The following is a 57,671-nucleotide window of genomic DNA, read 5'->3' on the forward strand; positions in this document are numbered from 1 at the left end:
TAATTATCGAGTTCGCGTTAATTATCTATATATCCTTTTAAAACTTCTATACTTAGTACATCTTCTTTATAAACAATATGAGTGTTTCCATCTCGGGTTATAAATCCGACATGTTCGATTAAAAATTTATTTATATATGTTGATGCAGCAAAAGCGTTAAGCTTTTCAAAGTCGTTAGTAGAATGGGTATTGGTTATTGATTCTGTAAAGGAAAGCGCTAAATTTTTTAATTCTTGTAGAGTGGTAATATTATTTTGTGTTTCACATATTTCTTTGTTGATTTTGGTACCTCTACGGGTTCCTTTTGGCATATGTAAAATTGATATAGCATCTACAAGTAATTCAAAAAGGTAACGAGTGCTATTTACATAAAATTGAGAAAGTGGATCCGCGTTTAGAGGCACATCTAATAATCCTCTAATTATTACTTCTTTTGTACCGTTGTCTTTAGTTAATGCAGACAATTCAATACCTGTATCATTGAATCTAATAGTTATTGCATTTAAATTGCTAAAAAAAATTGTAAAAAGTGATAAAAATAATAGTTTTTTCATGATTGATCTTTCTTTTTGTTTGGATTTTAAATTTTGCGTTGATGTTTATCTTAAACATATTTTAAACATTTATTTACAAATTGCAACCGGTTCATTTGCTAAAAAGTGGGGTTTTTAGTAGTTTTTTAAAAATTATTATTTTTTATAAAAATGAAAATACTTGTTTTTTTTGAATTAGATAATAAGATGGTCTGTAAGCTAGAGAGGAGTGTAGTAATGAAGATATCTAAAAGTCTTCAAATCCTTTGCTCACGACTTGGTTTCAGATAAAAATTCTTAAAATTGTTTTCTTACAAATTTCAAAAATTCTGTTATTTTATCGTTCCAACTTTCGCCTGTTCTTGCATTGTTTTCGCTTTGTTTATTCGAATATTCTTTGGAAATACAGCATCTTTTTAGTGCTTTAAATTTTGCTTTGTAACATGCAAATATTTTATGATTACTTGTTAAGATTACATTTTCTTGATTTATTTGGTTTGCGGAACGTGTCCAGTTGAAAGATCCAGTCCAAGTCCAGTTTTGATTGGAGTTTCTTTCGAGTTCAAAAACTGCAAATTTATTGTGCATCAGTGGGTTAAAATAACTGTTTTTTTCGCTACTTTTTTGTTTGAAGACGAAAATTTTTATTCCATTTTCTTTGAGTAATCCAATTTTGCCATAATTTGATTCGGCGCAAGAAACGTCTGTGATTATTTTGATTTTGACTCCACGCTTTTTCGCTTTGATGAGTGCTTGCGCGATTTGCTTTTCGGTAAGCATATAAACTGCTGCTTTTATTTTATAATTTGTTTTGTCGATCATTTCGATTAGTCGATCGCGAATGTTATCTTCTGGTGAGAAGTAAGCGACAGAGTGTGAATACAAATTTTGTAGTGAAAAAAATAAAAGAAAGAATGGTGAAAAAGTTAACACTTTTTTATTCATTAATTAGTCTCCGCTTTTTGGTAAAATTTTTACTTTGTTTAAAAATTTCTATTAATATTGTATAAATGAATGCGAATTTTTCTAATAAATTATTTGAAAAGATTTAATTCATGCGAAGTAGAGAGTATTTGAGGAAAGAGGAGATAGGTTAATGAAAAATCAGTTTTTGTTTGTTTTGTTATCAATATTATTTTTTTTATCTGTAAGAGGTGTTTGTGCCAAGGATACACTTAATCAGGCGCAAGAGCTTCACAAAAATATCGGTAAATCTCTTGTTCAAATTAGGCGCGATAACCCAGCGCTGCAACCTGCGATTTATACATTACTAGATCAAGTCGGTCAGCTTTATAAACTTGTTTCGACAACGCATCAAAAAAAGAAAAATTATAAATCTGTGATCAAAGAAGAGAAGCAGCTTGTTTTGTCTATAAATAATAAAATGGAAGATATGAAGCGACAGATGACAGGTTTGCAGTTTGCGCTCAAATCTGAAAGCAGCAAAGTCGCAGAAAGCAAAAAATATCTTGAAAATTTAACGCGTGAAAAGATGGAATTTCAGAAAAAAGCATCAGAAGCGATGCAAAAAGAAAAAGAGTATCAAATCCAGCTTAAGCGTATAAATGAAGAAGCGATTGCTGCGGTCAAAAATGAAGAAAATCCAGCTCAACATCCTCAGCAACAGCAAGCAAATTCTGCAAATGTTATTTCACAACAGCAAGAACAGGCGCCAAAAGATTTGGCAAAAGCGAGTTTGGAGCACATTGAAAAAATTGGGTTGATGAGAGAAAAGAAAGCGTAAGAGATTTATAATCCCTTATTTAAATCCCAATTTTTTTTAATTTATTCTGTTTTAAGTTTGTTTTTCTATTTTCTTTAATCAAATTAGCTCCGCTATGGCCAAGGGTGTTAGGTTTGAACACCCTTGGATCCCCAAACCAAAGAGAAATCTCTTTGGAATCTCTTACGCCTGAAACTCCTGCTGCCAGCAAGCTGGACAGCAGTTCAAACAGCCAGGCTAATTTAGAGTCTACAAATTTATAATTTGCATTTTCGAGTTTGTGAGGGTGATACAACCATTTTAAATTGTTATCTAAAAATGGAGTTCAAAAAATCTAAGTGTAAAAAACTGATTCAGCACTACCTGTTTGAGTCGGAGTACAACGTAGTTGTATCCCGGCGAGTTTAGTGCTGAGGAAATCCAAAAGTGCTCTTTTGGCGCATAGGAGAGTACAGAGAGGATTTTGCGTATAATCCTCTCTGTCACCTTGCGTGAGCAATCCAGAGATAAAAAAATGAATGAAAGAATCGGAAGAAGTTTGAAACAAAATAATAGAAAAAATATTTTATAAAAAAAAATAGGGATAACTTTTAAGGGATAATCAATTCCTTATTAACTCCCATCTCCCGACTTTATAAACATATTTTCGAAGTAGTGAAACTTGAGAGATCGGTGTGGAAATTGCTGCCATAAACTTTTTATTTTTGGAGGTCAGATAGATCGTTCCACAATTAATTTTGCCATCTGGTGCGAATTTTATAACAAAATTTTCATTTTCTTTTGCAAATGTGATTGCAGATGTTATTGGTTTGGTAGGGGAGGATGGTGGACCTTTTGCGTCCGGGATAAATCCGAAAATAACTTTGTCGTTTAATTTTTCTACAATATTTTTACCATTTTCATCAAATATAAAACAATTTTTTTCAATATTAATTTGCATCTGCTTTTGCTTGCCAGATGCGATTGCTTTTTGTTGCTGGTAAGTTAGAACTGAAAATAGTTTGGATGTTTCTGCATTTAGCAAAAATTTGTCGAAAAATGAAAAATTTGCAACGGCAAATGATGCGATTATCAAAAGTAATGAAACTGTTATCAAAATTTCGAGTAATGAAAAACCGTTACTCTTTTTCTGCATAAGCAACTGTCAAAACTTCTTCGATCGTTGTTAAGCCATCTTTGATTCTTCGAATACCGTCATCGAGCAATGATTTAAAATCTTCTTTTTCTGCCGCGTGTCTGATTTCTGCTGCATTTGCTTTTGCAACAATTAATTTTCGAATTTCATCGTTTATCTGCATAACTTCAAAGATTGGAAGACGGCCTCTAAAGCCCGTGTTCAAACATTCTTCGCATCCAACATTTTTGTAAAATTTGATTTGTGCTGCAGCTTCTTTTGTTATTCCTAAGCGAGAAAATAGCTCTGCATCGGGGGTGAAGGGTTGTTTGCATTTGCTACAAAGTTTACGGACTAATCGTTGAGCCATGATGCAGATAACTGTAGATGCGGTTAGGTAAGGCTCTACGCCCATATCTGCTAAACGTGTAATTGTTGACGGTGCATCGTTTGTGTGGATTGTACTCAAAACTAAATGTCCTGTGAGAGATGCTTGTGTTGCGATTTGAGCTGTTTCTGCATCTCGAATTTCTCCAATGAGCACAATGTCCGGATCTTGACGCAAAATGGAGCGGAGTGCTGCTGCAAATGTTAATCCTATTTTGTCGATAACTTGTACTTGGTTTACCCCATTGATTGTGTATTCAACTGGATCTTCAACGGTAATGATGTTTACATTCGGTTGGTTTAATTTGTTCAAAATTGCATACAACGTACTAGTTTTTCCAGATCCTGTTGGACCGGTGACAAAGAATATTCCGTTTGGACGCGAAATTAAATCAAGAACTATTTTGAGATCTTCTGGACGCATGCCGAGATTTTCTAGTTTAAATGCTTCTTTACCCTTATCGAGTAATCTTATTGAAACTCGTTCACCGAAATTGCATGGTAGTATAGAAACACGAAGATCTATCTGTTTGTCGCCAACTTTTATTTGGATTCGACCGTCTTGTGGTAGGCGCTTTTCTGCGATATTTAAATTCGCCATGATTTTGATACGGGAAACAATGGCAGCTTGGTAACGTTTTGGTGGAAGAACTTTTTGATACATTTCGCCGTCGATTCGGTATCGAATGCGAACTTCTTTTTCAAATGCTTCGATGTGAATATCGGACGCTTCTTCTTTGACCGCTTGGAAAAATATATGATTTACAAGTTTTATGATTGGCGCTTCGTTCGCCATTTCCAAAAGATCTTTTTCTTCGAATGTTGCAAGCTCAAACTCTTCAGCTTCTCCCTCTTTGAGCTCCGCCATCATTTCGCTGCTTGTTTCAAGCGGATAATATTTGTTGATTCCTTCCAAAATTGTTTCGTCAGATGCGACTGCGTAGCCAGCATTTCCTTTGAGAAGCAGAGAGAGATCGTCGATGGGTTGTAGATCTCGAGGATCGGCTGTGACTATTATTTTTTGGTCATTGTAAATGATTGGAATGACGATATGTTGGCGCAAAAATTTTAGAGGTATTTTGCTTAAAATTTCCGTGTTGATCATTTTGTCTGTGATTTTGTCGATGAATGGAACTGACATTTGGATAGCGAGTGCTTCTGCAAGTTCTTGCTTTGTGACATAACCTTTTTCTAATAAAACTTGACCGGTTATTTTACCAGTTTCTTTTTTGATTTTTTGACATTCACGATGTTGTTCTTCAGTGATAATTCCTTTTTGGATAAGTATTTCACTAATTTTTTTTCTTTCCATTTTTTATCCTGCTTTTTAAATTTAAAAAGTTTTATGCAAGTATTTTGCACTATTTAAATAGTATAAAGCAACTTTTTAAAGATAGGTTTATAAAAATTGAGCAGAAAACCCCAGGCTTTTAAACCTTGGGATGAATGCGAGTCTGATAAATTACGATTGTGGTGAGTGAATGAATTATGTTCGTAGTAAGTGAATAAATTACGTTCGTGGTGAGCGAAGTCGAATCCATACGAACGAACTCTAAAGATTCAAGCGCCTGCGATGCCGACTTTTTAAGTCGGGGGATTCATTAAAATCTATTAAATAAAAAAAGAAAAAGGCTGGTGAATTTCACCAGCCTTTTTCTTTAATTTGAATCTAAGTAATTTTTTAGATTAATTAGTTCCAGTTTGAACTGCGAGGTCTTCTGTTAAAACCGCCGCCGTTTCCACCAGATCTAGGAGGTCTTGAGCCGCCTTCTGGTTTTGGTTTAGCTTCGTTCACGTTAAGCGTTCTGCCTAAAAGATCTGTCCCGTTTAACGAGTTGATTGCATTTTGTGCTTCAGAAGCATTTGGCATTTCAACAAAACCAAATCCTCTTGATTGTCCGCTGAACTTATCTTTAATAACTACTGCAGATGCAACTTCACCAAATGGTTCGAATGCAGCTCTAAGTTCATTTTCTGATACTCTTCGGGACAAATTTCCAACGAAAATATTCATTATTTCCTCATAACGATTAAAAAAAGACCGAAAATTCGCCTAACGATCGAAACTAAAGAATAATCTTTTTATTTTATCTGTAAGTGCGAAAAACAATTCAAATAAACTTTCGGTCAAACAACTCATTAAAGATATCAGATTTTAAATTAATGCAAAATTTATTTGTAAAAATGATGTTTTTGGGCAAAAAGCTTTGTTTTGAGACTATTTTGAAGAAATGGGGGGATTTTAATTGTTGCCAAATTGGTAGTGTTTGGTGAAGAATAAAAAAGGCTCCATAAATTAGGAGTCTTTTTATTAACTATAATATTTATAAAAAAGCAGAGAAAATAGAAATTTTGATAAAAGGATCATTTTTGGTGAAATTGTTATGTTTATACTGAAAAAATGCGAAAATTGTGAAAATTTGGTGGAGAGAGTGGGATTCGAACCCACGATTCCAGATTTCCCAGAATAACCGCTTTCGAGGCGGTCGCTTTCGACCACTCAGCCATCTCTCCAAAAAACGTCTAAAGAAATTGAGATTTTTGCAAATTTAATATTTAATAATTAAATGAAATTTTGCAATCAAAGAAACCATTTTATTACAGCTTTGTTTTTTAGTAAATTTAAAAAAAATAACTTTTTTGTAAAAAATTTTAATTTATTGAATTTAAGAGCGTAAAAGAGTACCATTCGAAATTGTCGATATTGATTGATAAAAAGTTTAAGTTTAAAAGATTTTTTTAGGAGTAAATTATGATTGGTAATATGCAAGCAGTTATTCTTGCCGCAGGCAAATCAAAGCGGTTTAATACTGGTAAAACTAAGCAACTTGCGACAATTTGTGGTCAACCTATGATTTTTTACCCTATCAAAGCTCTCGAAAAATTAGAAATTCCTATCACTGTTATTGTCGGAAAAGATTCTCAAGAGTTAACAAGCGCTATCAAAAGTGCAAATTTCAAAAATATTTCATTTGCAATTCAAGAAGAACAACTCGGAACAGCACACGCGGTACTTTGCTCAAAAAACAGTTGGAGCAAAGAAAATATATTAATTATCAATGGTGATATGCCTCTTATAACCTCAGATTTGCTCGAATCTTTGTATCGAAAACATTCGGAAGAAAATTTAACATTATCATTTTTTACAAGCTATGTGCTTGACCCTCGTGGCTATGGTCGAATAATCGATCATGAAGGCCGCATTACCGTTATAGAAGAAAAAGAATGTACCGAAGAAAATTACAATGTAAATTGCATCAACGCCGGTGTATATCTTGTAAAAAAAGATTTTTTAGAAGAATGTTTAAGCAAGATCAGCAGCAGTAAAACAACTGGTGAATTTTATCTTCCAGATATTATTAGACTAGCAAGTGAGCAAAAATTACCTCTCAAAAAAATTTCCGTACCATATGATAATGTACGCGGTGTAAATACTCTCAAAGATTTGTGGATGGTAGAACAAATTAAACGTTCAGAACTTATAGATTATTGGATGTCTCAAGGTGTTCGTTTTGAACTTGCACAAAATATTCATATTGATATTGATGTTGAAATCGGCCGCGGTTCGTTTATAGGAACCGGCGTTCATCTTCTTGCGGGTACAAAAGTCGGAGCTAATTGTTTTATCGGCGCTTTTTCTATCATTGAAGGTACAACAATTGATAATGACTCCACTATTCATTCACATTCAGTAATTCAAGATTCTAAAATTGGTAAAAATGCGCATGTTGGTCCTTTTGCAAGATTGCGCAATAATGTTGTGCTGCATGATAATGTAACTATCGGAAATTTTGTTGAAGTTAAAAAGAGTGAAATTGGTGAAAATACAAAAGCTAAGCACCTTTCATATCTTGGTGATGCAACGCTCGGTAGCAATGTAAATATTGGAGCTGGAACTATCACATGCAATCATGACGGCGTAAATAAACATCAAACTATTGTTGAAAATGATGCGTATATTGGAAGTAATAATACATTAATCGCGCCGGTTGTTGTTGGAAGCGGTTCTTATACAGCTGCAGGGTCGACAATAAATCAAAATGTTCCGGCTGGAGATCTTGCGATTGCACGTTCAATACAAGTAAACAAAGCTGGATATGCTCAAAGATTAAGACAAACTAAAAGAGATAAAAAAGATAAAGCAGCTTTAAGTTCAGATGAAAAAAAAGATGAAAATAACTTTTTGAAAAATTGTTTTATAGGTGCAATGAAGGTGAAGGATATCTCTGAAGATCAACTATGATAAAAATTTTTCACACTGCTGACATTCATCTTGGCGTAGAAAATTATGGCAAAATAGATTCAAAGACGGGAATTCACTCCCGTCTTTTGGATTTTAAAAATAGTATTGCGCGCTCTGTTCAAGATGCGATTGCCGAAAAATGCGATCTCTTTTTATTTTGTGGTGATGCATACAAAACTGCATATCCAACTCCAACACAGCAAAAATTGTTGATGGAAGAATTTTTCAAACTTTATATTGCTAAAATTCCTGTTGTTATCATTGTAGGAAATCACGACCATCCATTAAGTTTTGGCAAGGCGAATTCACTGGATGTTTTTGCGGATTTGCCGATTGACGGATTTCATCTTTTTTCCAAACCTTCGCTTGTTAAAATTGAAACCAAAAGTGGGCCTGTTCAAGTGGTTGGCATTCCTTGGCCAACGCGAAATAATTTGATAGCCAAAGATGAGCATCGTCTTAAAACATCAGAAGAGATCACAAAATATTTGTCAGAAAAGGTTGGCGAAATTATTGCTTCTTTAGCTCAGCAAGTTGATAAATCCATTCCTGCCGTTCTTGCAGGCCATTTAACGGCAAGCGATGGCGTTTTTTCTGGATCAGAAAAAAGAGCAATTTATGGAAATGATCCGACATTTATGATTTCGCAGCTTGCTCATGCAGAGTTTGATTATGTTGCGCTTGGACATTTGCATAGATTTCAAAATTTGAATGAAGGAAATTTCCCAGCTGTTGTTTATAGCGGGTCGCCAGAGCGAGTTGATTTTGGGGAGCGATCAGAAGAAAAAGGGTACTGCAAAATTTTAATAGATGAAAATTTACCAAAATGCAAAGAAAGAGTTGTTTTGGAATTTATTCCGCTAAAAACTCGACCATTTATTCAAATCGAAGTTGTGCTGCAAGATGGTATAGATCAAACCGAACAACTGTTAGCGGAACTTGCAAAGCATGAAATCAAAGATGCGATTGTGAAAATTATTTATCATGTTCCAGATGGTAAAATAGATAAAATTGATTTGAATGCTATTTTTCGTGCATGTGATGATGCTATCCATTTGGTTGGGATTTTCCCAATTCGTAACTTGCAGAAAATTGAACGTCGTGCTGCTTTCAAAGTTGATATGGGTTTTGAAGAAATTGTTGAAAAATATTTGGAAAACAGAGAAGAGAAAAAAGAAGATAAAGAGAGGATCTTGCAAAAATCTCGAGAGCTATATGCCGAAAGTTTGCAAAGTATAGAGTGATTTATGAAACAAATTAAATTATCAAATACATTGTCGAAGCAAAAAGATATTTTTACGCCGCAAGAAGATAAAAAAGTGTCCATGTATGTTTGCGGAATAACTCCATACGATTACGCTCACATTGGTCATGGTCGAGTAGCGGTTACTTTTGATCTATTACTTCGTCTTTTAAAACTGCTTGGATATCAAGTAACTTATGTTCGCAATTTTACAGATATAGATGACAAGCTTATTGCTCGTGCACAAAAAGAGTATGGTGATGAAAATAAATTTAAAGATGTTGCGACAAAATTTATTAATGCATTTACAGAAGATGTGCAAAATTTGAATTGTTTGAAACCTGATTTTGAGCCCCTTGTTACTGAAAACATAAATGATATTATTTTATTTGTTGAAGGGTTATTGAAGAATAAAAAAGCATACATAAAAGGTAGGGATGTTTATTTTGATATTTCAACATTTTCTGACTATGGAAAACTTTCAGGACGTAATTTAGAAGATTTGCTTGCAGGTGCTCGAATAGATGTTGATGAAGACAAAAAAAATCCACAAGATTTTGCGCTTTGGAAAGGTAATGACAAAAGTTTATTTTGGATTTCACCTTGGGGGCATGGTCGCCCTGGGTGGCATATTGAATGTTCTGCTCTTGCGAAAAAATTCTTGGGCGAAACTATAGATATTCATGGTGGTGGCATGGATTTGATATTTCCGCATCATGAAAACGAAATTGCGCAATCGGAAGGTTTGACATGCAAGCCGTTTGCAAAATATTGGCTGCACAATGCATTTGTAAATATTAACAAAGAGAAGATGTCAAAGTCGCTTGGTAATTTTTTTACTCTACGTGATATTTTTGCAAAATTTGATCCGATGGTTTTACGTTTTTATTATTTGCAACATCAGTTCCGCTCTCCCATCGAATTTTCATTTGATGATTTAGAAGCTGCAAAAAAAGCTTACAAAAAATTAATTGATGTTTTCTTTGTCGATGGTGGGTATCATTTATCTTTGGAAAATTCTAAAAATTTTGAAAAAGAAATCGAAACAGATGGTTTAATTTCTCAAATGCTGGAAGCTGTTTGTGATGACCTTAATTCACCAAAAATGCTAGGCATACTTTTTGAAAATTTAAATGAAATCAAAAATGATCCAAAGTTAAAAAATTTGATTGGTAAATTTCTTTTTAATTTAACCGGTTTAACTTTTGAAAAATTACCTGAAGAATCGGTTGTGATAACTCGCGAAATTCAGGAATTGATTGCAAAAAGAGAAGAGGCAAGAAAACAAAAGAATTGGGCTCTTGCTGATCAAATTCGTGATCAATTATTGTCAATGGGTATAGAGGTAAGAGATAAAAAGTAATTTTTGGGGAGGTTAAAATTTTGAAGAAAATTAATATATTTTTAATTTTTATAAGTGTATTTATTATTTGTACTTCAGAAACAATTTTAATAGCAATTTCTGATCAAAAAGTTTCAACACCAAAAGCTTTAAAAATACGACGTTCAACTGCAAGATATCCTAAGTCAGGCTCTATTTATTCTCATCCAAAAAGGTCTGCTAGAGGTAATTTTATAACAAAATATGTTCAAGGAGATTCTAGAATTTCTTATGTTCGTAGTATTTTGCAACCAAATGCTTGGCTTTGTGGAGCTTTTGTTTTATTCAACGCCTTTATGGTTGAAAAATTTTTAGAACAAAATACGGATATTGAATCATTCTTTTCTCCGCAAAATGGATTTTATACTTACGATAAATTTAAAGAATTTTATACTTCTCAAAATGGGGATAGTTTATTTGATGTTGTTTATAAAAAGCGATTATCAGCAGGTAAATATTTAGAAATAGATGAATTTGGATTTAATTGTCCAAGTCGTGGTAATAAGAATAATGTTAATTATTTAGAAGATTCGGAGATTGAAGAAATAGCTAGAAAGTTAAATTTAAAGGAGCATTATTTTTTAGCTATAATTGATAAAAAAGTTATTGTTAATCACGTCGAAACAACTTTAGAAAAAATTAAATTTAATTTAAAGAAACAAAATTCTCTCGCAGTTATACATTTTTTCTGTTTAGTAAATAGTAATCATTGGGTTTTGATTTCGATAATTAATTCATTGAAAGGTCCCAAAATGATTGTTATGGATTCTTTGAGTGAAGTTATGCGGCCATCCGTTGGAGTTTTAAGGTTTATAACAGCACTAAAAAAAATATTTATTTGAAATGTTTATATTTCTAATAAAGAAAAAAGGCTCCATTAATTTGGAGCCTTTTTTCTTTATGAAGAAACTTTCAGCCTAAAAGCTCTTCAATCTTTTGTATAAAAGCTTCTTTGTTCATGTATCCAGTTTCTTTGCTGATTTTGCCATTTTTGATGAATACAAATGTTGGAACAGATGATATTCCAAACTTGAATGCAAGTTCTCTGCTCTCATCGATGTTTAATTTTACAAATTTATATTTGTCGCTAAGTTCTTTTGATACTTCTTCAAAAATAGGAAGCATCATTTGGCATGGTCCGCACCATGTTGCATAAACATCAATGACTACTGGAAGAGTTGATTGTTCTACTTCTACTGTATAATTTTCTTTATTTAAATTAATTGCCATAAATTACCCTTTCGATTTTATGAAAAGAAATTATAGATATAATTTAGAGTTTTTGTAAACATTTGTTTTAGTTTTTTTGTGTATCTAATTGCGTTGCTTCTGACTCAACATATTTAACCGCTTGATATGTCTTTTTTACAATGTATGTAATAGCTAAAAGTGAAACTACATAAAGAGCTTCTTTAGTTATTTGTGGATCGTTTTGTCCTAAATAAGCAGCTCCAAGATATGTTGGGAAACTAAAGCACGCACATTTTAAAATGGCATTTGATGCGCCATGCCCAGCTGCAAGTAAAATTTTTGTTAATTCGGACTGATCTGAGTTTTTAATTTTCTCAAGATTATTGGAGGATAATATTTTAATAATAAGAGCTATAATTGCAGGAGTTGCTACAAGACCATAATGTTTGGCGGTATCTACATTCATAGTTTCGCAAGCAGGTGCAGAAAAAGCTTGAAGTCTTTCGCCAAGATTTTTGATTTGTACTCTTTGTTCTTCTGACAAATCTGTTGATTTTTCCAATTTGGAATAAAGTTTTTGTAGTTGTGCGATATCTTGTGGTTTTACTTCTTGTGTTTTTTCAATTCGTTGGGCAATTTGAATTGCTTCTAAGATTTCTGGATGCTTTGCAAGAGTAGTTGAGAGTTTTTTCTTTATTTCTTCTGTATTTTGTAATTCTGAATCTGTAGATTTAACACTAAAGTTTAAAGTTAGAGATGCAACGATTAATAAAATAATTTTTTTAAGCATTTTTATCCATTCAAATAGAGTTTAAAGGTAAGATATCAATCTTTGTGATTTTAAATGCTTAAAGCGGATTGTCAACGTTTAAAATTATTAGCTTATTTTCCTAAGTTTTTCATCTCTTCATAAATTCTATTTGTCGCATCCTCGTAGGAAGTGCTTGGTGAAAAATAGATCGGTTTGCCAAAAACTACCGTTGCGCTTTTGCGAAGATGGCGAGGAAGAATCTTATCTGTAGCCATGAAGGTATGCACATCTTTAAGATAAATTGGGATTATTGGTACATCCATTTCCATAGCAAGAAGTCCTGCACCTTTTTTGAGCGGATCGATTTCACCATTTTCGCTTATTTTGCCTTCTGGGAATATTAAAACTGAGAAATTATGATCCAGTATTTTGGCGGTGTTCTCAAGACCAGGGCGAATATTATCTTCTTCTCTTCGCGGCATTGGATAAGTGTTGAAAAATAAATCTAAAAGAGGGGCTATAAACCAAAAGCGTTTGTACATAAAGTCGAGTGCAGCTGCGACTGCAATTTTAGATCTAAATCTTAGTGGAAGTGCACGAAGAACAAGTAATGTATCTGCATATGAAACATGGTTAGGCATAAAAATAACAGGATTTTGTAGCCCCTTTAAATTTTCTTTGCCTTTTGATTTTACGCCAAATAATATCCAGCTGAATGGGATGATAAAAATTTGAAGAAATACAAATCGTAAAACTATGCAAACTGGTGAAAGTAACCATTTTTTGAAACGTTTAATTTTTATTTTTGGTACACCTTTTTCTATCAATTCTTTTAAATCTTTAACTCTTGTATTTTGATTTATCAAATTTTCTGGAATTTCGACATCAAACATTTCATCTATTCTTGTCACAAGTTCGATTCGCATTAATGAGTCAAAAAATAAATCTGCATAAAGTAGACTATCGTCATGAATAATTTTGATATCTTTTCCGCTAACTGCGCTTAAAAGTTTTGTAACAGGATGCGCCGCAACTTCTACTTTGGGTTTTTCAGTTATTGTCTTTTTATCTTTTAACCATTTTAAAATTTCTTCTTTTTTGACTTTTCTTGTTGCAGAGCGAGGGAAGTCAGACTCTGGCCAAATCGACCAAGCAGCTATGTGTTGATAAGGGGCTAAATGTTTATTTGTTTCTTCAATTATTTCCTTGCCATCATTTCGGTCTGTTAATAACACCGCATAAATTATTTCTCGTCCGTTATCTTTGAAACCAACGACGGCCGCATCTCTGATTTGAGATATTTTTTTAAGTTCTGTTTCAATATCTTCTGGATAAACATTTTCTCCGCTGGAAGTCAAAATCATATATTTGCTTCTACCGGAAATAAATAAAAATCCATCTTCATCAATGTGTCCTAAGTCGCCAGTTTTGAATCTTCCTTTTTCATCAAATGTTGCTTTGGTTTTTTCTTCATTTCTGTAGTATCCACAGAAAACATTTGGTCCTGAAATCAAAACTTCTTTGTTATCAGCTATTTCAATCTTTACACCAGGGATAGCTTGCCCGCAGGATCCAAGTTTGTGATTTGCGGGAGTATTTGCAGCTGAAACAGGACTTGTTTCTGTGAGGCCATACCCTTGCAGAATTGTAAATCCCATTGCGAACCATTTGCGCTCAACTTCTGGATGAAGCGCGGATCCTCCACTTGCTATGAGGCTTAACTTTCCGCCGAACATTTTGTGAACTTTTCTAAAAATTATTCTTCGCATGAAAACTGGAAGTTTTTGCGCGCAGTTAAACATTTTTTGCAAAGTTTTTTCTTTGCCTGCTTCTTGTGCAACAGATTCTATTTTTCTTAAAATTGTTTCCAAAAACTCTGGAACGACAAGCATTTTAGTTGCCTTTTGTTCTTGAAGGCATTTTTGAATCTCTTTAGAGCTCACATTTGCAGCAAACATTGTGTTCAAACCGAATTTTATAACGGTTAAAAGGCTGCCGGTTTGTTCATACATGTGGAAAAGGGGAAGTATAGAAACGGTTTTGTCTGAAGGTTTGATTTCAAAAAGTGTTGTAAATGATTCTAAATTTGAAATTATATTTTTGTGTGTAAGAATGACCCCTTTTGGGTCACCAGTTGTTCCGGAAGTATAAACAATTTCTGCAATATCGCTTGAAACAACTTTTTCTTCTTCATACTCCATTTTTTCAAAAGCCATATGTTTTTCAAAGTCTATATTTATTGTTGGAATATCGAATATTTCTTGGGATAAAAGATTTGAAGATTTAAATAAAAATTTAGCATTTGTTTCTTTGATAATTCTTTTTACAAAATCTTTTGTGCTTTGAGGATTTAGTGGAACGAGAATGCAACCCTTGAGTAATCCACCCAGAAATGTTCCAACCCAAAATGGAGAGTTTTGAGAGATAATTATAACTCTGTCCTGATAACCTATCTTGTGGTCTTCTAAAATTTTGGCAATGCCGGAAGAATAATTTTCTAGATTTTCGTATGTCCAAATAATTTGTCGAAATCTAGGATTCATTTTGAAAAGTACTTTGTTTCTGTATTTTTTAAAACTATTTAAAAATAAAGAATTTATTGTTTCCATCGCTCCCCTTTTTTTGTTGAAGTTTTACGAAACTATATTAAAGTATGACATGGTTGTTTTGTTTACGTAAATATCTTGAAGAAACTTCAAGCTAAACTAAAGGTTTTATATGAAAAAATTTTTAACGGTGTTGGGACTTTCTTTGAATATATTTTCTTTTACAAATGTTAACGCTGGATGGTTTGAAAGTTATATGGGTCCTGTATTTATTTCAGATGCTAACGTGAATAATATATGCACAAGAATTCATGCATTAGCGGGTCGATTTCCTCATGTTTGCGACGATTTATACAGAACAATTTTAGAATTTCCTCATGAATTAAGTGAAAGTTCAAAAGGTATATTGCGATCTATGTGTTTTCTTGATATGTATGACAAAATATTACCGTGTGTACATATTGTTATTTTTGCAATTACTAGAAGAGATAAAGAAGGAAAATTATACTTTGTTGAGCCAAAAAGATGTTCTAAAAAAGACATTCAACTTAGCCGCAAAATGGAAACATTTGAATTGGATATGAGGATAAGGGGTTACTTTTAATAATCTGAAAAATAATACAAAGATTGAATTATTAAAAAAATATTATTATTTTTATGCAGTTTATAAACGTTCAAAGATAAAGAAAGGTATAGTATGAAAAAAATTATTGCAACTTTTGTTTTAGGAATAAGTTTGGTAGGAGCTTTAAATGCAACTCCTAGGGGTGAATCTGTTGATAGAGTTGAACAATCGAAGAAAAACGAAGAGGGTTGGAAAATATATTTAAGACACTTTTCTCCATCAAATTTTTTGTTTCAATTATTATTAAATGCAAACGGTAACTGCACTTATCCTGATTCATCAAGATTTGCTGAATATTTCGATCAACTAAAAGCAATCGGAATGATTGAGAGTAATGGAATTTTAACAAAAGAGGCAGCAGAATTTGTAAGAAAAAATATAATTCCACTTGATGGTTCAGAAGATATGGACATTGCCAAATTATTATAAAATTTATAAAAGATTATAGAGAAGAGAGACCGGTATGAAAAAGAATATAACAATTCTTGTTTTAGGACTCGGATTAATTTCAATAGTAAGTGGAACCCCGAAATATGAAGTATCTGCAGTAGCATCAGAAATTGATTTTTTTGATGAAACAACTGTAAGTGTAAAACCTTGGTATGATTATTTAATTAAAAAAGTCCCTTCAAATTTTTTATATGAATTATTAATAAAAGCAAATAATTCAGAATATTTAATTGATAGATGTTTTAGTTATTATGTTGAGCAATTAAAAGTGTTGAATATGATAGATCAAGCTGGTAATTTAACAGAAAGAGCCCAAGCTTTTGTAAAATTATATGTAAAAGAAAATGAAACAAATGATGAAAGTAAAGTAAAAAAAGCTTATATAATTCGGTTAGAGTTTTCTTACTAATCGAAATGAAAAAAGACTCGGAAATTTCCGAGTCTTTTTAGTTTAATAGCTCTTTGAATTTTAATAATTTTACTTTGAATTGTTGTAACTCTTCATAAAATTCATCGCGGTCTAAACATTTGATTTTTTCTTCAGTTGCCGGAATTATATCTTGCGAAGCTTCTAGCGTTTCTTCAATGTTTTGGCTGAAGTTTTCTTCTTGTTTTGACATTGTGATTTGCAATTCATCGATATTTGTTAAAATAGTTTCTTGAGCTTCTTCTTTGAAGCTGACTTCTTCCATAGGATTTTCTATTGATTCTTGTACTATTTCTTCTTGTGGTGCGGAAGCTGTTATTTCTTGATTCGATGCTGCGATTTCTTGTGCGGCTATTTGCATTTGTGGTTCTTCTGTTTTTGCAGCTGGAATAATATTTTCTAGATGGTTTTTAGCTTCTTTGATCGATAATTTTTGTTCATGCAAAAGCTTTTTTATTGTTTGAAATGTTTCAAAATCTTGTTTTGTATAATATTTATCATTTTTATTTTCAAAGCCAAACTCTTTTTCCCAAATTTTGATCACATGCTTTTTTACATGCAATTTTTCAGCTATCTCATGAACTTTATAATGTGCTTTCATTACTAACTCCTCCTTATTTATTTTAAGCTTTAAGTTTCAAAAGAGATGAGAACTTGATCCTTTTTTACCAAATCTCCCTCACAAATTGAAATAGTTTTGATAATTGCATCATTATCGCATCGTATTTCATTTTCGATTTTCATCGATTCTATGATTACCAAGCTTTGGTTTTTACTTACTTTTTCACCCCGCTTTACAAGGCATTTGATTATTCGTCCTGAGAGTGGAGCGCGAAGCTCATTTTTGCGGATAGATTCTTTTTTGTTTTCGAAAACTTGTGAAGAAGGGTTATAAAGACTGCTTATTTGGAAAGTTGTTTGCTTTGTTTGATTACCATTTAACAAATGAATTAAATATTGATTTGTTTTATTGTTTTTTACAACTCTTGCTTTGAAAAGTTTTTGATTTATTTCAAAGAAAATTGTTTGATTATTTTCTTCAAATTTTAAAAATGTAACTTCAAATGATTTATTAGTAGATTTATTTTTTAACGTTATTAAAGATTTGTTACCTGCTAGAGTTTTTAGCTCTACTTGATAGTTAGAAGAATTATTTTGAGATTTAATTGAGAAATTTTTTATTTCCATGATGAGTTCTTCCAGTTGCTTTGCGTTTTAGAAACATTTTTATTTTCATGATGCGTTTGTTTGTGTGGTATTAACGCTGCTGCAATTAATGCTAATTCTTCATTTGAAATGTTTTTGTCGGTTGATTCAATTTTATTATTTTCTAAAAGTGTAGAAACAAAATTTTCATTGTTCAGTGAATTGGTAAAAATTTTACCTTTATCAAACTCTTTAGATTTTAAGATTGATTTTAAAAACTCTATGTTTGTGTCTATACCTTCAATTTTTAACTTATCGAGCGCTTGCAGCATTTTGAGTTTTGTTTCATTGCGATCTCTTCCACTTGTGATTACTTTTGCAAGCATGGAGTCAAACGATCCTGTTATTTCCATTCCTTCTTGTAAATTGTGATCAATTCTTACAAAGTTTGATTTTGGCAAATTTAAAAGCGCAATTGTTCCTGTTGAAGGTGCAAAATTGTTATTTGTATCTTCTGCTAAAATTCTACACTCAATAGAGTGTCCATGTTTTTGAATTTCATTTTGGTTGTATGGTAATTTATTATCTTCTGCTAAATGTATTTGTAATGCGACAAAATCTATTCCGCTAATCGCTTCGCTCACAGGATGTTCTACTTGCAGTCGTGTATTCATTTCAAGAAAATAAAATTGTTCACTTGTCGTGACTATGAATTCTACTGTTCCTAAATTTTTATAATTTATTGATTTGGCTGCCATAACTGCTGTTTCATAGATTTTTTCTAAACAATTTTGGCTAACAAATGTGGATGTAGCTTCTTCTATAACTTTTTGGTGCCGACGTTGGATCGAACAATCTCGCTCGAAAAGATGAATGATATTTTCAGGATCACCTGCAATTTGCACTTCGATATGTCGTCCGTTTTCAATATATTTCTCGATGAAAATGCTTGATGAATTAAAAAGATATTCTGCTTCACGCTTTACCGCATTGAAATGCGATTCAAATTCTGATTCATTATTTACTCTTCTCATAGCTTTACCACCACCGCCAAGTGCTGCTTTGAGCAAAATTGGATATCCGATTTCTGCAACTTTGGATTTTAAATTTGCAATATCACAGTTTGCTGAGATTTCAAAACCAGGAATCGTTGGAACATTAATTTGTTGCATAAGGTTTTTTGCTTGAATCTTATCGCCCATGAGGTTTATTTGTTTTGGTGTTGGCCCGATCCAAATTAAACCGGAATCAATAACTTTTTGTGCGAAATCAGCCATTTCAGATAAAAATCCATATCCAGGATGGATAGCGTCACAATTACTAATTTTTGCGATTTGTATGATTTCTTCTTGATCTAAATATCCACCGATTCCACTTTTTGTGAGTGGATAAGATTCTGTAGCGTCATAAACAAACGATGCAAATTTATCCTCAGGTGAATAAATGGCAACAGTTTTGATCTCCAAATATTTGCATGTTTGGATAATTCTTGAGGCTATTTCGGATCGATTTGCTATTAGTATTTTATTTATCTTTTTCTTCATAAAAGTGACTGTTTCTTAATTTTTAATCAGTTTTTATTTAGGAATATAAAGGTAAAGTTTTTTTGGGATAAAGACAAACGCTAGGGCCATATTAAATTAATTTTTTTCCTTAACCCTAGCTACATTCTTCTTTCATTGAGTTTTGTCATCATTTCCTTCTATCACAATATTCCTTAATTCTAATTACCTTTTTTATATTCTTACCTTAATTTTTAATTTGCTTTCTGTTTATCTTTCAATTTTATTTTGTCAAAGATGTTACGCACATAGCGCCAGGGGTACCAGATTTTTAGTACCCCTGGACCCCAAAAACTAAAGAGATTTTCTCTTTAGAATCTCTACAACGCTAAACTGTCTAGATACAACTCCCAGGCTTCGCCGGGTCGTTGTACTGCGACAGTAGCGTTGCAATAGGGAACCACAATTTTGATTTCCATCTTCGTAGGAATGGCATCCGAAAAGGATATTCGTTATTTTTTTCGTCATTCCCGTGAAAAAGGGAATCCAGGATCTAAAATTGTAATTCCTATAGTGCTGGATAGGTATTTTACATTTAGATTTCTATTTTCGTGGAAAAGTGAAAAATAATAATGATTCATTATTGCAACGCTACTGTCGCAGTGCAACGTAGTTGCATCCAGATAGTTTAGCGTTGTAGGAAATCCAAAAGTCTCTTTTGGCGCACGGAGGATGCAAGGAGGTTTTTGCGTCAAAATCTCCTTGCCCCACTGCGGGAGCAGCTAGAGATAAATTTATAAAAAGAAACAAGTGAAAGAATATGAGAATAATTTGAAAATTATTTAAAACTCTTCTTTAAAACTTCCGCAAAAATAATTTTAAACCAAGGAGTATAATTTCCTGGATTTTCTTGAAATTCTTTTAAAAGAGTTTCGATTGAAATCCATTTGAAGTCAGCAACCTCAGATAGATTTATTTTTGGATCTTTATCGTAATGTCCTATAAATAAATGATCAAACTCATGTTCAAAGAGATTGTTTTGTGGGAAATGAACTTTGTAGGTAAAATTGCAAATCTCTTTGAGCTCTGTCTTTATTCCCATTTCTTCAACTAATCTTCTTTTTGCAGCCTCTAAATTTGTTTCTTGAGGATGGGGATGTGTGCAGCAACTATTGCTCCAAAGTCCGCCGCAGTGATATTTATCAAACGCTCGTTTTTGAAGTAAAAGTTCATTTTTGGAATTGAAAATAAAAACTGAAATTGCTCGGTGTAGCAACCCTTTTTTATGTGCTTCTAGCTTTTCTTCAAATCCAATTTCTTTGTCTTTTTCATCGACCAAAATTACAAGCTTTTTCATAGTAATCCTTTTTTTATTTTAACGAACCTAGTTTAGTCTGATTTTCGTCTTGTTTGTATTAATTATTTAGGATTGTTTTGCTAGGAACCGTAAACCTTTTAATTTTTTAGATTCTTCTAAAGATCGTATTTCTTTTAATTTATCCAATGGCAAAATCCTGCCCGACTGTTTATATTTTCTTATTTGTATTTGTAAATCGGTTAAATATCTTACTCTAGAAGGAAGAGTTGGGTGAGTGTATGCTTCACCTTCTTCTAATAATTGTACAATAAACCAAGGCAACAAACTTACATGTTTAAATCTATTAATTCCTCCTTTGGCATATTCTTCCTCGTGAAGCGCTGAAAAAGTATCACATTTTTTTTCTTCTGATCTGGCAAAGGCGAGTTTTAATTTTTTATTTAAATTTAAAACTCGAGGAACAATTGTTGCATTTTTATAATGTTGCAATTCATGTCCTATTAAAAATTTTAGGATATTAGGGTCTTGATTCAACGGTAATAGAATAATTCTTTTAGTTGATAATATTCCCGCGCTACTTTTTGGATTCTCATTGATTTTACATCTAAATTGTTTTGGGTCTAATCCCTCAGCAATTAATTCATTTTTTAGTATGTCTAAAATATTTAAGACAGTTTTTTGGTCATCTATTTCAAATTTAGAAAAACTTATTTTTTGAATATCATCTAAACTGAAAGCTTCTTTTTCTATTTTTTCAAATTCAGATGTGCAGATATGGATTCCAGCGACTTTTTCGCCTTCTGTTGTAGAATCCAACAATTTTGTGACATCTTCAGAGCTCATTTGTTGAAATTTGTGATTAGCAAGCAAAGCATGTAAATATAGACGTTTTTCTTCGCAGTCGAAGCATTTTTTGTGAAATTCTTCTAAAGTTGTTGCGCTTGTAATGTAATCTTTTTCTCTCTCTGTTATTGACGATAAAAATTGATAATCTTCAAGTGAATGTGTTAAATCTGGATTTGCTGTAGATAAAAATTTTCTAAAAAATGGATGTAATTTTTGCCATTCGCTTAGATTTAATTCTTTAAATGCAAAATATTCTATCAAAGCCATTTTAAAACCAGGTGTGCATTTTTCAAAAAAAGAAGAATATTTCTTAGATGCTTCTTCAACTTGTTTTTCAAATAACTGTTTATCGTGTTCAAATAATCTTTGTTCAATCATTTTTTCTATTACAAAAGGATGTGGCCGTTCGTTTAATTTGGGTGCTTGTTTAAAATATTGTGGAAGTTTCCGAAGTGTTTGAAAAAATGTTTGTTCTTTGAATTGCAATGTCGAAGGTTCTATTTTTGTATGCATAAAAGCTGGAACATCCATAAGCGTTTGAATGAGCCACGATCTTTCAGAAAAGATATTTGTGGAAAAAATTAATAGCAGATTTGCGATCAAAAATTTTTTAAACATTTTTTTCATAAAAATTCCTATTTTTCTATTTTTATACTGTATTTTTACTTTAAATTAATATTTACAAATCGCAATTGGGTGAAGGCGTTTTTATCAAAAAGTGTAATTTTAGTGAAATTTGAAGAAATGAGTAGAAACCTCATTTTTTTGCTGAAAATCAAGGATAAACTAATGTACCATTTTACAAAAAATTTAATGTATTTATATTTGTTTCAATTGACTAGAAATAGGAATTTTTTATTAAAATAATTAGGATTTTATGTTTAAGAAGATAGTTTTGACCTTGATGCTTGGCGGAGTAGTGAGTTGCAACGTGAATGCAGGATTTCTTAGTTTATTGAGGAGCCTTTTTGCTGAATCGGCAAAAAGTCCTGCTGAAGAGATGAATCCTCAGATGGATACTCCTATGCAAAATATTTTTGAAGCAGGTGTTTACAATTATTTTAATCTTCAAAGGATAGGTTTTCCTAAATTTTATGCGTTTGAAACGATTGACAACATTCTTATTTTTCAACTAAAAAAACGAATATCCAAAAATAATGAAACGTTTAAATGCATTGAACAAATATTAGAACAAACAATACATGAAATAACTCAAAGAAGAAACAAAGAATCAATAGAAGAGGCTAAAGAAACTATCAAAAACCAAATTAAAAAAATAATGCAGAGAAGAGACAATCTTAGAGCGCACATATCAGGAGAAATAGAAGATCTTAAGCAAAACATAGAAGATGATAATCTCCAACCAACGCTAAAATTAAAATTAAAATTAGAATGTGACAATTTGAAATCACAAATATTCGAAACTATAGAGAAGATTGAGGATCAATCTTTTTTAGGTGAGTTGCTTAGGCGATTAGAAGCTGAATTAGAAGCTTTATATTTAGATGATAATTAAGTAAAAGAGGCGGAGGAAATATCCGCCTCTTTTATTTTGGTATGCTTTAAAATATTCAAAAATTTGTTTTTATACGAAATTAAGTATAAAACAGTTTTCCAGTTTACAAAAAAATTGATGTATTTATGCTTGATTCAATTATCTAAAAATAATGATTTTTATTTAAAATAATGAGGGATTTATGTTTAAGAAGATAGTTTTAATCTTAATTTTTGGCGGAATGGCTATAAGTTGCAATTTAAATGCTGGATTATCAGGTAGTAAAGATGCAAATCCTGTTTCAAGTGAAGATAATAGCGTGAGGTTGGACGATGCTCTTGCTCGCAGCGGAATTATAGATTCATTGTGTGATAGCATAAGGAGTGGTGGTGAAAATTTTGGACATACCTTTGGTGCTAACTTATTTATACGTAGTACCAATAGGTATATTGAAAAGTTGAAGACAGGGGATTTTGATGAAGAAGGGAAAAGTTTTTTATTATATGAAAGTTTTCATAAGCTAGAACAAATATACGATTTTCTAATAAAAAAAGAAGATTATTTTTATATGTATTTAATAGCTAAAGAAGAACAAGTTAGACTTGCAAATATGTTATTTTATGAAGTTTTAATCAGTTCTAAATATAAAGCACAAGCTGAAAGAATGATTACTGAAATTAATTCACAACTTATAGTTTAAAAAATAAAAGACTGAAGTTTTAGAGGTGGAAATTTTCCGCCTCTTTTTTTTGTTTTCACTTTGGTTAAGTGGAAAGAAAAATAAAAATTTGCTATGTTCTCCTTTGATTTTAAAAGCATTATTCCTAATTTAATAAAAGGATTTATTATGTTTAAAAAGACAATTTTAGTTTTAACATTAGGCGGAATGTTTTCGGGCTGCAGTTTGAAGGCAGGTGGAAGTAATTCTTCAATGCATAAGAGCGAATGTAAAGTCCACCCCGCAAGTGAACCTCTTTGTACATTTCAACAAATAAAAGAAGATATGGAGGAAATATGTAGTTCGATATGGGGAGATCTTTATAAATTGAGACAAAACAAAGAAAAAAATAAAGTAGACCGATTAGAAACAATAGAATTAATAAGAAAACAAGTAAGCCTAGCGAATGGAAAATTGACAGAAGCAATTGATGCGGTAATAAGATTATGGATAGTGTTAAAATACGAATTTAAACAACAAAATGCTTTTATTTTAAAACCAAAATATGATTTAATTCCAGATTACCCAAAATTTAGAGCAGACTTTAAAGGAATGATAGATCTACAGAGTGATCCGAATCGTAATGAAAATTTACGTTTTACTTTGCCAGCTATATTTAAAGAGGTTACGCAACCACACTTGCTTTTAAGTGATTGCAGGGATTTTGCTGTCATGCAACAAACAGTGGCTAGACTCGAGAAAGAAGCGAAAGAATTATTTATAGATGATCCTGATTATATTTTAGAGCAAGAACGACAGTTAGCACTACAGCAAAAAGATGAAGAAATGGCAGTTATAGAAAGAACGGGTTTGCAAATGAAGAAACAGCCGAATCTTTTTAAGGTTAATGAATAAAAGTTACTTTTGATAAATCTTTGAAAGAGGCGGAATTATTCCGCCTCTTTTTATTTGGTTGGACCTGGAAAGAAAAACAAAAATTTGTTATGTTTTCCTTTGATTTTAAAAGATTTAATCAAAAGGATTTTGTATGGAAAATAACTGTATTTTTTGTAAAATAATTCGCAAAGAGATTCCGACAACAGTAGTAAAAGAAAATGAACATATTTTAGTTATCAAAGATATTCATCCTAAAGCACCTGTTCATTATCTTGTTTTGCCCAAAAAACATATTATTCACATGGGTGAGATTTCAAATGATGATCAATTAATCGCATGGGAAATGTTCAAAATGATCAAAGAGCTTGCATCAGATCTGCAAGATCCAAAAGCTTTCAATATTATTTCAAACAATGGGGCTGCGAGTGGGCAAAGCGTATTTCATATGCATTGGCATTTTTTAGCTGGTAGAGATATTTTTCAAGGTAAATTTTAAAGGAATAAATAAATGCAAACAATCAATGCGCTAGGACAAAAACAAAAGATGCAACTTGTTAACTTCGCAGAAAAAGAATGGGGCCATGAAGAGTGGATTGTAAATAACGATCTCTATTGTGGTAAAAAATTGATTTTGAAAAAAGGTTTTCGCTGCTCGATGCATATGCACAAAGTAAAAGATGAAACATTCTACATTTTGAGTGGTAAAGTTTTGATGGAAACTGAATTTGAAGGCGAAAAAACTGTAAAAATTATGGAAGCTGGAGATATTCAGCATATTAAGATTAATATGCTTCATAGATTTACCGGGCTTGAAGATTCGCAGATTATGGAATTTTCTACATTTCATATGGATAGCGATTCTTACAGAGTTGAAGTGAGCGGTAAGGTAGCGCAAGAAGAGTTAAATAATATTTTAAGTAAGGTGGAATTTTGAAATCAAAACTTGTTAAATCAATAATTTTGGTTTGTTTTCTTTTAGGTTTTATTTATTACTTAGTTCAGCAACATAGACTTGTAGTCTTTTTTAATTTTCCAAAATTTTTTAAAGAGTCCAAGTTCGACGTAGAATCATTAACTTCAAAGCAGCAAAATTATACTCTTTATTTTTGGAAAAATGATAAGTTTTTTTCTGAAGAGTCATCTGTAGTTTGGTCTAGTGATAGTGCTGAAAATTTGAAAAATCTTGTGAATGCATGGCTTAGTTTTGCATATCAAAATAAATTTATGGATAAAAAAGTTGTTGCAAAATCTGTCAGTTTAACGCAGTCAGGGCAGGAAGTTTATGTATCTTTTGATGGTTCACCAATATCTTTAAATTGGCCAATTTTCAAAAAATGGCATTTCATGGAAGGTCTACTCAAAACAATTCGTGAAAGCGGAGTGCGATTAAATCTAATTTATTTCCGCGAAAAAAATATGCCGTTAGAAGATGAGCAGTTAGATTTTTCGCAAGGATGGCCAGCTGAAGGTTACATAAGAAATTAATTTTTTCATTTTTTGAAAAAGGAGAGTAGTGAAAAAGTTTTTCTTTTTGATTTTGTTTAATATTTTGTCTTTGAACTGTTTGTTTGGATTTTATCAAAACTGGCAGTTTAAAGGTTTAGGCGAAAATGAGACGGTTTTCAAGAAACATAAAAAGAAAAAGAAAATTTTTAAAAAAATTATAAAAATCACAGCAAAGTTTTTTGAAAAAGAGGTTTCTCAGTTTTTACAAAAAGAGTTAAATCATTTATTAAAACAAATTCCAAAAATGATTGAAAAAATAGATTTGCAAAGCAAAACGGATCTTTATTTTGTAAACGAATTTATTTTAAATGAACTAAAATCAAAAAATATAAAAGCTACAATCAATGTTGAGATTTATGATTCAAAAGAAAATAAGAGTTATTTTATTGATGTTTGCAACAATGAATAATTTAAAAACAAATTTAATTTCTTTTCCGACCAAAAACTATTTTTACGATAATGAACACCTTGTCAAAGAGAATGTCTACAACGGGATGATGAATCGATTTATTTATGAAAAAAAACTAGGAAGATGTTTTAGAGCTATTTTAAATCGAGCTTGGTTTAGTTTCCTTACTGGTATTTACTATGATTCTTCATTTAGTAAAAGATCAATAAAAAATTTTGTTTCAAAATATAATATCGATATGTCGGAGTGTGAAAAAAATATTGATGAATTTAAAACTTTTAATGAATTTTTCACACGCACCCTTAAGCCTGGATCACGACAAATAGATCAAACTATTAATGTTTTAATCTCTCCTGCTGATTCCAAACTTTTTGTTATTGAAAACATTACCAAGCAAACGAAGTTTGAAATTAAAAATTTAAATTTTGATTTGATTAAATTTTTCAAGAGCGAAGAACTAGCAAATAAATTTGAAGGCGGAGCTCTTCTTGTTTTCCGCTTGGCGCCTTACGATTATCATCATTTTCATTTCCCTTTTGATGCCAAAATTTTAAATATGCAAGTGATCAATGGAATTTATGATTCTGTGAATCCCGTTGCATACAAAGCTGGATATTTGCCTCTTATAGAAAATGAACGACATCTAACAATTTTAAAATCTGACATTTTCGGAGAAGTTGCATTTGTTTCTGTTGGGGCGATGTGTGTTGGAAAAATTGTTGAAAACTATCAAGAAAACAAAAATTACAAAAAAGGTGATGATGCAGGATATTTTGCTTTTGGTGGCTCCACCGTTGCAATGATGTTTAAAAAAGATCAATTAAAAATTGATGAAAGATTTTTAAAACATTCAAAAGAAGGATATGAAACAAAAATTAGATTTGGAGAAAGAGTGGGAGTAAAGATTTAAAAAATAGGAGAGAAAAATGGAGATTTTCCCGTCATTGATATCGGCTGATCTGCTGAATTTAGAAAAAGTTATCAATAGTTTAAATGACAAATGTGATGGTTTTCACATCGATGTCATGGATAATCATTTTGTGCCAAATTTGACCTGGGGGCCAGCCTTTATCCAAGAATTTGTAAAAATCGCCAAAATTCCGCTGGATGTTCACTTGATGGTTGATGATCCACAAGGTTGGATTGACAAATTGAAACTTCGACCGATCGATTATTTAATTTTTCACGTAGAAGCCTGCAAAGATAATGAAGAAATTATCAAAATTTGCACAAAAGCTAAAAAAATAGGGTGCAAAATCGGAATGGCTATAAATCCAAAAACAAAAATCGATTCATTTTTAGGTATTTTAAATATCTTTGATCAGGTATTAATCATGTCTGTCGAGCCTGGTTTTTCGGGACAAAAGTTTGATAAATCGGTTATGGATAAAGTGCAAAAAATTGCCGAATTGAAACGAAAAAACAACTTAAAACTCAAAATATCCATGGATGGCGGTATCGGTAAGGATAACATAAAATTTCTTTCTGAAAATGGAGTGGACAGAGTAGGGGTTGCAACTTCTGTTTTTGGAGGCGGGGATTACCTAAAGAATCTGGCGGATTTATACGCTCAAATGTGAATTTTTATTTTGTTAAACTCCTCTATTTTGCTATGCTTATTTTATGTTTAAAAAATTAGACTATTTTATGTTAAAAGGGTTGGGGTTATAAAATGAGTTTTTTAAAGTCAAAATTGAAAATTGGTGTTTTTATGGGCGGTCGATCGATCGAACATGAAGTTTCTTTTAATTCCGCAAGAACTATCTGTGATCATATAGATTCTACAATTTATGAAGCTATTCCAATTTATCAATCTCGAAATGGTGATTTATATATTTTGCCATGGTCATTTCTGCATCGTGGTAAAACATCAGATTTTGCAGGAAGACTTGAAAGTGAAGCTAAAAAAATATCTTGGGATGATTTGAAATCACTTGTTGATTTTATTTACTTATCTGTTCATGGACGGTATGCAGAAGATGGCACGCTTCAAGGAATGCTCGAAGTTCTTCAAATCCCATATCTTGGATCAGGTTTATTTACAAGTTCACTTACAATGGACAAAGAAAAACAAGGTAAACTTCTAGCTTTGCATGGCATAGATGTTCCAAGAGAGTTTTCGCTAAAAGCTCAAGAAATAAAAGAGTTAATAAACTTGTCCGAAGCTGAGCGCGAAAAAATTCTTTTACAAAAATTATCTGATTCTAAAATAAATCTTCCAGTTGTTGTTAAACCTGTAAGCGAAGGTTCTAGCTTGGGTGTTGATGTTGTTTTTAAAAAAGAGCAACTTTGGAATGCAATAATAAATGCTGCAGGTTGTGATGCTTCGCGTATTCAAACCGTTTTGGTAGAAGAAAAACTTGAAGGCATGGAGTTTGTTTGCATCCATATCGAAAAATATGAGGAAGATTCTTTTGCCTTAACAAAAGATTTTGATGTCAAAGATTTCCATAAAAAATCAAATAACAAAAAGAGCTGGATGGCTCTTCCGATTACAGAAATAGTTCCACAAAAAGATACTCACTTCTTTGATTACAAACAAAAGTATATGCCAGGTGTTGCAATAAAAGTAACTCCTGCAAGATGCAGCGCAGAAGATACTAAAAGAATCCAAGATATTTGTTTGCAAGCAAGTGAAATTTCAGGGTTTTCTACTCTTTCACGAATTGACGGATTTTTAACAAAAGATGGCAGAGTTGTTCTTTTGGATGCTAACACAATCACAGGTACAGGACCAGCAACATTCCTTTTTGATCAGGCAGCAGAGATTGGTATGAGCCATACAAAACTTATTAATCATCTTATTAAAGTATCATTGAAAGAGTATGGTATTTCACAAAATTTACTGCTTTCTAATTTCGGAGAGAATAAAAATATGTCAGAAAATATTTCAAAAATTAAAGTAGCTGTTTTACTTGGTGGTAATACTAATGAAAGAGAAACTGCGCTTGAGTCTGGTCGAAACGTTTGTTATAAGTTATCTCCTCATAAATATGAAGTTATTCCAGTTTTTGTTAATGACAATATGGAATTGTTTAAGCTTTCACAGCAGCTTCTTGTAAAAAATTCTACAAAGATAATTTCAGAACTTGTTACTAAAGATATTCAAATAAAATGGGCAGATTTGCCAAAAATAGCAGATTTTGTTTTCATAGGCCTTCATGGCGGTAATGGTGAAAACGGTGCAGTGCAAGGTGCCCTTGAAATGTTAAATCTTCCGTACAATGGATCAGGTGTTTTTGCAAGTTCTCTTTGCATGGATAAATTTAAGACAAATAATTTTTTACGCGAGAGCGGATTTGATGTTCCGGAGTCATTTTTGCTACATAAATCAGATTGGCTTGCTCTAAAATCAAAAAATGAAAAAGAAAATTTATTGAAAAACAAATTTCAAAGTAAATTTGATTTTCCGGTTATTCTAAAACCTCATGATGATGGTTGCAGTGTGTATGTTCAAAAGTTGAAAAATTTTGAGCAATTAGTTGAAAGTTTAGATAATTATTTTGAGTCGACTGAAAAAAATATTGCAATGATTGAACAGTGTGTTTTTGCAACTGAACTTACATGTGGTGTGATTGGAAATGATGAGCCTATGGCCTTGGTACCTAGTCAGCCAATTGTTGTTGGTGATATTTTATCAATGGAAGAGAAATTTTTGCCTGGTGCTGGTGAAAACCAAACCCCTGCAAATATTCCGCAAGTTGCTATCGAAAAAGTACGCGAAGTTATGGCTTCTGCATACAAAGCTATCGGCTGCAAAGGTTATGCTCGAATAGATTGCTTCTACCAAGATGCAAAACAAAGCAAAGATGGAAAAGATCATGTAATAATTTTGGAAATTAATACATTGCCAGCAACTACACCTGCAACATGCATTTTCCATCAAGCAGCAGAACTAGGAATCAAGCCAATGGAATTTGTTGATAAAATTGTTCAGCTCGGTTTTGAAAATAACAAGGTAGAAAAGTTAGGCGTAAAAACAGATTCTCAAATTCCTTTTGATAAAAAGCCAAGCGATTTGCGTAGCAACTGATCAAACGATAAATCTGACAAATTTGCCTCTCTCAAAAATTTAAAAGCACTCCCAACTTCTGGCTTCGAATATCCAAGTGATAAAAGAGCATCGCTGAGATTTTGCCAATGCATAGTTGATTGCTTATCTTGCAATTGAATTTTTCCAGTTGTGATCAATTTTGTAACTTTGTTTTTTAATTCTATAATTATTTGTTCTGACTTTTTTGCACCGATGCCATTTAAGTTACTTAACCTTTTATCATCATTTTGCAAAACAGCTTCCAAAAAATCTTCTGAAGGAATTTGTGATAAAATATTGATCGCAATTTTGGGTCCGATTTTATGACAATCGATGATTAATAAAAAAGTTGTTTTATCTAATTCTTTTTCGAAAGCAAAAAGAGAAGGGCCATTATCGCTGTTCCAGTGAAAATATGTTTGGAGTTCGACGTTATCACCTTCTTTGATGTTATGTGTTTGTGGAATCTGAAAATTTAATCCAATACCATTTGTGAGTACAGTTATAGAAGAATCTTTAACATTTATCACTTTGCCGCAAATAAAATCGATCACAATATTGCCTTTCTTTTGAATCTAGAAAAAAGATAAGAACATTGTAATAAAAATTGGGCAAAAAAAAGAGATGTTAAAAAATTAGATTTTTTTATTCATTCATTCTTTTGTTTATTTTTTATGATTATTCTGCTTTTAGTTTGTTTTTCTAATTTTATTTTATCTTTAGCTGCTACGCGCAGGGCGGCAAAGGGTGAGTGTGCACCCTTTGCAATCACACATTAAAGAGGTTTCTTTAAAATCTCTACAGCACTAAACTCGCCGGGATACAACTACGTTGTACTCCGACTCAAACAGGTAGTGCTGGATCAGCATTTTACATTTTTAAGGCCTTACGGCCATTTTAAAATTGTATATTCCGATATTTTTCTAAATTTGAATTGTTGAAAAATTTAGAAAAACGTCTTCATAAGAATGTAGGATTCCAAATTAGCGCTACCTGTTTGAACTGCAGTCCAGTTTTACTGGATGCAGGAGTTTAGCGCGTAGGAAATCCAAAAGTGCTCTTTTGGTGCATTTGAGAGTGCAGAGAGTATTTTGCAATAAATACTTTCTGCCCCTCTGCGGGAGCAGCAAGAAATAAAATAAAAAGGAATAAGAAACGGAAGAAGAAAAGAAATAGGAATTATTTTAAGCGATAATCTATCTCTTATTTGATTTCTATAAAAAATATTAAAAATTGATCATTTTCTCTATTTTTAAAAGAAATCTCAAAACTATTTTTGAACTTGTCTTTGTCCACAAAAATGATTTTTTGCACTGATGTTTTGGGTGATATTTCAATTTTAGACTCTGGATAGATTACAAAGTGGATTGGAGATTTAGGATCTATTTTAGGTTTTTTCAATTTTTCTAAAATAAAGAAGTTTAAAGGTATAACAAAAACCAAACTGAGTGGTATTAAAAGTAATATTGTTTTGTGGAAGAATATAAAGTATGCAAACAATGAGGCTATGCACAAAAGTATACAGATCATGATAGTTGCACTGTTTGTTATGATTTTATAAATTTTTAGAAGTCCATTTTTTGACTTAGGAGCAAAGTCTTTGGGTACAGCTAATTCAAGATTTATATTCTTAGCTTCAAGGTCAAAGGTTGCATCCGAATTGTTTTCAATTTTTAGCTCCAATGGTTGATATTTATCTAAAATGTTTTTGTTTGAAATTTGCGTTTTGTCCGTGCTTTTGGTTACATGCAGATTCAATGCAACATTTTCTTTGGTAGCTGAATAATTAAACTGTTTTCCATTTTCTAAAAATAATGTCTTTTGTTTACCGCATCCAAAAAATGTAGTGAGTGTAATCAAAGCTAGACATGCTACAAATTTCGTTTTCATTATTTTTCCAAATTTACATTAAATTTTAATGTTTCATTTTTATCATGCTTATTTATCAATGATAGGTTGAATTGCGTGCTAAAACCTTTTGGATAAGCGCATATAACTTTTTGTAAGAATAAATTTGGCAATATTTCACAAGGAGTATCTAGGAATACCGAATGATATAAATCTTCATGAAGTTTTCTGTATATTTTTTTACCTGTCTTGGAGCCAAAATGTATGCTTAGCGGAAGACCTATAGCAAGAGCTAATAAAGGCGGTCCAAAAATGGTAACAGGCGCTGATCCTAAAATGATCACGGGGGATGATGTGCAAAATAAACTTGCAACATATATAAGAGATCCAAATGCCCATGCTGCTAAAAAAGGTATTGAAAAAGATGTTGCGCCGACGATGGAAGGTACGGTTTCAAGAAATTTTATCATTTCTTCTTTGCTTGCTTGTTTAAAGGAAATATTTTCTGGCGCGAGTATAAAAATGTTGTTGCTGTTATTGTCGATTCTAATTTCTATAGGGTGATAATTTCTTAAGATATCACTTTGCGAAAAGAATGCGTTATCCTCTGCAACTATTTTTTTCACATTTAATGTGACATTCTTTTGTGTTTGGCAAAAATCAGTTTTGCTGGTTGGTGTGTTGATTATAAAAAACTTTCTTTTACCGCAACCAAATGCAGAAATGGTTATAGCAATTAGGATTGTAAATTTAAGTAAATTAAATACTGATTTATTTAGCATTAGAGTCCTTCTTTGATTCTGCTTGATCTGTTAAATCAATATTAAAGATTGTTGTTTGTTTTGTTTTTTTATCTATGAGTGTTAAATCAAATTGTGGTTTAAATTTTTTGTGTTCAACGAAAATGATTGTTGAAAGAACGTTATTAGGCTTAATTTCAAGATCACCATTTTTTAGATCTGTTGCATTTATTTTTATAGTATCTTTTGTTTTTTGATTATCTCGTCCAGTTAATCCTACATTTAATATGCTAGAAGATGCAATTGCCCAAGGGTAATAAACAGCCGGTCCAAATAACATAATAGGAAGTGATAAAACGCTAAGAAGCATATTGGCATAATATTTGGGGGAGTTTATGGATAATCCAGGAAGCAATAAACTCATGAAAAGATTAGTACGCAATTTTTTAGAAACTTGTTTTAGTGATGCGATTTCTAAATCGATGTTTTTGTTAGACAGCAAATAAGTATTATCGCTGCTATTTTCGATTCGAATTTCTATAGGCTGATAAGTTTTAATAATTTTTTTCGATGTCAAAATGTTTGCTTTGTTCAAGCTTAATTTTTTTGCTGTAACTTTGAATTTACCTATTTCTTTATGATATTGAATTTCTGGTTTTTTGATTTGCTGCGTTTTATTTTGTTTAGCGCAACCAAAAAGTGCTAAAAAAGTTATAAAAATGGTAAAAATAATACTGTTTTTTAAAATGCGATTCATATGTAAACCCCCAAATTTGTCCGAAAATCCCCGAAAAAGATGTTAATTATGCATAAAAATTTATTTTTTACTTAAATTTCCTCATAAAATTAACTATTTTGAATACTACTTTATCGTCCAAAGTGTGTCAAAAGGGTAGGCGGGGTAAGATTTTTAGCTAAAAACGGTCTTTTATTAAAAGTTTTAGGTATGTAAAACTTTTTTTGTTTTATACTTATAGGGTTAATTTATTTTTTTCTGTGGTGAGGCTTTTTATGAACTTTGATTTTTCCAAATTTTATTTAACGTTAATTTGTTTATTTTTATTTAGTTATTTTGATTTGTTCTCACATGTAAAACTTGTAGTAGCAAATTTCCCAAAACAAGATGTTGAGGATGTGCAAAATTCAAAGTCGACATTGTTTAATTCTGCTCAAGAAGTTGAAGTTCAAAGTGAATTATCTCACAATTTTAAATTTGAGTGGCAAAAAATTCGTGAAAAATATGCTAATGGTGTTGTTCAAATCATTGTGCAAGTTTCTGAATTTAATTGGGAAGAACCATTTAAAGCACCACTTTCATATGAATCGTATGGAAGTGGATTTTTTATTGATAAGCAAGGATACATCGTTACAAATTATCATGTGATTGAAGAGGCTAGCCGTCAGCAAGATGCTATAGAAATACAATTACCATTTAGCAAAAGAAGATTTCGTTTAAAAGTTGGCGGTATAAATCCTGATAGGGACATTGCTCTTTTGAAGTTAGATCAACCTGGATTTGATTTAATTTCTAGTAAATTGAAAGAGATTCCATCTCTTCCGCTTGGTGATTCTGATAAAATTCGAAGTATTATTGATATCATCGATCTTGGATATCCGCTTGGTCAAGAAAAGCTGAAAGTAACAAAAGGTATAATTTGTGGAAGAGAATTTTTGTCCGATGAGCCATTTCTCGGTGGAGATTCTTATTTTCAAATAGATGCTGCTATCAATCCAGGAAATTCTGGAGGCCCTTCTTTTAATAATGCGGGTGAAGTAATTGGAATAAGTACAAGTTATTATTCTGATGCGCAAAATATTGGTTTTATCATTCCTATCAATGATGTCAAAAATGTGATTGATGAACTTCGTAAAACAAAATTACAGTATAAACCCTTCTTGGGAGCTGTTTTTGGAAATACAAGCGTGGACATGCTTAAATTCTTGAATGATCCGAACGATGGTGGTTGGTTTATTTCTAAAGTTTTCAAAAAAACTTTGTTTGCTGAAAATGATGTGCGTGAAGGGGATTTGCTTTACGAAATCGATGGATACAAAGTTGATATGTTTGGTGAGATCAAAGTTGATTGGAGTGATGCAAAAGTTTCAATATTTGATTTGATTAATCGTTTGCCGATCGGACATGAACTAAAATTGGTTTTGTATCGAAAAGGTGAAAAAATAAATAAAACTTTTAAGCTTGAATGTGCAAAGCCTCTTCCAATTAGATACATTTATCCAGAATTTGAAAAAGTAGATTTCGAAATTGTTGGCGGCATGGTGATAATGGAGCTTGCTCTGAATCATGTTGAACCATTATCCAAATATAATCCTTATTTAATAAATTATTTGCAACGTGATAATCAGTATGAAAGTCGATTGATAATTTCTCATATAATTCCAAATTCTCAAGCACAAAAATCCCGCACAATTGAAAAAGGTGAACTTCTTGAAGAGATAAATGGTATAAAAGTGCGAACAATTTCAGATTTTAGAAAAGCTGTGCTTGAAAGTGCAAAGAATGGTTATTTGTCGGTAAAAACGGAAGAAGGCGATTTTGTCGTTTTGTCGGTTGCTAAAATTTTAAGTGAAGAAGATTTGCTTGCAAGAGAATACGTATATGAAAAAACTGATTTAATAAAAGAGTTGTATAGATTGTACAAAAGTAACAAAAAAAATTGATTTCAAAAATACAAAAGGGAGAATTGTATCGTTATGGCAAATAGTAGTGAATTTTATCGATTTAAAAATTGGCTAGATGTCCAGCAAAAGGCAAAAGACACAGTTGTTCAAATTTTTTCACAAATATTAAAATTTAATTGGTTAGAGCCGTATAAGGCGCCTACTCAAACGGCAGTTTTTGGTAGTGGTTTTTTTATTAATAATAAAGGTCATATTCTTACCAATTTCCATGTTGTTGATGAAGCTGTAAGTATCCAAATTCAAATTCCATCTCTTGGTAAAGAACAATTAGATGTTGAGGTTGTGGGTGTTTACCCGGATATGGATGTTGCGCTTTTGAAACTAAAAGATGAAGATTTTGCAAAAGTAAAAAATTTTTTAGGATATATTCCATATCTTGAGCTTGGTGATTCTGATGAGATTCATCGCAGTGAAGAAATACTTGCGATTGGATACCCACTTGGCCAAGAAGGTCTCAAAAGTACACAGGGCATTGTAAGTGGCCGAGAAAAAATTCAAATGCTTTCATATATTCAAATTACTGCTCCGCTTAATCCTGGAAACTCTGGGGGGCCATCACTCAATCATGAAGGAAAAGTAATTGGAATTAATTTTGCAGGAGTTACTGAAGCGCAAAATGTTGGATATATAATCCCTATTAATGAAATAAAATCAGCAATACGAGATTTGTGCAAAGTAAAGGTTTTGCGCAGACCATATCTTGGTGGAATTTTTTCTTATTCAAATTCTGACATGGTGGAATATTTTAAAAATCCGCAAGAAGGTGGATTTTTTGTTACAAAAGTATTTCCGGGTTCTATTTTAGAAAAAGCTGGCATCATAGATGGGGATATGATTTATCAGTTTAATGAGTTTAAAGTTGATAGATTTGGAGAGATTGTTGTTTCATGGTCTGAAGATAAAATATCTATGCTTGATCTGCTTCATAGATATGAAGTAGGCGATGAAATCACTCTTACTCTTTATCGCAGGGGCGAAAAAAAGATAATAAAATTTAAATTAGAATTAAGCGCCGAAGTTCCGATTCGATTTGTTTATCCTAATTTTGAAAAAGTTGAGTATGAAGTTTTCGGCGGATTAGTAGTTATGGAAATGACTTTAAATCACGTAGAAATTTTTGCAGAATTTAATCCTCTTTTTCATATGTTTAGTAGAGTAGATGTTCAATATAATTCGAAATTGATAGTTACAAATATTTTGCATGATTCACAATTGCAACGAGCAAGAAGTATTTTACCTGGCGATATTATAGAATTTGTAAATAATCAAAAAGTTGGATCGCTCAAAGAATTTCGAGATGCTGTCGCAAAACAAAAAGATTCTAATTTTTTAACATTGAAAACCGATGTTGGAATATTTTGTGTACTTGCTATTGATAAAATACTTGAGGATGAAGATAGGCTGTCGCAGCAGTATTTGTACAAAAAATCATTTTTGGTAGATTTGCTTAAATAATTTTTTATTTTTTTTGAGGGGTAAATGAGCATAGTTGTTGATGTTAAAGTGATTCCATCATCAGGACGACAAAAGTGTATCTTGGATAAATCGGGTCAAATAAAATGTTATTTGAAAAGCCAGCCTGAAAAAGGAAAGGCCAATGCGGAGCTAGTCGATTTTATTGCTTCCTCGCTAAAGGTGCCGAAGGAATTGGTTACTATGCAATTTGGAGCAACATCGCCACGTAAAAGAATAAAAATTAATTTGCAAATATCGCTGGATGATTTCATGAAAGCAATTGGTATTGAAAAACAATTGTCGATTTGAAGTCTAAATTTATGATTAGATATTTATGGGTAGGGATTGATAGTTTGGGAAGTAAGCGATATGGATTATCTTCGCTTGCAAATGAACAGTTGTTAGATGATTATTTGAAATCGCAAAAAATAATTTCACTTCGGATTGTGTATCTTTGGAATTTTAAATTTACGGGTAATGCGGCAAAGATAGATGATTTCGAGTTAGCTACATTTTTTTCATCGATCTCTTTTTTGCTTGATTCGGGACAAGATCTTATTTTCGCTCTTAAACTTCAAACTCAAAAAACTAAAAATGAATTTCTAAAAGTTTCGATTGAAAAAATTATTAAAGATCTTGAAAGTGGAACGTCATTTTCAGCTTCTCTTTCAAAGCGAATATTAAATCTCCCTCAGTTTGTTTATTCATCAGTCGCAATTGGAGAGCGAACCGGGCATCTATCTCTTGCATGCAATCAAATTTATATTTTTTTGATTGATAGAGCTGACATTAAAAATAAAGTTAAAAAGGCAATATTTCTTCCTAGTCTCATCGTTGTATTATCTCTTTTGGTTATATCTTTTATTTTCAGTTTTGTTATACCCCGGTTCGAAAGATTCTTTTTGGATATGGATAAACCGATTCCTGTGTTCACCAAAGTGATATTTCGATTTAGTCATTTTTTTAGATATTTTGGTTTTTATCTACTTTTGTTTATTCTTATTTTTTGTTTGTTTTTAAAATTTGTTTTATTTAAGAATGTCGCTTTCCAGCGATTTAAAGATAAAGTTTTGTTTAAAATATATTTTATTCGAGATTTGGTTTTACTTTTTAACTTAGTTTTATTTTTGGAATCTGTTTTGGTGATGCTTCGCTGTGGAATAAACTTATTAGAAGCGATAGATGTTTCCGTAGAATCATTTATTTTTAACACATTTTTGAAAAATAAGTTTTCGTTAATTTTAAGAAGTATTAGAGACGGTGGTTCTTTGTCGGCAGCTTTTGGTCAAATTGATTTTAAACTGTTTCCACCTGAAGTAGCATCATTTGTTTTGATTGGCGAAAAAAGTGGAAATTTAATAAATTCACTTGAAAGACTGCTTTTGTTTTTTAAGCAAGAGCTGCAACGGAAAATCGATTTTTGTATCACGTTTTTGCAGCCAATGCTTATTTTGTTTGTTGGATTAATTATTTTGGTAATAATTGTTGCTGTTTATTTGCCTATTTTTAGCCTTACAGATTTGATTTAAATCTAAAAATTTGCCTTGACGACCATTTTATTAATGTTTAATATCGTTTATGTGAAATTTTTCAAAAAATTTGCCGAAGTGGCGGAACTGGCAGACGCACGGGACTCAAAATCCCGCGATAGCAATATCGTGTCGGTTCGACCCCGACCTTCGGCACCAAAATAAAAAAGGCTCCTAAATTTTTAGGAGCCTTTTTTATTGAATTAATCTAAATCTTACAAATGTTTCTTTAATAACTCGTTGATCAACTGTGGATTACCTTTTCCTTTTGTTGCTTTCATTGATTGTCCGACGAAAAAGGCAAAAAGTTTATCGTTTCCTGCTCTGTATTTATCCACATTGTCTTTGTTTTGAGCAATTACTTCCAAAACTATTCTTTCAAGCTCTTCCGGTGATGAAATTTGTTCTAACCCTTTTTCTTTGATGATAGTAAGTGGTGATTTTCCGCTTTCAAGCATCTCTGCAAAAACGTCTTGCGCGATCTTGCTGTTTATTATTCCTTTTTCTACTGTTGATACGAATTCTGCCATTAATGTCGGAGTGATTTTAGCTTGTGTAAGAGAAAGGTTGTTATTTTTGAGATACGCAAGTAGGTCGCGGAGCATCCAGTTACAAACCTGTTTTGGATGATTGCTTATTTTGACAGTTTCTTCAAAGAAGTTTGCAAGTTCAAGCGGATCTATCAAAATCTCAGCTTCATAGCTGCTTAAATCATATTCTTTTTGGAAGCGGTTAAATTTTTCTTGGGGAAGTTCTGGAAGTGTTTTTTTGATTTGTTTTATCCACTCTTCATCGATCATTATTGGTGGTATATCTGGCTCTGTAAAATATCGATAATCGTTTGCTTCTTCTTTGGATCTCATAGCAGCAGAAACTTGTTTTTTGTTATCCCAAAGTCGAGTTTCTTGATAAATTTGTTCGCCTTCTTCAAGCGCTGTGACTTGACGTTCAATTTCGTAATCGATTGCTTGTGATATAAATCTAAATGAATTTATATTTTTGAGTTCGACTTTTGTTCCAAGTTTTTCTTGGGATTTTTTCCTTACAGATATATTTGTATCTGCGCGGAAAGAACCTTCTTCCATATTTGCATCGCTCACGTCCAAGTATTGTACGATTTTTTTGATTTCGCTCAAATATGCTTTGGCTTCGAATGCGCTTGATATATCAGGATAACTTACGATTTCAAGCAGTGGTGTTCCTGCTCTGTTTAAATCAACAAAACTTTCGCCATGTTCGCCGTGAATATTTTTGCCAGCATCTTCTTCCATATGAATTCTGTTGATTCTAATTTTTTTGCTAGAACCATCTTCGAGTGTGATCTCGATGAATCCTTCCTGGCAGATTGCGACTTCACCTTGTGTTATTTGAAAGTTTTTTGGCAAATCAGGGTAAGTGTAGTGTTTTCTTGAAAATTCATTTTTGCGTGTGATTGCGCAGTTTGTTGCAAGTCCAGCCATTATTGCAAAATCAACAACCTTTTTATTTAAGATTGGAAGCGTTCCCGGGTTGCCAGAGCAGACGGGACAAATATTTTTGTTAGGTTGCTGCCCAAATTTATTGGGACAACTACAAAATATTTTTGATTCTGTTTTTAGCTGAACATGTATTTCAAATCCGATGTTTGCTGTGTAATCAGGATGTTTTTCAAGAACAGTTTTTGCTTCACTTGCCATAAAATTTCCCTTTTTAAATTTTACGATTTTTCAATTTTAAATAAAGAACCTTCAAAGTTGTCATTGGATTCTAAAATGATTTTGCAATTTATTTCTTTTTCTAGTTTTAAAATTGATTTGTACTCTTTTTCTGTTAAATAGTCAAAAACTACAGGTGATGTTACGAGAGTTGCAGTTCCATGATGGTTTTCACGCTTTACAGAATCTTTGAATAATTGAAGTACTTCATAACTGATTGTTTGTGTTGATTTAACAAATCCATAAGAGTTGCAGCACTCGCAAACTTTGGTTAATTGTTGTACTAATGTTTTGCCGGATCGCTTTCTTGTCATTTGAACTAAACCAAATTCAGAAATTTTGAGTGCGACGGTTTGAAATTTATCCATCTCTTTTAGAGTTTTCTCAAAAAATTTGGATAATTTTTGTCTATTTGAAGAGTTCGACATATCGATAAAGTCTATGACAATTAAACCGCCAATATTTCTAAGGCGAAGTTGGGTAACTATTTCTTCTGCAGCTTCTATGTTTGTTTTGAAAATTGTATCTTCGAGGTTATTTTTTCCTATAAATCTACCAGTATTTACGTCGACTACAGACATGGCTTCTGTTGTTTCGATGATTAAACTACCGCCAGATTTTAGAAGAACTTTCTTTTGTAGTGCTTTTTCGATTTGTTTTTCTACGTCGAAAATTTCAAAAAGAGGAGATTCGCCGTCGTAAAATTTGATTTTGTAAGCATGTTCTGTTGTGGTGTCACGCACAAATCGATAAAGTCGTTTTTGATCTTCTAGATTATCTGTTAAAACAGCTTCTACATCATTATCAAGATGATCTCGGATTACACGTAATGTTATAGGTAAATCTTCAAAAACTTTATCTCCGACAGCAGCTTTTTTGAATTTTTTTATAATCGATTTCCATATTGAAATCAAAAAAGCGAGATCTTTTTTGATCTCTTTTTCGTCTCTGTTTTCAGCTGTTGTTCTGATAACAACGCCCATTCCTTTTGGTAAGTTTTTAATTAGAATTTCACGTAGGCGTTGACGTTCAACTTTATTTTCTATTTTTTTGGAAATTCCGATTTGTGGAATATTTGGCATGAGTACAATCAATCGTCCAGGAAGGGTGAAGCAAGTGGTTAATTTTGCACCTTTACCATAAATAGGTTCTTTACTTACCTGCACCAAAATATCTTCATTTTCTGAAAATATTTTGCTGATATCCATTTCTTTTTTAATTTTGCGTTCGATCTCATCTGCATTTGAATCAAAGTTTGCTTCTTTGTTAAATTCTATTGTTTTTTCAACGGCTAGTGCGCGATCGACTTCGGTGATGTGTAAAAAACCAGCTTTTTCTTGTCCGATATCTACAAATGCGGTTTGAATTCCAGGTAATATTTTGGCGACTTTACCTTTAAAAAAACATCTTTCAAGTTCTATTTTATTGCCTGAATCCAGATAGATATCTTGAAGTTTTTTGTCTCGGAGCACAGCGACTCGCGTTTGCCATGCGTTATGGTTTATTAAAATTTTTTTCATTGATATTAAATCCTCTTAATGATGAAGGAAGCTTGCACATGTTAATTTTTATTATATTTAACATGCAGAAGTTTACTTTTTATTTGCATAATATTTTTATACTTTGCTATTTAAACAAAATAACAACCACAGTATATATAGTATTTAAAATATAGTGAATTTTAGATCTTTTTGAGTAGCAAATAGCAATAAAATGTGATATTGTATTCAGCGTATGATACTTTTTGCATCATATAGGTATAAAACAAGTTCATTTTAGTTCTGTTTGATAATTTTTAGCGAAAGGGTAGAATGAAAATTCTTACAAATAAGATTTTTAATGTAACATTGGTTCTTTGTTTAGTTTCCTTTGCGGGTTGTGGCAAGAAAAAACATACAACAATTCAAAAAACACCTGTAGTAAAAGAAGTAAAAGATAAAGCTGCAAATACAGTAACTCCAGCTTCAACCGAGTACGCATTTGATGAATCTATTCCAAATCTTGAAAATTTCTCATTTGTCGAAGACAGTTCAACAGAAGCAAAAGACAAAAAAAGCAATTTTGTAGCAGAAGCAGATCTTGAAATCGATGATCAAGATTTATCCGAAGCAATCAAAGATGCTGAAGAAGTTTTAGCTTCTAACTCAAATGAAAATTCTGAATTTGATCGCATTATGTTCGGTTTTGACAAAGATAATCCTCTTGAAGGACAAGATGAAGTTATTAAGAAAGATGCACAAAAAGCTGCCGAATTAATATCTCAAGGAAAAAAAGTAAGTATCAATGGTCACTGTTGCCAGATTGGTCAAGCAGATTACAACCTGGCGCTTTCTCTCAAAAGAGCAAACAAAGTAAAAGATGAGTTCGAAAGACTTGGAATATCACAAGACAATGTAAAAGTTGTTGGTTGTGGACAAGAAAATCCACTAGTAAGTTCCAATTCAGATGACAGAACTTCAAGATTAGCAGAACTTGCTCCAAATAGAAGAGCAGAAATTTTGGCTTTGACAAAATAAATTTACAAATAAGTTTTAATAAAAAAGAGCTCCAATAACTTGGAGCTCTTTTTTATTAGTTTGGTAAATCTATAGTTTAAAAATTGGTTGATAAATTTAAACCTAAAACATTTGTTGGTATCCATTTAGGGGATGATTCTGATCTGTTATATTCAATCATGAAATAAGTATCTAATTTCACTTTATCATTTACTAATTTGATTTCAGCGCCTATTGCGGTTCGATTTCTATCAACATCATAATTATGGTAACCGTAATACAGTCGATCATAAATATATATGGTACCATTCTTTGACTTTAGAAGGGTCATGCCTGGCTTTATAGAACCATAAGACCAATTTCCTTTTGAGTGTCCTACAAATCGCTGTGTTGCCGTCAAATCTATAGAAAAATCCATTTTAAACATACGTATTTTGTTTTTCATATAAGTATTGATCGCCAGCTCATGAATCCAGGGTTGAAAGACGCCGGTGTCAGAATTGGTCATTGGATAAAAATCATTTTCGAATCCAACTGCAAAACTTTGCTTTCTTGTGCTTTGTAAGATGATTTTTTCTTCTACTTCATAGAATCTTATTGTTGATGGATGATCATAGATCCATAGTTCAAAATCGTTACCAAGTTTTAGGTTTTTAGCTATATAACCTTCCATATAGTTTGAATGTCGAATTTGCCAATGTCCTGCAAAAATATTTGACTTATTTAAGTAAAATAAAATTGAGAAGAGAAATATTTTTTTTAGTAGCGATTTGATATTCATATTTCCTCTATATTTATTTTTGATAAAGCATTTCTATTGGCATAAGTTCTTCATATTTTTTTATTTTAACTTCTTTTATTGCATCACCTTCTTTGAAAACTTTATATGCATTAGACGTTTCTTTGTAAGAAATTATTTTGAATTTGTCATTGATAAATTCAATTGCACATCCTTCATCTGTTGCAATTCCCCATTTATTTGTTTCAAGGATTCTTTTTTTAAAATCATTGATTCTTAATTTACCTTCTGTTCCGGTGTTAAAATGTGGACAATTTATTCCTTTAAAAAATCCTAAGCCGGGTGCAATTATATAATGCCAATTTTTTTGATTTGTGAATGATAATGAATCACTATGTCCACCTTCAAACCAGCAAATTGATCCTGCGCTCGTTCCACCTAAAACTATTCCTTTTTCCCAGGCTTCTTTTAAAATTTTATCAAATCCATATGTTTTCCAAAGTGCGATCATGAATAAAGTATCTCCGCCACTGATGTAGACTATATCGGAGTTAAACACTTTTTCTTTAATTTGTTCTATTGTTGGATTTTCTTTTACCAAAAATAATGTGTCAGTTTTTACATGTAATTTTTTTTGAAAATAGTCTAAATAATCTTTGCAATATTTGTCATCGTCAGAGTGACCTGTTGGTACAAAAAGTAATTTTGGATTTTCTTTACCTGAGAGTCTTACCATTTCTTGATCGGCTGTTAAGGTGACATCTTTTTTATAATCTCCACCGCCAATGGCAACTATTTTTTTAGTAATTTCTATTTTCGATATTGATCGAATATTTTTTTTATTATTTTTATAAAGATAAAACATAATGCTTCCTAAGATCAAAAAAGCTAAAATTGTGTAAATACTTTTTTTAATTAATTTTGAACACATATTTTCTCCTGTTAAAATTTGTTTAAACAATCAAAACTGATTTAAAAAAATAGAATTTTTAGAATTAAATAATCAAGTTTTTAAAATTAAAGCTAAAAATTTATATTTAGATAAATAGAGCTGCTAAACAGTTTGAAATCGATAGATTTTAGTAGAGTATGAAAAATTGTGAAGTTTTTTGATTTTAGATAAATTTGGCGAATTTCTATCTTTTGTATTTTATAGATCGGTGGCTTGCATGGACCGAGTATGTCGATTTCTAAGTTTAATGATTTAATTTTTTGTTCGAGAATACTAAATATTTTGGAAGAATCCGATTCTATTTTTAAAATATTTAAATTTTTTATCTCGATTTGCAGTAGATAGTAAATTGGAGGATATTTTGCAATAGTGCGAAATTCGATTTCGCTTTCATAAAAATCTAGATAATTTTGTTCTGATAAATTGTCGAAAACATTATGATCTTGCATCACTTGCATTATAACTTTGCTAGATTTACTTTGTCTTCCAGCTCTACCTGCGACTTGGATTAGCTGTTGTAAATTGGTTTCGATTGCATTAAAAACTGGAAAATGAAGACCCAAATCTGCCCAGAGTACTCCGACTAATGTAACATTTGGGAAATGGTAACCTTTTGTGATTGTTTGCGTACCGACCAAAATGTCGATTTCTCCAGTTTCGAATTTTTTTACAGTTTCGTGCCATTTTTTCTTTTTTGATGTTGTGTCCAAATCAGCACGTTCTATTTTTGCTTGTGGGAATATTTTTTCAAGAATTGATACTACCTGCTGCGTGCCTATTCCTTTTTTTATAAAATTTTCACTATTTACTTTGCATTCGGGGCAATTTGCTGGAAGTGTTTTTGCGTAATTGCAGTAGTGACATTGAAGCGATTCGCCTTTTGCAGATTGATGCAGTGTTAAGCTTACTGAACAGTTTGGGCATTTGAAAACAAAACCACATTCTTTGCAAAGTACGAAAAAACTAAATCCTCGTCGGTTTAAAAAGATTAAAGCTTGTTCTTTTTTATCCAAAGTTGCTTTGATTTCAGTTTCGAGTTCTTTTGATATCCAAAAATTGCTGCGTCTATTTTTTTCTTTTAAAAACACTTTTTGGATTTGTGGAAATTCTCCACCAAATCTCTCTTTAAGTTCAAATAAATTCCATTTTTTTTCTTTAACATTCAAAAGTGAGGAGAGTGAAGGTGTAGCGGATCCTAAAATAATTGGAATTTTATAAGTAAAAGCGCGGTAAATTGCGAGCATTTTACTATTTAGTTTTGGTGATTTTTTTTCTTGATAATTAGTTTCATGTTCTTCATCAACTATTATTAATCCTAAATTTGAAATTGGAAGAAGAATTGGCAGATGAACACCTAAAATCAAAACTGGAGTTGCATTTAGCAACGCTTCCCAAAGTTCTCTTTTTTGTGAGATTTTGCTTGCACTGTGAAAATTAAATATTTTTATATCTTTGGAAAGCGTTTGCTCGAATATTTTTTGAAATTGCAAACTTAGTGAAACTTCCGGTGTTAAAAAAATGACAGTTTTGTTTTCTGAGATACTTTTTATAATTAATTTTTTATAAACTTCTGTTTTACCAGATCCGGTAACACCATAAAGTAGGGTGGGTTGATACGATGGATTTTCTATATGTTTTGATACAAAATCAACTACATTTTGTTGTGGTAGAGTTAATTGTACAGAGTTTTGAAAATTAACATCTTGCAGAGGAATATCCGGAGCAACATTTTTTGAATCATCTTTTTCAAATAAAAATGATCGAATTCTTTGATAAAAATATTCTTCATTTATAAAAAATATTGAAGAAAGTTTTTGAACATACAAAGGGAAGTTATCGTCGGCTGGTAAAGGCTCAATGTTTAGTGCTTTTTTTATTTCAAAACTGATTTTACTTGGTAATTTTGTATAAATTTCTTGCACTATTGCAGGAATGATTTTGCTTCTTATCGGAACCTGTATTATTGTTCCTTTGAGATTGGTTTGATCCCATTCTTTTGGAATTTCATAAAAAAGAGGTTTTGGAAAACCTTTGAGTAATTTTACTTTTACAAACATTTTTGCTTCTTTAAATTATTGAAATTTTGTTTACGAAGTATATAACTTTTTTGTTTATTAAATAAGAAGCAAAAGAATATTTATTAAATCTCCTAAAATTTTATAAACTTTGGTTTAATTTAGTTTAGGTAAATAATTTTATACAATATTTTTTAAATTATTGGATTTATCTTAAATAATAAATGTATAAGTATGAAGTTTAAAAAGTAGCTTTAAAAGCGGTGATTTGTAATTGCAAAATGCATTTTAATTGAGTTTTTTGCTTTATTTTATATAAAATAAAATATTTTTTATTCATTTATTTGACAAATAGACTGTTAGTTGCTCTATAATAAAAATATAGAAGATCATCATGAATGTACAAAAGGTGAGTGGTAATTGTAAGTTAGTTTTAAAAGGAGAACTACAATGGCTGTAAAGAAAGTAAAAAAAGTTGCTAAAAAAGTTGCTAAAAAAGTAACAAAAAAAGTAGCTAAGAAAAAAGTAGCCAAGAAAAAAGTAGCTAAAAAAAAATAGCTAAAAAAAGGCTGCTAAAAAGACTTGGTAATTATCTAGGTCTTTAAGTAAGTAAAAGGGAAGAATTTAAACTCTTCCCTTTTTTTATTCTTATTTTTTATAAATTATTTTTCGCAAACATAGTCCGCAAGCTTCTGCTTTAGTCAAAATTTGGATTGGGGATGGTTTTTCGATTATCTCTTTTAAATAATCTAGCGATAAGTCTTCTTTTCTTGCGATATCAAGGGCATATCCAACCATTCTTCTGATTTGAAACCTTAAAAATGATTTCCCGCGAATTTTTATTTGTAACATTTTGAATCGATCATATTTTTGCATAGAAATGCTGTTTATTGTTCGAATTGTTGATTTTGTTTCTTCTGGGTCAAGTTTACAAAAAGATCTAAAATCATGTTCGCCGATGTAAAGGTTTAGCGCTTTGTTAAGTTTTTCAAAATCTAATGAATTTAGATAAGAATAATGCCAGCCAAACCGTGCTACAAAAGGTAGGGGTTTGCTGTAAAAAAGATTGTAATAATAGGTTTTTTCTTCAACATGGAAAAGTGGATTAAAATCACTTTGAATTTCTTCACCGGAGCGGATTACAATATCTTTTGGAAGTAAATTATTCCATGCGGTGATTATTGTTGATAAATCGAGTTTTAAATCTGTGGAAAATGTTGCAACCTGTCCAAGAGCATGCACGCCACTATCGGTTCTCGATGCGCCTAAAATAGATATTTTTTCATTGAAAATTTTGAGGAAGCTTTTTTCAAGTGTATTTGTGATTGTTCTTTGATGAGGTTGCGATTGCCAACCTTCATAATCTGTTCCGTCATAGGAAACTATAATTTTGATTTTTTTCATCGATATTTTAAAATATTTATCTAATTAAAAACCCCTACCCAGACTAACGTCATGGACAGGGGAAATGGAGGTTATCTATATTAATAGACCAATTCTAAAGAGAGATCTTTTCAATGTCAAATCTTTTTTAAAGAGAGGTTTATCAGTTTTATGATCTTTTTGCTTTTTGATAAAGGCTTTCGAATAGTTTTGCAGAGGCTTTAATATCGAAATTTCTATTTGCAAGGGCTATATTTTCTGCTTTCATTCTGTTTTTCAAATTTGGGTTGTAATAAAGCAAAAAAAGCTTTTCTGCCAAGTCTTTAAAATCATTTATTTTTATTAAAAATCCATTTTTTCCATTTACAATTACATCATGTTCTGTGTTGCTGTGTGTTGTGATGATTGGTAGGCCAAAGCTTAATGCTTCCAGTAGTGCTATTGATAAACCTTCACTTTGCGAGGAAAGTGCAAAGCAATCGAAGTTTGGATAAAAATTGAAAGAGTTCGCTTGCATGCCTGTAAAGTAAATGTTTTTTGCGATATTTAGTTTCTCTGCTAATTTTTTTAGATTTTCCATTTCTGATCCACCCCCCACTATGCAAAGTTTGATATTGGTATGATTTTCGGAGGGCAATTTTTTAATAAATTCAGCAAAAGCTAGCAGCAGAATGTTGTATGATTTAATAGGTTCCAATCTTCCTACAGTTCCTATCACAAAATCATTTTCATCAAATCCAAATGATTTGCGGTTTATATTATTGGTGCATATTTGCTGCATGATGCTGTCCATGTCGATTCCGTTTTGGATCAAAATCAGTTTTTGCAAAATTGTATTTTGGAGTTTTTTATTGCATTTAGAAGTCAGAGTTTCTTCAAAGTCTTTTTTCACACTTTTGGATACAGCTACGAAGTAAGTTGGTATTTTAATTGTTTTTTGTTCAAGCAAGTTGCGCAATTTGCTTTGACTTGAAACGTTACCATGGTAGTCGCAAATTACTGGGATATTTAATAATTTTGCTACAATTCGACCCAAAATATTTGCCGACCAAAGAGCTGTGTGTAATACATCAGGTTTTAATTTTTTGATAAGGAGTAAGATTTTGATTAGTGCAAAAGGATCGTAAATAGAAATTAAACCATCAATTTTATAAGTTTTAATACCGAGTTGCTTTATTTTGTTGAAGTTTTCACCCATGTAAAAATAAATGATGATATGCTCGTTTTGGGTATGGTCGAAATTTTTTAGAAGATTATATAGAGCCGCTTCTGCGCCGCCGATTTTTAGACTAGTGATGAAGTGAACTACTCTCATATTGATTTATAGGTGTAAATAGTAAAAGGCGGCTTTATAATCAAAGCCGCCTTTTTTTGTTTTAATTATTCTAAGTCGTCGTCATCTGCTGAAAAATCAGAAGATCCAAACTCATCTTGATCGGAGAAGTTATCCATTTCTGGTAGAATTTCAACATCTTTTTCAAAGAATGACTGAAGCTTTTTGCTGCGTGATGGATGTCGTAGTTTTCGCAGTGCTTTGACTTCAATTTGTCTTATTCGTTCTCTTGTGACAGAAAAATCTTTTCCAACTTCTTCGAGCGTATGTTCAGACGCTACATCGATACCAAATCTCATTTTTAGAACTTTTTCTTCACGAGGCATGAGTGTTTTTAAAATTTCGCGAACTCGTTCTTTAAGGTTTGAGTTTACGACTGCATCTGCTGGTGAGTATTCATTTTCGTCCTCGATAAAATCTTTAAGAAATGTATCTTCACTATCGCCGACAGGTGTTTCAAGTGAAACAGGCTCTTGCGATATTTTGATAATGTTTTTGATTTTTTTCTCATCGATTCCAAGTTCTTTTGCAAGATCTTGGTAACTAGGTTCATGGCCAAATTCTTGAATAAATGAGCGAGTGATTTTGTTAATTTTGTTCAATGTTTCTACCATGTGAACTGGGACACGGATTGTTCTTGATTGATCTGCGATTGCGCGTGTAATTGCTTGACGAATCCACCATGTAGCATATGTTGAAAATTTGAATCCTCGTTCGAACTCAAATTTTTCTACAGCTTTTAGTAGTCCTATATTTCCTTCTTGTATTAAGTCGAGGAAGTGTAAACCGCGATTGATATATTTTTTGGCAATATTAACAACAAGTCGCAAGTTTGCTTTTGCAAGGTCATCTTTTGCTTGTTTATCTTTTACTCGGCCGCTTGAGTAAAGTCTGAAATATTCGATTATACTTTCTTTTGGCAATCCAGCTTCAAGCTCGACTTTTTTTATAAGTTTTTGAGAGGCGCGAATATTTTTGTCTAAATTTTCTAATTGTTCAAGGTCATCTTGTTTTGGTAATTTGATACTTTTATAAAAATTAAGTTTTTCACTGTCACTTTGGATTTCAAGTTCTTTTTCCTGAATTCTTGAAATGAACTTTTCAATTTTTTTACCAAATTTGCGAATTTGCTTGTTTGAGATGTTTATTCTTCGTACAGCTTCTACGATGGCCATTCTGTTTTCTTTGACCTTATTTAACATCTCTTTTTTGGAATCTTCATTGTCGAGAAATTTACGATAAGACTTGTAAATCTTATCTTCGTTTTCGATCAATTCTTTGATGCCATTTATGTGGTGCAAAAATTTGATTTTTTCTTCTTCAAATTTTGGAGAGTTATCTTCTTCGTTAAAGTCCGAGAATTGTACGATGTCGCGAAGTGAAAGCGGATCTTTATCTATTTTTTCACCAATTTGTAAAAACTCTTTGTGAACAAATGGGAAGAACGAGATTGCTTCGATAGACTCTTTTTTACCTTCGACGATTTTGTTTGCGATGATTTTTTCTGTTTGTTTGTTAAGAAGAGGTATTTTACCGATTTCTTTTAGATAAAGTTTTACAGGGTCGCTAAGTTGTGATGGTTCTACAAGCTGTTTGATACGGCTAATATCTTTTGTGATATCTTCTTCGTCTGAAGGTTCGCCATCTTCTTCTTCGGATACTGCTTCTTCGAGTGTTCTTTCCAGGTTTGCTTGAATGGAGTCAAAAGAAACAGCTTCTGTTTTTTCTGCATCTTCAAAACCGTCCATACCAGATTCGAGCTCTTCTTTAGATATCAAATCGATATTTTCTTTGTCGCAGATTCGGATAAGTTCTTCAGCGTCATCATCTGCTAATTTGTGTTTGCTGCAGAATAATGCGATTTCTTCGTAAGTTAAAACGCCTTCGCTTTTTCCTCTTTCTACTAAAGTATCTACTTCGTTTGGGATGCTGCTTAGAGATTCTTTTTTATCTTCTGATTTGGATTCACCGCTAGCAATTTGTTGTTTTTTTGCGATTTTGATTTTTTTGGAAGCCGCCTTTATTTTGGCAGATGTTGCAGCCGATTCTTTAGCAGGTTTTGTTGGTTTCGTTGCGGCTTTAACTTCTTGGGGCGTTTGTTTTGTTATTTTTACTTCAGGAGCTGATTTTTTATCTTTTATTGCTATTTTTATTTCTTGGACCGGTTCTTTTTTGGGTATTTCTTTTTTAGGAGATTCTTTTGGGATTGGTTGTTGTTTTTTGAGGGGTTCAATCTTTTTGACCGGTTCTTGTTTTTTTGGCGTTGCAGTTACTTTGATTTTTGTTTTTTCTAAAGTTGGTTTTAATTTTTTTTGTGATTCAACTTTGTTAATTTTTTTAGGTGTTAATTTTTTGATAGGCTTTGCGCTTTTGGTAGTCTTTGTACTAGATTTTGCCGATGTTTTTGAAGCGGATTTTTTTGTAAAAGTTTCTTTGATTTTGGTGAATAATTTTTTTAATTTTTTACTCATAATATTCCTTTATTTTTCATTTCTTCTTTAAGATAAGCAAACTTTTTAAGGAGCTCTTGTAGTTTCAGTGGATCCTGCATCTTTTGTGCTGCGAGTATCTGGTTTTTCACATTGCTTACCGCAACCTTCCATCTTTGTTTTTGAAATTGCATAATTAACTGCGAAAATGTCTCGAAACTGATTTGGGGATCGGAGTTTATCATCATATTGTATGATATCCAATCCCTTTCTTCTGTGTTTAGCTTTTCTAAAAAAGCTGTAAATCGATTTCCCGCTTGCAAGTCAGTGACTTTATCTATTTTCTCTAAAAAATATCTGATCTGCATTTCAAATTGGGAAACAAGTTCTTTTTCTATGGAAAAAGGTTCATTCAAATCTATTTTACTGAGTATAGCAAATAAAATCTTTTTTTCTAGCTGGTCGATATCGTTGAAATGTCCTGGAATATTGTCGTTTTCTTTGTTTTCTTCTTGTTTGCTTTCGACTCGTTTGTGCCCTTCGTTTCGCAGAAACTCTTTGAGCGTTTGCAGCGAAATTTGCATTGTTGCCGCCGCCTGGCTCAGAAGTAACTCTTTTTTAAATTTATTATCTATTTTGGCGATCACAGAGATAATTTTTTCTGAAATCTCCATTTTTTCTGAAATCGTTTTGTTTTGAAAAGCATCGGTAGAAGTTTCGAGAAAAAATTCAAAAATATCTTTTGCGTTAGAAATTAGTGGTTGCAGATCGTTTTTACCTTGAAGGAACGATGCAGGGTCATGTTGCTCTGGTAGGTGAATTATTTTGAGCTCCAAGTTTGCGTTCCAGCATAAATCGACTAGGCGAAGAATCGCTTTTTGGCCAGCTTTGTCCCCATCGTAGAGAACATATAAAGTTTTGATAAATCGAGAGAGCAGTTTGAGGTGGTCATGATTGCAGGCGGTGCCGAGCGTTGCAACTGTATTTTCAAATCCATGTTGCCACATCATAACGCAGTCGGTGTATCCCTCGACCAAAAATGCGTTTTCTTGTTGTTTCATTTTTTGCTTTGCAAGGTCGAAACCAAAGAGGAGTTGGCCTTTTTGGAAATGCGCAGATTCTTTACTGTTGTAGTATTTTGCGCGTTCGTCGTTTTTTTTGAATATTCGTCCGCCAAAACCTACAAATCGTCCTAAAGTGTCGCGGATAGTGAAGATGATTCTTTCTTCAAATGGCGAATAATAAATATTACCACTTTGACTTAAAAAACCTATTTCAAGTAGATCTTTGAGCATTACGTTTTTGGACTGCATCGCTGTGATGAAATTTGTGACAGATTTTAAACCGCCAGGGAAATATCCGACCATGAATGTTTCTATACTTTTGCTGCTTATCTGTCGGTCGGTTAAATAATTTAACGCTTCTTTATTTACAAGTAACTGTTGATGCAACCAATTTGTGATTGCTTCGCAAATGTAGGAATGTCGATCTTTTTCAGATTTTTGATTTGCAACTGTTGTGGAAAATTCTTTTTCAAGAGTTTGTGGGATGGTGATGTTGAAATGGTCGATGAGATGTTTTGCCGCTTCTAGTTGAGTCATATTTTCGATTTTTGCGACAAACGAGATTAGGTCTCCGCTGCAGTGACAACCAAAGCAGTAGAAGATACCTCTATCTGGGCTGACTGTGAATGAGGCATCTTTTTCGGAGTGGAAAGGGCATGTACCTTTGTGGTAACTTCCTGCCGGTTTGAGGCTGACATATTCGCCCACAACGTCGAGAATGGAAAGGTTTGATTTTAGAAAATTAAATAATGACATTTTTCCCTATTTTGCTTGCGAAATGCACTGATTTTTAAAATCAATTTTAGCATTCTTTTGCAAAGATACAAACAATAAAGAGCAGGTTTTTTATACCTGCTCTTTGTATTCAAATTAAAGTAAAAATAGAGATTTAAATTTATCTGCTTAAAGATGAAGTTGCGATTGCTGCAGCTAGTTGCGATGCTTTTGGCATAGCTTCTGATGTTAAACCTTTTAATCCTGCATATCCCGCACTTAATCCTCTTGCTCCAAGCTGTGCGCTGCTAGCTAAAATCCTACCTCCTGATGAAGCCATGCTGCCAAGTTCTTTGATGGTTGCTATTCCACCATTATGTCCAGCCATCCAGGTGAGTTCTACTGCACCGGCTGTCATAGCAGCAGTTCTAGCGATTAAAATAAATCTTGGATAAGCATCTTGAATTTCTTGAGGTATCAATTGGATCGCTAAGCGAGAACCTAGCCCAATTCCAGCTCTTGCTGGATAAGTTATTGTAGAGAGTATATTTTGAATTGATTCTGGAGTAAGTGTTGTATAATAATCGGTTGTTTTTCTTTTTAAAAACAAACCTACGCTTGGGCTTGCTGCAACAAGTGCGGCTAAAAGTATAACTGGGGCTGGTATAATTTTTTCTATAATTGGTAAATGTCTACCAACACCAAATCCAACTCCTAATGTTATTCCCATCATTATGTCGAAAGAATGTTGCATATTGTTAAATTTGTCATCTAAGCCATGAAAGCGTTGTATTATAGAAGATTGTCTAGTTTCAGCTTCGTTATGAACTGTTACAAATCCTGCATTCATATCTGTTGTTAATTTTTCTACGTTTCCGCCGATTCTTACTAAAATTGTTTCTTGATCATCTAGTTTTATTTTTACTTGATCTAAAAGTGCTTTTAAGCCATTTTCTGATTCACGAATTTGTGTGCCGAGTCTAGCTTCTGTGCCTGCTATTATACCAGAGAGATGAGTTTTTGTGTCGGCTATTTGTTTACCAATAGCTTGAGTTGCCGAGCCAACAACTGTATCCGTATGATCCCTAGTTGCTCTACTAGAAACTTCTATTTTTGAGATCAACTCTCTTTTTGTACTTTCTTGTTGTTGTCCGTGTATTACTTGCGTTGCTTGTATACTGCTTAATTGGTGGGATTGTGCGTCTATTGCACTTTTAGTTTTTTCGCCTGTTTTTTCCATGCGATCTAATTGTTCATTTTGTGCGTTTAAGGCAGCTTGAGTAGCAGTTAACAGTTCTGTATGTTCTTGATGAGTGTGTTCTTGATCTTGAATTCTTTTAGCAGAAGTAGCGGGAAGTAATAAGCAGCTTAGGGAAGTAGCTTGAGGAGCTGGTTGACTAAATAAATTTCTTCTTTGTGGCAAACTCGAATCTATATGTCTAAATAGTGGTAATTTAGCGCCTGATGTTGCACTGCTTGATGGGCTACCTATTGGTGATTCTGATGGGTGTGATTCTGAATGAATCAGTACTGATTGTGATACATCTTGCGATCTTTCTGATGTCGGTGCAGAAGCTGCTGACGGTGCTGATTGCTCCTCCCAAGGTAATCCTGTTTCAGCGCAAATATCATCCTCTTTTGGCCCGCCTGCAAAAATATTTGCATTCAAGCCGAAGTTTAAAAGTAATAAAATTAAAAATGACTTTTTCATAATAAATTCCCAATTTTTCACAATAAAATGAAATAAAATAATTTAATGTTAGGGTTCAAATTACTTGATAAATTTTAATGATGCAAATGGTCAAAAAAGCTTTAAAATTAGCAGTTTTTTCCACTTTTTTTTATCAGTCTGAGGTAAATTATTGCAAAAACTGCGAAAATGCAAATAAATATCGCAATAATTTGTGCAAAAGAAATAAAGTTGAAAAGAATAATATTTCGATCTCCTCGCCAAAAATCTACGAAAAATCGAGCAAAACCTTCCAAAAATAAATATGTGAATAAAATTTGGCCAGAAAATTTGGCTTTTTTGCTTGCCCAAAACTGCAAAATTATGAAGATCATAAAAGATGCAAAACTTGAGTAAAGTTGAGTTGGGTGGAGTGGAGTATTTAGTGGTGCCAAACACTGTGGGCATTTGTAGTGGACTGCGAATATAAAGTTGTCACATGTTTGCATTCCGTAGCAGCAACCGGCCAAAAAACAGCCGATGCGGGAGATTGACTGCAATAAGGGAACGTAAATTGTTATTAAGTCCAAAAAAGGCAAAACAGGGACTTTTTTAGATTTAAGATAAAACGGCAATGTGAGCAAAATTGTGATTATGCTTCCGAGCAAACTGAAACCACCATCCCAAAGATAAAATATTTCGATCGGGTTTTGCATGAAAGCAGAGTAGCTTTCGAGCACATAGAGCAATCTTCCGCCTACAATTCCGCCTAAAAGGCCGATAAAAAGTGAGTCAAAAAATGTAGCAGGATCTATAATTTTTTTACGAATTGGGTTGTGAAGTGTCAAAACTGCAAAAACTAAAACGCCAAGCGCAATCATCACGCCGTAACTGTTTATCCAAAGTGGTCCGTAAATATGTAAAATCCGTGGGTACATTTTTATCCTAACTTTTTATTCGATTAAAAACTGTTTTTATTAAATCAAAATATTGGGGAATTTCGTGAGTAATTTTTTCTGCGAGTTCTTCGTTGTAGGAGTGGGAAGTTATATTTCTGGATTCTATCATTTTTATTGCAAGATCATGTTCTTCTTGTGAAAGTATTCCGACGTTTTGGCTTTCTTTTAAAACTGGTTTTGGTCTTATGATATCAAGCTGCATAGAGTATTCATCTTTTAAATAATCGCTTATAAATTTCCAAAAAATATCGGTGGTAAATTCGAACCTTTGGATAATAGAATCTCTGAACTCTTGATAATCGTTCAAATCTGTGAATTTTTTATTTTTATATTTTTCAACAGATCGTTCTAAACTGTTGATTGATTTTTCTAAAGAGTTTTGTCTATTTTTTATTTTTTCCATAATATGCCTTCAGCTTCAATTTCTGCTCGCATTTCTTTGGATATAAGATTCATATCAACAACATCAATTTTTTGTGGGATGTTGGTTGCGTTTAAAACATCTTTTATTTCAAGCATGATACCAAAATCTATCATTTCTCCTGTATTTAGCGCTATATCTATATCAGAACTTTGGCGGAAATCTTGCCTTGCACGCGAACCAAAAAGATAAATTTGAGCCTCTGGCAAAATTACAGAAATTAGATCGATTATTTTCTTTTTAGTTTTTTCATCAATGTTTTTTAACATTTTTGTCTCCATTTTTATTGAACAATGCATAAAAGCATATCGACAATAGTCTTTATTTTCAATTTAATTAGTATTTACAGGTTTATTTTACTTGATAGAGAAGTTTTGATTTTTTAGTGGAGTAGAATAAAATCGAAAATATTAAAAAGTTAGAAGACAAAGCGAATATTTTTGACTATACTTCTTTTTATCTTGAAATTTTTAATTTTGAAATTATTTGTTTGACCGCGCCCATAGCTCAATTGGATAGAGTACCAGACTACGAATCTGGCGGTTAGAGGTTCAAGTCCTCTTGGGCGCACCAAAATATGCGCGGTTATTTTTACAAATTATTTTTTGGCGCGGAGAGATGGCTGAGTGGTCGAAAGCGCGTGCCTGCTAAGTGCGTATACGGAGAAATCTGTATCGAGGGTTCGAATCCCTCTCTCTCCACCATATTTTACTGAATCGAAAACTGTGACGCGCGATGAAACTTAAAATTTCAAAATTTATATCACTTCTGGAGAGATGGCAGAGTGGTTGAACGCGGCGGTCTTGAAAACCGTTATACCGTGAAAGCGGTATCGGGGGTTCGAATCCCTCTCTCTCCACCAAAATTTCTAAAAATAAAATTCTAAAAAAATATATGAACAAATTATCAGTTATTTCTTACGGTTTTCATAAAACAATTTTTGGTGAATGTTTAATAGCATTTTATGATGGCAAAATTTGTCATTTTTCATTTTATGATCGAGATAAATTAAGTGCATTTAACATTCTTAAACAAGAGTGGGAAAGTGCAGAGTTTATCGAAGATTCTTCCTTGGCTACCAAAACAATAAATAAATATTTTAATTCCA

The 57,671-nt window shown here is 32.2% G+C and carries 55 protein-coding genes and 5 tRNA genes (1 of these 60 running past the window's edge); 28 read left to right on the forward strand and 32 right to left on the reverse strand.

Features of this window, described 5'->3' with window-relative positions; all coding sequences use genetic code 11:
- Positions 1-17 precede the first annotated feature (17 nt).
- A complete protein-coding gene (locus tag DEA20_00005; GenBank protein HBS47577.1) occupies positions 18-554 on the reverse strand; it encodes a hypothetical protein in 537 nt (178 codons plus the stop codon).
- A gap of 276 nt (positions 555-830) precedes the next feature.
- Positions 831-1,478: a hypothetical protein gene (locus DEA20_00010; protein ID HBS47578.1), complete on the reverse strand. Its 648-nt coding sequence runs from the start codon at positions 1,476-1,478 to the stop codon at positions 831-833.
- A 151-nt stretch (positions 1,479-1,629) separates the two neighbouring features.
- Between DEA20_00010 and DEA20_00015 the strand changes: the two genes are divergently transcribed.
- Positions 1,630-2,277, forward strand: coding sequence for a hypothetical protein (locus tag DEA20_00015; protein HBS47579.1), 648 nt, complete (start codon positions 1,630-1,632; stop codon positions 2,275-2,277).
- Positions 2,278-2,296: 19 nt separating this feature from the next.
- On the opposite strand, the gene DEA20_00020 is transcribed toward DEA20_00015, so the two are convergent.
- The 5 genes from DEA20_00020 to DEA20_00040 form a co-directional block, all read right to left on the reverse strand.
- Positions 2,297-2,551: a hypothetical protein gene (locus DEA20_00020; GenBank protein ID HBS47580.1), complete on the reverse strand. Its 255-nt coding sequence runs from the start codon at positions 2,549-2,551 to the stop codon at positions 2,297-2,299.
- 306 nt (positions 2,552-2,857) lie between these two features.
- Positions 2,858-3,391, reverse strand: a complete 534-nt coding sequence (locus DEA20_00025) for a hypothetical protein (protein ID HBS47581.1) — start codon at positions 3,389-3,391, stop codon at positions 2,858-2,860.
- Positions 3,375-5,069, reverse strand: a complete 1,695-nt coding sequence (gene gspE / locus DEA20_00030) for a type II secretion system protein GspE (protein ID HBS47582.1) — start codon at positions 5,067-5,069, stop codon at positions 3,375-3,377. The genes DEA20_00025 and gspE overlap by 17 nt, the downstream gene beginning before the upstream one ends.
- 378 nt (positions 5,070-5,447) lie before the next feature.
- Positions 5,448-5,771: an RNA-binding protein gene (locus DEA20_00035; protein HBS47583.1), complete on the reverse strand. Its 324-nt coding sequence runs from the start codon at positions 5,769-5,771 to the stop codon at positions 5,448-5,450.
- 407 nt (positions 5,772-6,178) lie between these two features.
- A tRNA-Ser gene (locus DEA20_00040) sits at positions 6,179-6,271 on the reverse strand.
- Positions 6,272-6,509: 238 nt separating this feature from the next.
- Here DEA20_00040 and glmU point away from each other — a divergent pair.
- Genes glmU through DEA20_00060 form a run of 4 tightly spaced genes read left to right on the forward strand, consistent with a single transcriptional unit; the run spans position 6,510 to position 11,466 of the window.
- Entirely contained in the window at positions 6,510-8,000 is a 1,491-nt protein-coding gene (gene glmU / locus DEA20_00045) for a UDP-N-acetylglucosamine diphosphorylase/glucosamine-1-phosphate N-acetyltransferase (GenBank protein HBS47584.1), read from the forward strand.
- Positions 7,997-9,244, forward strand: a complete 1,248-nt coding sequence (locus DEA20_00050) for a hypothetical protein (protein HBS47585.1) — start codon at positions 7,997-7,999, stop codon at positions 9,242-9,244. Before glmU ends, DEA20_00050 begins: the two co-directional genes overlap by 4 nt.
- 3 nt (positions 9,245-9,247) lie before the next feature.
- Complete coding sequence (locus DEA20_00055) at positions 9,248-10,606, forward strand: cysteine--tRNA ligase (protein HBS47586.1); 1,359 nt, start codon at positions 9,248-9,250, stop codon at positions 10,604-10,606.
- 20 nt (positions 10,607-10,626) lie between these two features.
- Positions 10,627-11,466, forward strand: a complete 840-nt coding sequence (locus tag DEA20_00060; protein ID HBS47587.1) for a hypothetical protein — start codon at positions 10,627-10,629, stop codon at positions 11,464-11,466.
- A gap of 70 nt (positions 11,467-11,536) precedes the next feature.
- Here the strand turns inward: DEA20_00060 and trxA are convergent, their stop codons facing one another.
- The 3 genes from trxA to DEA20_00075 all read right to left on the reverse strand — a co-directional run bounded on the left by trxA (position 11,537) and on the right by DEA20_00075 (position 15,175).
- A complete protein-coding gene (trxA, locus tag DEA20_00065) occupies positions 11,537-11,854 on the reverse strand; it encodes a thioredoxin (protein ID HBS47588.1) in 318 nt (105 codons plus the stop codon).
- Between the two features lie 67 nt (positions 11,855-11,921).
- A complete protein-coding gene (locus DEA20_00070) occupies positions 11,922-12,605 on the reverse strand; it encodes a hypothetical protein (GenBank protein HBS47589.1) in 684 nt (227 codons plus the stop codon).
- A gap of 92 nt (positions 12,606-12,697) precedes the next feature.
- The gene (locus tag DEA20_00075) at positions 12,698-15,175 is read right to left on the reverse strand and encodes a hypothetical protein (protein ID HBS47590.1); all 2,478 of its coding nucleotides are present in this window, start codon (positions 15,173-15,175) and stop codon (positions 12,698-12,700) included.
- A 109-nt stretch (positions 15,176-15,284) separates the two neighbouring features.
- On the opposite strand from DEA20_00075, the gene DEA20_00080 reads away from it, so the two are divergent.
- The 3 genes from DEA20_00080 to DEA20_00090 all read left to right on the forward strand — a co-directional run bounded on the left by DEA20_00080 (position 15,285) and on the right by DEA20_00090 (position 16,596).
- Positions 15,285-15,716 (forward strand): hypothetical protein, encoded by a 432-nt coding sequence (locus DEA20_00080; protein HBS47591.1) that lies wholly within the window; start codon positions 15,285-15,287, stop codon positions 15,714-15,716.
- 93 nt (positions 15,717-15,809) lie between these two features.
- The gene (locus tag DEA20_00085; GenBank protein ID HBS47592.1) at positions 15,810-16,166 is read left to right on the forward strand and encodes a hypothetical protein; all 357 of its coding nucleotides are present in this window, start codon (positions 15,810-15,812) and stop codon (positions 16,164-16,166) included.
- A 34-nt stretch (positions 16,167-16,200) separates the two neighbouring features.
- Positions 16,201-16,596: a hypothetical protein gene (locus tag DEA20_00090; protein ID HBS47593.1), complete on the forward strand. Its 396-nt coding sequence runs from the start codon at positions 16,201-16,203 to the stop codon at positions 16,594-16,596.
- A 37-nt stretch (positions 16,597-16,633) separates the two neighbouring features.
- Here the strand turns inward: DEA20_00090 and DEA20_00095 are convergent, their stop codons facing one another.
- The 5 genes from DEA20_00095 to DEA20_00115 form a co-directional block, all read right to left on the reverse strand.
- On the reverse strand, positions 16,634-17,215 hold the full coding sequence (locus tag DEA20_00095; GenBank protein HBS47594.1) for a hypothetical protein: 582 nt from the start codon (positions 17,213-17,215) through the stop codon (positions 16,634-16,636).
- Positions 17,216-17,244: 29 nt separating this feature from the next.
- Positions 17,245-17,802, reverse strand: a complete 558-nt coding sequence (locus tag DEA20_00100) for a hypothetical protein (protein ID HBS47595.1) — start codon at positions 17,800-17,802, stop codon at positions 17,245-17,247.
- Positions 17,793-19,292, reverse strand: a complete 1,500-nt coding sequence (locus DEA20_00105; GenBank protein HBS47596.1) for an acetyl-CoA carboxylase biotin carboxylase subunit — start codon at positions 19,290-19,292, stop codon at positions 17,793-17,795. The genes DEA20_00100 and DEA20_00105 overlap by 10 nt, the downstream gene beginning before the upstream one ends.
- 808 nt (positions 19,293-20,100) lie before the next feature.
- Positions 20,101-20,619 (reverse strand): isopentenyl-diphosphate delta-isomerase, encoded by a 519-nt coding sequence (locus tag DEA20_00110; GenBank protein HBS47597.1) that lies wholly within the window; start codon positions 20,617-20,619, stop codon positions 20,101-20,103.
- Between the two features lie 66 nt (positions 20,620-20,685).
- Positions 20,686-22,053: a hypothetical protein gene (locus DEA20_00115; protein HBS47598.1), complete on the reverse strand. Its 1,368-nt coding sequence runs from the start codon at positions 22,051-22,053 to the stop codon at positions 20,686-20,688.
- A gap of 250 nt (positions 22,054-22,303) precedes the next feature.
- Here DEA20_00115 and DEA20_00120 point away from each other — a divergent pair, with 250 nt between their 5' ends.
- The 10 genes from DEA20_00120 to DEA20_00165 all read left to right on the forward strand — a co-directional run bounded on the left by DEA20_00120 (position 22,304) and on the right by DEA20_00165 (position 30,424).
- Positions 22,304-22,942: a hypothetical protein gene (locus DEA20_00120; protein ID HBS47599.1), complete on the forward strand. Its 639-nt coding sequence runs from the start codon at positions 22,304-22,306 to the stop codon at positions 22,940-22,942.
- A 181-nt stretch (positions 22,943-23,123) separates the two neighbouring features.
- Positions 23,124-23,621: a hypothetical protein gene (locus DEA20_00125; GenBank protein ID HBS47600.1), complete on the forward strand. Its 498-nt coding sequence runs from the start codon at positions 23,124-23,126 to the stop codon at positions 23,619-23,621.
- A 147-nt stretch (positions 23,622-23,768) separates the two neighbouring features.
- Positions 23,769-24,494, forward strand: coding sequence for a hypothetical protein (locus tag DEA20_00130; protein ID HBS47601.1), 726 nt, complete (start codon positions 23,769-23,771; stop codon positions 24,492-24,494).
- A 133-nt stretch (positions 24,495-24,627) separates the two neighbouring features.
- Positions 24,628-24,972 carry a histidine triad nucleotide-binding protein gene (locus tag DEA20_00135; GenBank protein HBS47602.1) on the forward strand — a complete coding sequence of 115 codons (345 nt, stop codon included), beginning with the start codon at positions 24,628-24,630 and terminating at the stop codon, positions 24,970-24,972.
- 48 nt (positions 24,973-25,020) lie between these two features.
- Complete coding sequence (locus tag DEA20_00140) at positions 25,021-25,410, forward strand: cupin domain-containing protein (protein HBS47603.1); 390 nt, start codon at positions 25,021-25,023, stop codon at positions 25,408-25,410.
- A complete protein-coding gene (locus tag DEA20_00145) occupies positions 25,407-25,961 on the forward strand; it encodes a hypothetical protein (GenBank protein ID HBS47604.1) in 555 nt (184 codons plus the stop codon). Before DEA20_00140 ends, DEA20_00145 begins: the two co-directional genes overlap by 4 nt.
- A gap of 28 nt (positions 25,962-25,989) precedes the next feature.
- Positions 25,990-26,391, forward strand: a complete 402-nt coding sequence (locus tag DEA20_00150; protein HBS47605.1) for a hypothetical protein — start codon at positions 25,990-25,992, stop codon at positions 26,389-26,391.
- Entirely contained in the window at positions 26,327-27,301 is a 975-nt protein-coding gene (gene psd, locus DEA20_00155) for a phosphatidylserine decarboxylase (GenBank protein ID HBS47606.1), read from the forward strand. The genes DEA20_00150 and psd overlap by 65 nt, the downstream gene beginning before the upstream one ends.
- Positions 27,302-27,317: 16 nt before the next feature.
- The gene (locus DEA20_00160) at positions 27,318-27,971 is read left to right on the forward strand and encodes a ribulose-phosphate 3-epimerase (protein HBS47607.1); all 654 of its coding nucleotides are present in this window, start codon (positions 27,318-27,320) and stop codon (positions 27,969-27,971) included.
- A gap of 92 nt (positions 27,972-28,063) precedes the next feature.
- Positions 28,064-30,424: a hypothetical protein gene (locus tag DEA20_00165; protein HBS47608.1), complete on the forward strand. Its 2,361-nt coding sequence runs from the start codon at positions 28,064-28,066 to the stop codon at positions 30,422-30,424.
- Here DEA20_00165 and DEA20_00170 read toward each other — a convergent pair.
- The 4 genes from DEA20_00170 to DEA20_00185 all read right to left on the reverse strand — a co-directional run bounded on the left by DEA20_00170 (position 30,379) and on the right by DEA20_00185 (position 33,769).
- Positions 30,379-30,978 (reverse strand): hypothetical protein, encoded by a 600-nt coding sequence (locus DEA20_00170; GenBank protein HBS47609.1) that lies wholly within the window; start codon positions 30,976-30,978, stop codon positions 30,379-30,381. The genes DEA20_00165 and DEA20_00170 overlap by 46 nt on opposite strands.
- A 649-nt stretch (positions 30,979-31,627) precedes the next feature.
- Positions 31,628-32,314, reverse strand: a complete 687-nt coding sequence (locus tag DEA20_00175) for a hypothetical protein (protein HBS47610.1) — start codon at positions 32,312-32,314, stop codon at positions 31,628-31,630.
- The gene (locus DEA20_00180) at positions 32,314-33,054 is read right to left on the reverse strand and encodes a hypothetical protein (protein HBS47611.1); all 741 of its coding nucleotides are present in this window, start codon (positions 33,052-33,054) and stop codon (positions 32,314-32,316) included. Before DEA20_00180 ends, DEA20_00175 begins: the two co-directional genes overlap by 1 nt.
- Complete coding sequence (locus DEA20_00185; protein ID HBS47612.1) at positions 33,044-33,769, reverse strand: hypothetical protein; 726 nt, start codon at positions 33,767-33,769, stop codon at positions 33,044-33,046. Before DEA20_00185 ends, DEA20_00180 begins: the two co-directional genes overlap by 11 nt.
- Before the next feature lie 254 nt (positions 33,770-34,023).
- Between DEA20_00185 and DEA20_00190 the strand changes: the two genes are divergently transcribed.
- The 5 genes from DEA20_00190 to DEA20_00210 all read left to right on the forward strand — a co-directional run bounded on the left by DEA20_00190 (position 34,024) and on the right by DEA20_00210 (position 38,855).
- Positions 34,024-35,691 (forward strand): hypothetical protein, encoded by a 1,668-nt coding sequence (locus DEA20_00190; protein HBS47613.1) that lies wholly within the window; start codon positions 34,024-34,026, stop codon positions 35,689-35,691.
- A 33-nt stretch (positions 35,692-35,724) separates the two neighbouring features.
- Positions 35,725-37,167 (forward strand): hypothetical protein, encoded by a 1,443-nt coding sequence (locus DEA20_00195; protein HBS47614.1) that lies wholly within the window; start codon positions 35,725-35,727, stop codon positions 37,165-37,167.
- Between the two features lie 24 nt (positions 37,168-37,191).
- On the forward strand, positions 37,192-37,476 hold the full coding sequence (locus DEA20_00200; protein ID HBS47615.1) for a hypothetical protein: 285 nt from the start codon (positions 37,192-37,194) through the stop codon (positions 37,474-37,476).
- Between the two features lie 11 nt (positions 37,477-37,487).
- Complete coding sequence (locus DEA20_00205) at positions 37,488-38,696, forward strand: hypothetical protein (GenBank protein ID HBS47616.1); 1,209 nt, start codon at positions 37,488-37,490, stop codon at positions 38,694-38,696.
- 72 nt (positions 38,697-38,768) lie between these two features.
- Positions 38,769-38,855: transfer RNA gene (locus DEA20_00210), tRNA-Leu, on the forward strand.
- A gap of 56 nt (positions 38,856-38,911) precedes the next feature.
- Here the strand turns inward: DEA20_00210 and DEA20_00215 are convergent.
- Positions 38,912-40,372, reverse strand: a complete 1,461-nt coding sequence (locus DEA20_00215) for an Asp-tRNA(Asn)/Glu-tRNA(Gln) amidotransferase GatCAB subunit B (GenBank protein ID HBS47617.1) — start codon at positions 40,370-40,372, stop codon at positions 38,912-38,914.
- Positions 40,373-40,392: 20 nt separating this feature from the next.
- Positions 40,393-41,910: an Rne/Rng family ribonuclease gene (locus DEA20_00220; GenBank protein ID HBS47618.1), complete on the reverse strand. Its 1,518-nt coding sequence runs from the start codon at positions 41,908-41,910 to the stop codon at positions 40,393-40,395.
- A gap of 291 nt (positions 41,911-42,201) precedes the next feature.
- Between DEA20_00220 and DEA20_00225 the strand changes: the two genes are divergently transcribed.
- Positions 42,202-42,906: a hypothetical protein gene (locus DEA20_00225; protein HBS47619.1), complete on the forward strand. Its 705-nt coding sequence runs from the start codon at positions 42,202-42,204 to the stop codon at positions 42,904-42,906.
- Between the two features lie 76 nt (positions 42,907-42,982).
- Here DEA20_00225 and DEA20_00230 read toward each other — a convergent pair whose 3' ends face one another.
- From DEA20_00230 to DEA20_00280, 11 genes are all read right to left on the reverse strand, one after another.
- Positions 42,983-43,666 (reverse strand): hypothetical protein, encoded by a 684-nt coding sequence (locus DEA20_00230; GenBank protein HBS47620.1) that lies wholly within the window; start codon positions 43,664-43,666, stop codon positions 42,983-42,985.
- Between the two features lie 13 nt (positions 43,667-43,679).
- Positions 43,680-44,555: a peptidase E gene (locus DEA20_00235; GenBank protein HBS47621.1), complete on the reverse strand. Its 876-nt coding sequence runs from the start codon at positions 44,553-44,555 to the stop codon at positions 43,680-43,682.
- 92 nt (positions 44,556-44,647) lie between these two features.
- Entirely contained in the window at positions 44,648-46,633 is a 1,986-nt protein-coding gene (gene priA / locus DEA20_00240) for a primosomal protein N' (protein HBS47622.1), read from the reverse strand.
- Positions 46,634-47,239: 606 nt separating this feature from the next.
- Positions 47,240-47,995 (reverse strand): tRNA pseudouridine(38-40) synthase TruA, encoded by a 756-nt coding sequence (truA, locus tag DEA20_00245; GenBank protein HBS47623.1) that lies wholly within the window; start codon positions 47,993-47,995, stop codon positions 47,240-47,242.
- Positions 47,996-48,143: 148 nt separating this feature from the next.
- Positions 48,144-49,289 carry a hypothetical protein gene (locus DEA20_00250; protein HBS47624.1) on the reverse strand — a complete coding sequence of 382 codons (1,146 nt, stop codon included), beginning with the start codon at positions 49,287-49,289 and terminating at the stop codon, positions 48,144-48,146.
- Positions 49,290-49,354: 65 nt separating this feature from the next.
- The gene (rpoD, locus tag DEA20_00255) at positions 49,355-51,778 is read right to left on the reverse strand and encodes an RNA polymerase sigma factor RpoD (protein HBS47625.1); all 2,424 of its coding nucleotides are present in this window, start codon (positions 51,776-51,778) and stop codon (positions 49,355-49,357) included.
- Entirely contained in the window at positions 51,775-53,556 is a 1,782-nt protein-coding gene (gene dnaG / locus DEA20_00260; GenBank protein HBS47626.1) for a DNA primase, read from the reverse strand. The genes rpoD and dnaG overlap by 4 nt, the downstream gene beginning before the upstream one ends.
- A gap of 139 nt (positions 53,557-53,695) precedes the next feature.
- Entirely contained in the window at positions 53,696-55,225 is a 1,530-nt protein-coding gene (locus DEA20_00265) for a hypothetical protein (protein HBS47627.1), read from the reverse strand.
- Positions 55,226-55,332: 107 nt separating this feature from the next.
- Positions 55,333-56,121, reverse strand: a complete 789-nt coding sequence (gene lgt, locus DEA20_00270; protein HBS47628.1) for a prolipoprotein diacylglyceryl transferase — start codon at positions 56,119-56,121, stop codon at positions 55,333-55,335.
- Positions 56,122-56,128: 7 nt separating this feature from the next.
- Positions 56,129-56,545, reverse strand: coding sequence for a hypothetical protein (locus DEA20_00275; GenBank protein ID HBS47629.1), 417 nt, complete (start codon positions 56,543-56,545; stop codon positions 56,129-56,131).
- Complete coding sequence (locus DEA20_00280; protein ID HBS47630.1) at positions 56,533-56,862, reverse strand: hypothetical protein; 330 nt, start codon at positions 56,860-56,862, stop codon at positions 56,533-56,535. Before DEA20_00280 ends, DEA20_00275 begins: the two co-directional genes overlap by 13 nt.
- 197 nt (positions 56,863-57,059) lie before the next feature.
- Between DEA20_00280 and DEA20_00285 the strand changes: the two genes are divergently transcribed.
- The 4 genes from DEA20_00285 to DEA20_00300 all read left to right on the forward strand — a co-directional run.
- Positions 57,060-57,136: transfer RNA gene (locus tag DEA20_00285), tRNA-Arg, on the forward strand.
- A 39-nt stretch (positions 57,137-57,175) separates the two neighbouring features.
- Positions 57,176-57,267, forward strand: a tRNA-Ser gene (locus DEA20_00290).
- Between the two features lie 66 nt (positions 57,268-57,333).
- A tRNA-Ser gene (locus tag DEA20_00295) sits at positions 57,334-57,425 on the forward strand.
- A gap of 32 nt (positions 57,426-57,457) precedes the next feature.
- Positions 57,458-57,671: the 5' portion of a hypothetical protein gene (locus tag DEA20_00300; GenBank protein ID HBS47631.1), read on the forward strand. The gene runs 308 nt beyond the window's last position; 214 of the gene's 522 nt are visible here — the first part of the coding sequence; its start codon is at positions 57,458-57,460; the stop codon falls past the right edge of the window.

This window comes from Candidatus Dependentiae bacterium (assembly GCA_003511165.1).
GTDB lineage: Bacteria > Babelota > Babeliae > Babelales > UBA12411 > UBA12411.

Excerpts from the sequence above, each read along its gene's own strand:
- DEA20_00005 (HBS47577.1), bottom strand. The coding sequence starts at position 554 with ATGAAAAAACTATTATTTTTATCACTTTTTACAATTTTTTTTAGCAAT.
- DEA20_00010 (HBS47578.1), bottom strand. The coding sequence starts at position 1,478 with ATGAATAAAAAAGTGTTAACTTTTTCACCATTCTTTCTTTTATTTTTT.
- DEA20_00015 (HBS47579.1), top strand. The coding sequence starts at position 1,630 with ATGAAAAATCAGTTTTTGTTTGTTTTGTTATCAATATTATTTTTTTTA.
- DEA20_00025 (HBS47581.1), bottom strand. The coding sequence starts at position 3,391 with ATGCAGAAAAAGAGTAACGGTTTTTCATTACTCGAAATTTTGATAACA.
- gspE (HBS47582.1), bottom strand. The coding sequence starts at position 5,069 with ATGGAAAGAAAAAAAATTAGTGAAATACTTATCCAAAAAGGAATTATC.
- DEA20_00035 (HBS47583.1), bottom strand. The coding sequence starts at position 5,771 with ATGAATATTTTCGTTGGAAATTTGTCCCGAAGAGTATCAGAAAATGAA.
- glmU (HBS47584.1), top strand. The coding sequence starts at position 6,510 with ATGATTGGTAATATGCAAGCAGTTATTCTTGCCGCAGGCAAATCAAAG.
- DEA20_00050 (HBS47585.1), top strand. The coding sequence starts at position 7,997 with ATGATAAAAATTTTTCACACTGCTGACATTCATCTTGGCGTAGAAAAT.
- DEA20_00055 (HBS47586.1), top strand. The coding sequence starts at position 9,248 with ATGAAACAAATTAAATTATCAAATACATTGTCGAAGCAAAAAGATATT.
- trxA (HBS47588.1), bottom strand. The coding sequence starts at position 11,854 with ATGGCAATTAATTTAAATAAAGAAAATTATACAGTAGAAGTAGAACAA.
- DEA20_00070 (HBS47589.1), bottom strand. The coding sequence starts at position 12,605 with ATGCTTAAAAAAATTATTTTATTAATCGTTGCATCTCTAACTTTAAAC.
- DEA20_00075 (HBS47590.1), bottom strand. The coding sequence starts at position 15,175 with ATGGAAACAATAAATTCTTTATTTTTAAATAGTTTTAAAAAATACAGA.
- DEA20_00080 (HBS47591.1), top strand. The coding sequence starts at position 15,285 with ATGAAAAAATTTTTAACGGTGTTGGGACTTTCTTTGAATATATTTTCT.
- DEA20_00085 (HBS47592.1), top strand. The coding sequence starts at position 15,810 with ATGAAAAAAATTATTGCAACTTTTGTTTTAGGAATAAGTTTGGTAGGA.
- DEA20_00090 (HBS47593.1), top strand. The coding sequence starts at position 16,201 with ATGAAAAAGAATATAACAATTCTTGTTTTAGGACTCGGATTAATTTCA.
- DEA20_00095 (HBS47594.1), bottom strand. The coding sequence starts at position 17,215 with ATGAAAGCACATTATAAAGTTCATGAGATAGCTGAAAAATTGCATGTA.
- DEA20_00100 (HBS47595.1), bottom strand. The coding sequence starts at position 17,802 with ATGGAAATAAAAAATTTCTCAATTAAATCTCAAAATAATTCTTCTAAC.
- DEA20_00110 (HBS47597.1), bottom strand. The coding sequence starts at position 20,619 with ATGAAAAAGCTTGTAATTTTGGTCGATGAAAAAGACAAAGAAATTGGA.
- DEA20_00115 (HBS47598.1), bottom strand. The coding sequence starts at position 22,053 with ATGAAAAAAATGTTTAAAAAATTTTTGATCGCAAATCTGCTATTAATT.
- DEA20_00120 (HBS47599.1), top strand. The coding sequence starts at position 22,304 with ATGTTTAAGAAGATAGTTTTGACCTTGATGCTTGGCGGAGTAGTGAGT.
- DEA20_00125 (HBS47600.1), top strand. The coding sequence starts at position 23,124 with ATGTTTAAGAAGATAGTTTTAATCTTAATTTTTGGCGGAATGGCTATA.
- DEA20_00130 (HBS47601.1), top strand. The coding sequence starts at position 23,769 with ATGTTTAAAAAGACAATTTTAGTTTTAACATTAGGCGGAATGTTTTCG.
- DEA20_00135 (HBS47602.1), top strand. The coding sequence starts at position 24,628 with ATGGAAAATAACTGTATTTTTTGTAAAATAATTCGCAAAGAGATTCCG.
- DEA20_00140 (HBS47603.1), top strand. The coding sequence starts at position 25,021 with ATGCAACTTGTTAACTTCGCAGAAAAAGAATGGGGCCATGAAGAGTGG.
- psd (HBS47606.1), top strand. The coding sequence starts at position 26,327 with ATGTTGAGATTTATGATTCAAAAGAAAATAAGAGTTATTTTATTGATG.
- DEA20_00160 (HBS47607.1), top strand. The coding sequence starts at position 27,318 with ATGGAGATTTTCCCGTCATTGATATCGGCTGATCTGCTGAATTTAGAA.
- DEA20_00165 (HBS47608.1), top strand. The coding sequence starts at position 28,064 with ATGAGTTTTTTAAAGTCAAAATTGAAAATTGGTGTTTTTATGGGCGGT.
- DEA20_00175 (HBS47610.1), bottom strand. The coding sequence starts at position 32,314 with ATGAAAACGAAATTTGTAGCATGTCTAGCTTTGATTACACTCACTACA.
- DEA20_00180 (HBS47611.1), bottom strand. The coding sequence starts at position 33,054 with ATGCTAAATAAATCAGTATTTAATTTACTTAAATTTACAATCCTAATT.
- DEA20_00185 (HBS47612.1), bottom strand. The coding sequence starts at position 33,769 with ATGAATCGCATTTTAAAAAACAGTATTATTTTTACCATTTTTATAACT.
- DEA20_00190 (HBS47613.1), top strand. The coding sequence starts at position 34,024 with ATGAACTTTGATTTTTCCAAATTTTATTTAACGTTAATTTGTTTATTT.
- DEA20_00195 (HBS47614.1), top strand. The coding sequence starts at position 35,725 with ATGGCAAATAGTAGTGAATTTTATCGATTTAAAAATTGGCTAGATGTC.
- DEA20_00200 (HBS47615.1), top strand. The coding sequence starts at position 37,192 with ATGAGCATAGTTGTTGATGTTAAAGTGATTCCATCATCAGGACGACAA.
- DEA20_00205 (HBS47616.1), top strand. The coding sequence starts at position 37,488 with ATGATTAGATATTTATGGGTAGGGATTGATAGTTTGGGAAGTAAGCGA.
- DEA20_00215 (HBS47617.1), bottom strand. The coding sequence starts at position 40,372 with ATGGCAAGTGAAGCAAAAACTGTTCTTGAAAAACATCCTGATTACACA.
- DEA20_00220 (HBS47618.1), bottom strand. The coding sequence starts at position 41,910 with ATGAAAAAAATTTTAATAAACCATAACGCATGGCAAACGCGAGTCGCT.
- DEA20_00225 (HBS47619.1), top strand. The coding sequence starts at position 42,202 with ATGAAAATTCTTACAAATAAGATTTTTAATGTAACATTGGTTCTTTGT.
- DEA20_00230 (HBS47620.1), bottom strand. The coding sequence starts at position 43,666 with ATGAATATCAAATCGCTACTAAAAAAAATATTTCTCTTCTCAATTTTA.
- DEA20_00235 (HBS47621.1), bottom strand. The coding sequence starts at position 44,555 with ATGTGTTCAAAATTAATTAAAAAAAGTATTTACACAATTTTAGCTTTT.
- priA (HBS47622.1), bottom strand. The coding sequence starts at position 46,633 with ATGTTTGTAAAAGTAAAATTACTCAAAGGTTTTCCAAAACCTCTTTTT.
- truA (HBS47623.1), bottom strand. The coding sequence starts at position 47,995 with ATGAAAAAAATCAAAATTATAGTTTCCTATGACGGAACAGATTATGAA.
- DEA20_00250 (HBS47624.1), bottom strand. The coding sequence starts at position 49,289 with ATGAGAGTAGTTCACTTCATCACTAGTCTAAAAATCGGCGGCGCAGAA.
- rpoD (HBS47625.1), bottom strand. The coding sequence starts at position 51,778 with ATGAGTAAAAAATTAAAAAAATTATTCACCAAAATCAAAGAAACTTTT.
- dnaG (HBS47626.1), bottom strand. The coding sequence starts at position 53,556 with ATGTCATTATTTAATTTTCTAAAATCAAACCTTTCCATTCTCGACGTT.
- DEA20_00265 (HBS47627.1), bottom strand. The coding sequence starts at position 55,225 with ATGAAAAAGTCATTTTTAATTTTATTACTTTTAAACTTCGGCTTGAAT.
- lgt (HBS47628.1), bottom strand. The coding sequence starts at position 56,121 with ATGTACCCACGGATTTTACATATTTACGGACCACTTTGGATAAACAGT.
- DEA20_00275 (HBS47629.1), bottom strand. The coding sequence starts at position 56,545 with ATGGAAAAAATAAAAAATAGACAAAACTCTTTAGAAAAATCAATCAAC.
- DEA20_00280 (HBS47630.1), bottom strand. The coding sequence starts at position 56,862 with ATGCATTGTTCAATAAAAATGGAGACAAAAATGTTAAAAAACATTGAT.